The 40986-nt window shown below is 59.2% G+C and carries 36 protein-coding genes, 3 tRNA genes and 1 pseudogene; 17 read left to right on the forward strand and 23 right to left on the reverse strand.

All coding sequences use genetic code 11. The features are described 5' to 3' along the window. Positions 1 to 2: 2 nt before the first annotated feature. From Q0753_RS14870 to pth, 3 genes are all read right to left on the reverse strand, one after another. Positions 3 to 76: transfer RNA gene (locus Q0753_RS14870), tRNA-Met, on the reverse strand. Positions 77 to 334: 258 nt separating this feature from the next. Further along, on the reverse strand, positions 335 to 1426 hold the full coding sequence (ychF, locus tag Q0753_RS14875; protein WP_298722818.1) for a redox-regulated ATPase YchF: 1092 nt from the start codon (positions 1424 to 1426) through the stop codon (positions 335 to 337). 32 nt (positions 1427 to 1458) lie between these two features. After that, positions 1459 to 2055, reverse strand: a complete 597-nt coding sequence (gene pth, locus Q0753_RS14880) for an aminoacyl-tRNA hydrolase (RefSeq protein WP_298722821.1) — start codon at positions 2053 to 2055, stop codon at positions 1459 to 1461. A gap of 194 nt (positions 2056 to 2249) precedes the next feature. On the opposite strand from pth, the gene Q0753_RS14885 reads away from it, so the two are divergent. Beyond that, positions 2250 to 2978: a TSUP family transporter gene (locus Q0753_RS14885; RefSeq protein ID WP_298722824.1), complete on the forward strand. Its 729-nt coding sequence runs from the start codon at positions 2250 to 2252 to the stop codon at positions 2976 to 2978. A 242-nt stretch (positions 2979 to 3220) separates the two neighbouring features. On the opposite strand, the gene Q0753_RS14890 is transcribed toward Q0753_RS14885, so the two are convergent. The 3 genes from Q0753_RS14890 to lolB all read right to left on the reverse strand — a co-directional run bounded on the left by Q0753_RS14890 (position 3221) and on the right by lolB (position 5873). Further along, entirely contained in the window at positions 3221 to 4168 is a 948-nt protein-coding gene (locus tag Q0753_RS14890) for a ribose-phosphate pyrophosphokinase (protein ID WP_298722827.1), read from the reverse strand. Positions 4169 to 4428: 260 nt separating this feature from the next. Then, complete coding sequence (ispE, locus tag Q0753_RS14895; RefSeq protein WP_298722924.1) at positions 4429 to 5298, reverse strand: 4-(cytidine 5'-diphospho)-2-C-methyl-D-erythritol kinase; 870 nt, start codon at positions 5296 to 5298, stop codon at positions 4429 to 4431. Then, positions 5298 to 5873 carry a lipoprotein insertase outer membrane protein LolB gene (gene lolB / locus Q0753_RS14900; RefSeq protein ID WP_298722830.1) on the reverse strand — a complete coding sequence of 192 codons (576 nt, stop codon included), beginning with the start codon at positions 5871 to 5873 and terminating at the stop codon, positions 5298 to 5300. Before lolB ends, ispE begins: the two co-directional genes overlap by 1 nt. A gap of 122 nt (positions 5874 to 5995) precedes the next feature. Between lolB and hemA the strand changes: the two genes are divergently transcribed. Genes hemA through kdsA form a run of 5 tightly spaced genes read left to right on the forward strand, consistent with a single transcriptional unit; the run spans position 5996 to position 10889 of the window. After that, on the forward strand, positions 5996 to 7255 hold the full coding sequence (hemA, locus tag Q0753_RS14905; RefSeq protein ID WP_298722833.1) for a glutamyl-tRNA reductase: 1260 nt from the start codon (positions 5996 to 5998) through the stop codon (positions 7253 to 7255). 23 nt (positions 7256 to 7278) lie between these two features. Beyond that, entirely contained in the window at positions 7279 to 8364 is a 1086-nt protein-coding gene (gene prfA / locus Q0753_RS14910) for a peptide chain release factor 1 (protein WP_298722836.1), read from the forward strand. After that, a complete protein-coding gene (prmC, locus tag Q0753_RS14915; RefSeq protein ID WP_298722839.1) occupies positions 8364 to 9221 on the forward strand; it encodes a peptide chain release factor N(5)-glutamine methyltransferase in 858 nt (285 codons plus the stop codon). Before prfA ends, prmC begins: the two co-directional genes overlap by 1 nt. Next, complete coding sequence (locus Q0753_RS14920) at positions 9199 to 10029, forward strand: tetratricopeptide repeat protein (protein WP_298722842.1); 831 nt, start codon at positions 9199 to 9201, stop codon at positions 10027 to 10029. Before prmC ends, Q0753_RS14920 begins: the two co-directional genes overlap by 23 nt. Positions 10030 to 10040: 11 nt before the next feature. Further along, on the forward strand, positions 10041 to 10889 hold the full coding sequence (kdsA, locus tag Q0753_RS14925) for a 3-deoxy-8-phosphooctulonate synthase (protein WP_104486797.1): 849 nt from the start codon (positions 10041 to 10043) through the stop codon (positions 10887 to 10889). Between the two features lie 660 nt (positions 10890 to 11549). On the opposite strand, the gene Q0753_RS14930 is transcribed toward kdsA, so the two are convergent. After that, positions 11550 to 12353 carry a slipin family protein gene (locus Q0753_RS14930; protein ID WP_298722852.1) on the reverse strand — a complete coding sequence of 268 codons (804 nt, stop codon included), beginning with the start codon at positions 12351 to 12353 and terminating at the stop codon, positions 11550 to 11552. Further along, positions 12350 to 13726, reverse strand: coding sequence for a nodulation protein NfeD (locus tag Q0753_RS14935; protein WP_298722855.1), 1377 nt, complete (start codon positions 13724 to 13726; stop codon positions 12350 to 12352). The genes Q0753_RS14930 and Q0753_RS14935 overlap by 4 nt, the downstream gene beginning before the upstream one ends. 486 nt (positions 13727 to 14212) lie before the next feature. On the opposite strand from Q0753_RS14935, the gene Q0753_RS14940 reads away from it, so the two are divergent. After that, on the forward strand, positions 14213 to 14650 hold the full coding sequence (locus Q0753_RS14940) for an N-acetyltransferase (protein ID WP_298722858.1): 438 nt from the start codon (positions 14213 to 14215) through the stop codon (positions 14648 to 14650). Between the two features lie 7 nt (positions 14651 to 14657). Here the strand turns inward: Q0753_RS14940 and Q0753_RS14945 are convergent, their stop codons facing one another. From Q0753_RS14945 to fadE, 3 genes are all read right to left on the reverse strand, one after another. Then, positions 14658 to 16085 (reverse strand): VWA domain-containing protein, encoded by a 1428-nt coding sequence (locus Q0753_RS14945; RefSeq protein WP_298722861.1) that lies wholly within the window; start codon positions 16083 to 16085, stop codon positions 14658 to 14660. A 3-nt stretch (positions 16086 to 16088) separates the two neighbouring features. Beyond that, positions 16089 to 17543: an AAA family ATPase gene (locus Q0753_RS14950; protein WP_298722864.1), complete on the reverse strand. Its 1455-nt coding sequence runs from the start codon at positions 17541 to 17543 to the stop codon at positions 16089 to 16091. 76 nt (positions 17544 to 17619) lie between these two features. Continuing rightward, on the reverse strand, positions 17620 to 20064 hold the full coding sequence (fadE, locus tag Q0753_RS14955; RefSeq protein ID WP_298722867.1) for an acyl-CoA dehydrogenase FadE: 2445 nt from the start codon (positions 20062 to 20064) through the stop codon (positions 17620 to 17622). A gap of 236 nt (positions 20065 to 20300) precedes the next feature. On the opposite strand from fadE, the gene lpcA reads away from it, so the two are divergent. Beyond that, the gene (gene lpcA, locus Q0753_RS14960) at positions 20301 to 20882 is read left to right on the forward strand and encodes a D-sedoheptulose 7-phosphate isomerase (protein ID WP_298722870.1); all 582 of its coding nucleotides are present in this window, start codon (positions 20301 to 20303) and stop codon (positions 20880 to 20882) included. Positions 20883 to 20887: 5 nt separating this feature from the next. Further along, complete coding sequence (locus Q0753_RS14965) at positions 20888 to 21676, forward strand: class II glutamine amidotransferase (protein ID WP_298722873.1); 789 nt, start codon at positions 20888 to 20890, stop codon at positions 21674 to 21676. Positions 21677 to 22099: 423 nt separating this feature from the next. Here the strand turns inward: Q0753_RS14965 and purN are convergent, their stop codons facing one another. Both purN and purM read right to left on the reverse strand, forming a co-directional pair. After that, on the reverse strand, positions 22100 to 22738 hold the full coding sequence (gene purN, locus Q0753_RS14970) for a phosphoribosylglycinamide formyltransferase (protein ID WP_298722876.1): 639 nt from the start codon (positions 22736 to 22738) through the stop codon (positions 22100 to 22102). Next, positions 22735 to 23772 (reverse strand): phosphoribosylformylglycinamidine cyclo-ligase, encoded by a 1038-nt coding sequence (gene purM, locus Q0753_RS14975; RefSeq protein WP_298722878.1) that lies wholly within the window; start codon positions 23770 to 23772, stop codon positions 22735 to 22737. The genes purN and purM overlap by 4 nt, the downstream gene beginning before the upstream one ends. A 428-nt stretch (positions 23773 to 24200) precedes the next feature. Between purM and upp the strand changes: the two genes are divergently transcribed. From upp to hda, 4 genes are all read left to right on the forward strand, one after another. After that, positions 24201 to 24827 (forward strand): uracil phosphoribosyltransferase, encoded by a 627-nt coding sequence (gene upp, locus Q0753_RS14980; RefSeq protein WP_298722881.1) that lies wholly within the window; start codon positions 24201 to 24203, stop codon positions 24825 to 24827. A gap of 52 nt (positions 24828 to 24879) precedes the next feature. Then, positions 24880 to 26148: a uracil-xanthine permease family protein gene (locus Q0753_RS14985; RefSeq protein ID WP_298722884.1), complete on the forward strand. Its 1269-nt coding sequence runs from the start codon at positions 24880 to 24882 to the stop codon at positions 26146 to 26148. Positions 26149 to 26211: 63 nt separating this feature from the next. Further along, the gene (locus Q0753_RS14990) at positions 26212 to 27198 is read left to right on the forward strand and encodes a DUF2066 domain-containing protein (RefSeq protein ID WP_298722887.1); all 987 of its coding nucleotides are present in this window, start codon (positions 26212 to 26214) and stop codon (positions 27196 to 27198) included. Further along, complete coding sequence (hda, locus tag Q0753_RS14995; RefSeq protein WP_298722929.1) at positions 27194 to 27913, forward strand: DnaA inactivator Hda; 720 nt, start codon at positions 27194 to 27196, stop codon at positions 27911 to 27913. Before Q0753_RS14990 ends, hda begins: the two co-directional genes overlap by 5 nt. Before the next feature lie 291 nt (positions 27914 to 28204). Here hda and xthA read toward each other — a convergent pair whose 3' ends face one another. Then, positions 28205 to 29011: an exodeoxyribonuclease III gene (xthA, locus tag Q0753_RS15000; protein WP_298722891.1), complete on the reverse strand. Its 807-nt coding sequence runs from the start codon at positions 29009 to 29011 to the stop codon at positions 28205 to 28207. Between the two features lie 49 nt (positions 29012 to 29060). Then, entirely contained in the window at positions 29061 to 29822 is a 762-nt protein-coding gene (locus Q0753_RS15005; protein ID WP_298722894.1) for an SDR family oxidoreductase, read from the reverse strand. A gap of 177 nt (positions 29823 to 29999) precedes the next feature. On the opposite strand from Q0753_RS15005, the gene Q0753_RS15010 reads away from it, so the two are divergent. Then, entirely contained in the window at positions 30000 to 31034 is a 1035-nt protein-coding gene (locus Q0753_RS15010) for an efflux RND transporter periplasmic adaptor subunit (protein ID WP_298722896.1), read from the forward strand. Then, complete coding sequence (locus tag Q0753_RS15015; protein ID WP_298722898.1) at positions 31021 to 34116, forward strand: efflux RND transporter permease subunit; 3096 nt, start codon at positions 31021 to 31023, stop codon at positions 34114 to 34116. The genes Q0753_RS15010 and Q0753_RS15015 overlap by 14 nt, the downstream gene beginning before the upstream one ends. Before the next feature lie 621 nt (positions 34117 to 34737). On the opposite strand, the gene Q0753_RS15020 is transcribed toward Q0753_RS15015, so the two are convergent. Next, positions 34738 to 34822, reverse strand: a tRNA-Tyr gene (locus Q0753_RS15020). 92 nt (positions 34823 to 34914) lie between these two features. Continuing rightward, positions 34915 to 34999: transfer RNA gene (locus tag Q0753_RS15025), tRNA-Tyr, on the reverse strand. Positions 35000 to 35122: 123 nt separating this feature from the next. Here Q0753_RS15025 and Q0753_RS15030 point away from each other — a divergent pair. Next, a complete protein-coding gene (locus Q0753_RS15030; RefSeq protein WP_298722902.1) occupies positions 35123 to 35599 on the forward strand; it encodes a VC2046/SO_2500 family protein in 477 nt (158 codons plus the stop codon). 81 nt (positions 35600 to 35680) lie between these two features. On the opposite strand, the gene Q0753_RS15035 is transcribed toward Q0753_RS15030, so the two are convergent. The 5 genes from Q0753_RS15035 to Q0753_RS15055 form a co-directional block, all read right to left on the reverse strand. Next, entirely contained in the window at positions 35681 to 36763 is a 1083-nt protein-coding gene (locus Q0753_RS15035) for a ketoacyl-ACP synthase III (RefSeq protein WP_298722905.1), read from the reverse strand. A 121-nt stretch (positions 36764 to 36884) separates the two neighbouring features. Further along, positions 36885 to 37262, reverse strand: a complete 378-nt coding sequence (locus Q0753_RS15040) for a thiol-disulfide oxidoreductase DCC family protein (RefSeq protein WP_298722908.1) — start codon at positions 37260 to 37262, stop codon at positions 36885 to 36887. A gap of 62 nt (positions 37263 to 37324) precedes the next feature. Further along, entirely contained in the window at positions 37325 to 38800 is a 1476-nt protein-coding gene (locus Q0753_RS15045; RefSeq protein WP_298722911.1) for a carboxypeptidase M32, read from the reverse strand. Between the two features lie 239 nt (positions 38801 to 39039). Further along, positions 39040 to 39180, reverse strand: a complete 141-nt coding sequence (locus Q0753_RS15050) for a DUF3149 domain-containing protein (RefSeq protein ID WP_298722914.1) — start codon at positions 39178 to 39180, stop codon at positions 39040 to 39042. A gap of 121 nt (positions 39181 to 39301) precedes the next feature. Then, complete coding sequence (locus tag Q0753_RS15055) at positions 39302 to 40147, reverse strand: TraB/GumN family protein (protein WP_298722916.1); 846 nt, start codon at positions 40145 to 40147, stop codon at positions 39302 to 39304. Positions 40148 to 40223: 76 nt separating this feature from the next. Here Q0753_RS15055 and Q0753_RS15060 point away from each other — a divergent pair, with 76 nt between their 5' ends. Next, positions 40224 to 40559, forward strand: coding sequence for a DUF1904 family protein (locus Q0753_RS15060; protein WP_298722921.1), 336 nt, complete (start codon positions 40224 to 40226; stop codon positions 40557 to 40559). 4 nt (positions 40560 to 40563) lie between these two features. Here Q0753_RS15060 and Q0753_RS15065 read toward each other — a convergent pair. After that, a pseudogene (locus Q0753_RS15065) lies at positions 40564 to 40911 on the reverse strand (short-chain dehydrogenase); the annotation flags it as partial. Between the last annotated feature and the right edge of the window lie 75 nt (positions 40912 to 40986).

Below are 40986 nucleotides of genomic sequence, written 5' to 3' on the forward strand. Positions count from 1 at the left end.
GGTGGCTATGGCGGGATTCGAACCTGCGACCCCATCATTATGAGTGATGTGCTCTAACCAACTGAGCTACATAGCCATTGCTTTCTCGTTGATGACGTCTCGTCACCGAACGGGGCGCATTATGCGTATCCGGGCCAAAAGCGTCAACCGTTTTTTCCCGAAAAGTTTGACCTTCTCAATTGTTTGGCCAGAAACTGAACGGGTTGCCGAGAGACTATACAAAACCCGGTGAGATTTACAACACGGCGAGAGGATTAGGGATTAGGGAATAGGGAATAGGGAATAGGCGGGGGAGCAGGGACTGGGGATCGGGTCCCCAGTCCCTCAGGTGTATTTAGACGTTGAACAGGAAGTTCATCACATCGCCGTCTTTGACGATGTAGTCTTTGCCTTCGGCGCGCTGCTTGCCGGCTTCCTTGGCACCCTGTTCGCCCTTGTAGGTGATGAAGTCTTCATAGGCGATGGTTTGGGCGCGAATAAAGCCTTTCTCGAAGTCGGTGTGAATTTTACCGGCCGCCTGGGGGGCAGTGGCACCCACGGGGATGGTCCAGGCGCGTACTTCCTTCACCCCGGCGGTGAAGTAGGTCTGCAGGTTGAGCAGCTCGTAACCGGCGCGGATCACCCGGTTCAGGCCCGGCTCTTCCAGACCCAGATCGGCCATGAATTCGGCGGCTTCTTCCGCATCCAGTTCGGCAATTTCCGACTCCATGGCGGCGCACACCGGTACCACGACGGCGTTTTCGGCGGCGGCGATTTCCATTACCTGGGCCAGGTAGGGGTTGTCCTCGAAGCCGTCGTCATTGACGTTGGCAATGTACATGGTGGGCTTGATGGTGAGGAAGTTCAGGTAGTCGATGGCCGCCTTTTCTTCCTTGGTCAGTTCGACGCTGCGCAGTACCCTGGCTTCTTCCAGTGCCGGCAGTAATTTTTCCAGTACCGCCACTTCAAATTTGGCATCCTGGTCGCCGCCCTTGGCCTTCTTGGCGTTACGATGGATGGCACGCTCGCAGGTGTCCAGATCCGCCAGTGCCAGTTCGATATTGATAACGTCGATATCGTCCTTGGGCGACACCTTGCCGGATACGTGCACGATATTGTCATCGTCGAAGCAGCGCACCACGTGGCCGATGGCGTCGGTTTCACGAATGTTGGCCAGGAATTTGTTACCCAGACCTTCCCCCTTGGAGGCACCGGCGACCAGGCCGGCGATGTCCACAAATTCCATCGAGGTGGGCAGTATGCGCTGAGGCTTGACGATTTCGGCCAGGGCATCCAGACGCTTGTCCGGCATCGGCACCACGCCGGTGTTCGGCTCTATGGTGCAGAACGGAAAGTTGGCGGCTTCGATACCGGCCTTGGTCAGCGCGTTGAACAGGGTGGATTTGCCTACATTGGGCAGGCCCACGATACCGCATTTAAAACCCATGATGAGTGTCCTGAAAGTGATGACTAAAAGAGTTACTTGGTGGAGTCGGCGTTAAAAGCATGCAGGCGATTCATTGCCTTGTTCATGCCATCGTTAAATAAAATATCGGTGCAGCGAGCGGCCTCGTCGACGGCGGCTTCCAGCAGGCTGTGCTCGGCGGCCGGTGCCTTGGTCAGTACAAAGCCGGCGACCTGAGACTTGTGGCCCGGGTGACCGATGCCAATGCGCAGACGGTAAAAATCCTTGTTGTTACCCAGGCTGCTGATGGTATCGCGCAGGCCATTATGACCGCCGTGGCCGCCGCCCTGCTTGAAGCGGGCGCTACCCGGAGGAAGATCCAGTTCGTCGTGGGCCACCAGAATCGACTCGGGCGGTATCCGGTAAAAATTGGCCATGGCAGCCACCGCCTTGCCCGAACGGTTCATGAAGGTGGCCGGGATCAGCAGGCGGACATCTTTGCCCTGGATGCGTACCCGGCTGGTCCAGCCGAAGAACTTGCCTTCTTCTTTCAGCTGGCCGCCGTGCATCCGGGCCAGCTCGGCCACATACCAGGCGCCGGCATTATGGCGAGTCTGGGCGTATTCGGGGCCCGGGTTAGCGAGCCCGACAATCAGTTCGATAGAGTGCATATGCTGAGTCGGCCGTTAAAATGACGCCATATTCTAATTAAGAGCGGCAATAATGGCCACCTCGGTCGAACCAATCGACCATAATAGGCGGTTTGAACAGTATTATTTACAATGTTTGTTGTTATTGTTTTTCATAATTTGGGTGTATGATCGTTCATTTTACACCCAGAACTCCTCTGCTACGGAATAACATCATGTTCGAATTATTAGGCTGGTCGCTGCTGGCCGGGGTGGTCAATGCCCTGGCCGGCGGCGGTCTTTTTTTCACCCTGCCGGCCTTGCTGGCGCTGGGGCTGCCCAGTACCGGTGCGGTGGCTACCGCCAGCGTGGCGTCCTGGCCGGGTTATGTCAGCGCCTTCTGGGGCATTCGTCGCCAGTTGAGCCAGGGACCTCTGCTGGCGCTGACCCTGATCGGTCTGCTGGGCGGCGGCCTGGGTGCCCTGACGCTGGTGCAATTTCATGCGGATAACTTCAACTATCTGGTGCCCTGGCTGTTGCTGGGGGTGAGTGTGCTCTACGGACGCCAGCTGTTGAGCCGCTCCGGCTCCGAGGGGCCGCTGCAGTTGCGTCGCCGGGCCTGGCCCATGTTACTGGGCGGCAGTTTTTACGGCGGCTTCTTCGGGGGCGGCCTGGGGGTCTTGCTGATGGCGCTGTGCGGCCAGCTACGTCTGGGGTCAAATCTGCAGCAGCATGCGATCAAGCTGTATCTGTCGATGCTGGCCAGCGGTGCCACCATACTGGTGTATTCGTTGTCGGGGCTGGTGTACTGGCATGAAGCCTTGTTGCTGGCGCTGGGTTATCTGCTGGGGGGCAAGCTGGGGGCCAGGGTGCTGGTGTGGATCAGACCGAAGCTGCTGGCCTGGGGCATAGTGGCCTTTGGTATCGGTCTCAGCGGCTATTACTTTGTGCGGTTTTACGGGTAACTGCGGGGATTGGGGATTGGGGAACAGGACTGGTAAAGAGTCTGAAGGTTCTGGTTCAGTCCGAACCAATCAAGTCGCCTGTAGTCTTGCAGTCCCGCTAAAACGGAGCATGATGCCCAGTCCCCAGTCCCCAGTCCCCAGTCCCCAGTCCCCAGTCCCCAGTCCCATCCACAAAAAAAGCCCGCGAATTCGCGGGCTTTTTGACTTTCGGCTTTCAGCTTAACGCTTCAGGCTCTCAGTGCTTACTGCTCGAACATGGCGGAGATGGATTCTTCGTTGCTGATGCGACGAATGGCTTCGGCCAGCATCGGCGACAGAGACAATTGCTTGACCTTGTCCAGTGCCTTCATCTCTTCGCTCAGCGGAACCGAGTCGGTGATGATGACTTCATCGATCACGGAATCCTTGATGTTCTGAGCGGCGTTGCCGGAGAACACGGCGTGAGTGGCGTAGGCAAATACCCGCTTGGCGCCGCGCTCTTTCAGGGCTTCGGCGGCCTTGCACAGGGTACCACCGGTGTCGATCATGTCGTCGACGATCACGCAGTCACGGCCTTCAACGTCACCGATCAGGTGCATCACCTGAGACACGTTGGCGCGGGGACGACGCTTGTCGATGATGGCGATGTCGGTTTCGTCCAGCAGCTTGGCCACGGCACGAGCGCGAACCACACCACCGATATCGGGTGAAACCACCACGGCATCCTGCAGGTTCTTGGCTTTCATGTCTTCCAGCAGCACCGGGGTACCGAAGACATTGTCTACCGGCACATCGAAGAAACCCTGAATCTGTTCGGCGTGCAGGTCAACGGTCAACACCCGATCAACACCCACGCTGGACAGGAAGTCGGCCACTACCTTGGCGGTAATCGGCACACGAGAAGAGCGTACACGACGATCCTGACGGGCATAACCGAAGTAGGGGATAACCGCGGTGATACGACCGGCGGAGGCACGACGCAACGCATCCACCATCACGATCAGTTCCATCAGGTTGTCGTTGGTCGGAGCACAGGTAGACTGGATGATGAAGACATCGCCGCCCCGTACATTTTCGTTGATTTGAACGCTGATTTCGCCATCACTGAAACGGCCGACATCGGCAGCACTCAGTTTGATGAAAAGACGGTCGGCGATACGTTGGGCGAGTTCCGGCGTAGCATTACCAGCAAACAGCTTCATGTCGGGCACGGTTGAAAACCTCGGGGTTGCTTCATGGGTGGCGAGACTGGACGGGGCCGTGAACCCGTTATCACGGAACAAACATCCGCTATCCAGCCTGTTTTAGAATTCTATTCTAGTCTGTCGTGCGCCTGGCAGGTAGTCGGGTTAAAAACCCGGACGGCAAGTGGGCCTTGTGCTCTGTCGTCCTGCAGGTGTCACTGAACAACCGATTGACTCTTGAAACCAAGAGCGAAACAGGGCCCATCCCCGGTTTCTGCAATCGTTGTCTAGGTTGCCGTGTTTGATGACGGGGTGGCGGCGTCCATTTTCTGTAATGCACTGAAAAGTGGCGATAAATTGCAGCCTTTCGCGACAAATCCGCGTGTGCCTTCCGGTGCCTTTGCCAGGGTTTGTTCTGCCTTTTCCCGGCTGCCAAAACTGGCGAAAATACAGGCTCCGGTGCCCGTCATTCTTGACGGCGCGTATTCTAGCAACCAGCCAAGGAGCTTGGCAACCTCGGGGTGGTGCTTTTTGACCAGGGGTTCACAATCGTTTTGCCAGGGTAACGCCAGCCGTTGTTGCAGGCTTAATACCGGGCTGTTACGGGGGAGTTCCGGGTCGTTGAACACGGCGGCGGTGGCCACTTCAATCTCGGGATGCAGCACCAGATACCAGGGCTCTGGCGGGTGAGCCGGAGTCAGAATGTCGCCCACGCCTTCGGCAAAGGCGGCCTGGCCGCGGATAAATACCGGCACATCGGCACCGAGTGTCAGCCCCAGTTGTGCCAGTTGTTCTGTTGGCAACCCGAGCTGCCATAACCGGTTCAGGGCCACCAGGGTGGTGGCGGCATCGCTGGAGCCACCGCCCAGGCCACCACCCATCGGCAGGCGCTTGGTCAGGTGAATGCGCGCCCCCCGGGTGCAGCCGGTGTGGTGTTGCAGCAGACGGGCGGCCTTGATGATCAGATTTTGTTCCTCGGTCACCCCGGGCAGAGCGGGATGCAGCGACAGCTCGCCGTCGGGGGCGGGCTCGAAGCCCAGGCTGTCACCGTGGTCGACAAACTGAAACAGGGTTTGCAGGTTGTGGTAACCGTCATCCCGGCGGCCGGTAATGTACAGAAACAGATTCAGCTTGGCCGGAGCCGGCAGCACCATCATCATTTCAGCTCCCATTGGTTGATGGCCAGACGCAGGGTGGTGGTGTCGTGGCTCAGATCGAGCCGGCTGGGCAGCCAGAGCCCGTCAATCCGGGTATAGCCCAGATAACGCAGTCGCCAGCCATGGGCCACTATGGTTTCGGGGCGCCCGTCGGCATCATATTCCACCTGATCCGCTTCCCCCGGCAGGCCCTTTATCCAGTACGACAACTGCTCGACCGGCAGATCCCAGCCGGTGAGGCGAAACACCAGCTCGCGGGCATCGGTCGCCTGGTGTTGCCGGCCCTCGCTGTCGGTCAGTACCACCAGCCCCTGACGCCGACTCAAATCGAACACCCGCTTGCCGACCACATTGGTCAGGTTCATGCGGTAGTCATCGCTGTTCTGACGCCAGAACAGGCTGAGGCTGCCACGTTCATCGGGGGTGATAATGCCGAGCCGCGCCGACAGCTGCCATTGCTGCAATTGAGCCAGGGTGGTTTTCTGGGCTTGCCAGGAGCCGACGGGGGCTTGCTGAGCCTGGTAGGCACAGCCCGACAGCCACAGCAAAGCAAAGATGAACAGTAAAATACGCACGGATAACCCCGGAATGAAATTTGTCGTCAGTATAAGGGCAAGGTCAGCGCCTTTTAAAGCCCCGGTCTTTCTCGTACAATAGCCGGCTATTCGAAAGATGCTGTGAGCCGCGCAAAACCCTCATGAACCTGTTGGTACTGGGAATTAATCACAAGACAGCTTCCGTCGCCCTGCGCGAACGGGTGGCATTCGGACCTGAACTTGCCCCCAAGGCACTTCGGGAGCTGATGCATACCCAAGGCGTAAACGAGGTGGTGATACTGTCGACTTGTAACCGCACCGAGCTTTACTGCTGTCTGGAACCCGATGGCGACAGCGATTCGGTGCGGCACTGGCTGCAGCATTTTCATCGGCTGGATGAAGATGAACTGACCGCCTGTCTGTATCAGCACAGCGGCGAAGAGGCCGCACGACACTTGATGCGGGTTTCCTGTGGTCTGGACTCCCTGGTGTTGGGAGAGCCGCAAATACTGGGTCAGATCAAGCAGGCCTATGGCCAGTCGCATCAGGTCGGCTCTCTCAAGGGCGTGCTGGAACGGTTGTTTCAGAAGACGTTTTCCGTGGCCAAGCGGGTGCGCACCGAAACCGAAATTGGTGCCAGTGCGGTGTCGGTGGCCTTTGCCGCCGTCAGTCTGGCCAAGCGTATCTTCTCCGATCTCAGCCGTACCCGGGTGTTGCTGGTGGGGGCGGGTGAAACCGTCGAACTGGTGGCGCGTCATCTCAAGGAACAGTCGGTCACCAAAATGATGGTGGCCAACCGTACCCTGGATCGGGCCCAGAACCTGGCGCAGGAGTTTGGTGCCGAGGTGATGACCCTGGAGCAGATTCCCGACTATCTGCCCAAGGCCGATATCGTGATCAGCTCCACCGCCAGCCCCCTGCCGATCATCGGCAAGGGCATGGTAGAGCGGGCGCTCAAGGCGCGTCGCCAGCAGCCCATTCTGCTGGTCGACATCGCAGTGCCACGGGATATCGAGCCCGAAGTCGATGAGCTTAACGACGCCTATCTGTACACGGTGGATGATTTACAGGGCATCATCGAGCAGAATCTGGAGAGCCGCAAACGGGCCGCCGGTCAGGCCGAACTCATCATTCTGGATGAGCGGGATCAATTCATGGCCTGGTTCCGCTCGCTCGAGTCGGTGAACCTGATCCGCGATTACCGCAGCCAGGCCGAGCAGTTACAACAGCAGGAACTGGACCATGCCCTACGGGCGCTGGCTCACGGCGAAGATGCCGCGCAAACCATGCAGCGGCTGGCACGTCGGCTTACCAACAAACTGATCCACACTCCTACTCAGGCGCTGAACCAGGCGGGCAAAGACGGCGAGCAGGAAATCCTGGCCGTGCTGGCCCAGAGCCTGAAGCTTGGTCAGCGCTGATTGAGCCACAGCGGCGAGACATCATGAACATATCCATACTGAAGAAACTGGAAGGCCTGCAGGAGCGTTACGAAGAGGTGCAGGCGCTGCTGGGCGAAGCCTCTGTTATCAATAATCAGGACCGCTACCGGGCCCTGACTCGTGAATATTCCCAACTGGAAGACGTAGTCGGCTGTTTTCGCCGTTATCGTCAGGCCGAAGCCGACCTGGCTGCCGGCAAAGAGATGCTGGCGGAAGACGACGCCGAGATGAAGCTGATGGCGCAGGAAGAAATCGACGCCGCCAAGGACACCATCGAAGCCCTGAGCGTCGAGCTGCAGATACTGCTGCTGCCAAAGGATCCCAACGACGACAACAACTGCTTTCTGGAAATCCGCGCCGGTGCTGGCGGCGACGAGGCTGCCATCTTCGCCGGCGACCTGTTTCGCATGTACAGCCGTTACGCCGAGCAGCAACGCTGGCGGGTGGAAATCATCAGCGCCAACGAGGGCGAGCATGGCGGTTTCAAGGAGCTGATTGCCCGCATCGAAGGAGTCGGCGTCTACGGTCAACTCAAGTTCGAGTCGGGCGGCCATCGGGTGCAACGGGTGCCCGAGACCGAGTCGCAGGGCCGTATTCATACCTCCGCCTGTACCGTGGCGGTGATGCCCGAGGTGCCGGAAGCCGAAGCCATCGACATCAACCCCGCCGATCTCAAGATCGACACCTTTCGGGCCTCCGGCGCCGGTGGTCAGCACGTCAACAAAACCGACTCGGCCATTCGTATTACCCACCTGCCGTCCGGCATGGTAGTGGAATGCCAGGATGAACGTTCGCAGCATAAAAACCGGGCCAAGGCGATGGCGGTACTGAACTCGCGGCTGGCGCAGATGGAGCAGGACAAGCGCCATGCCGAAGAACAGAACACCCGTCGCAACCTGCTGGGCACCGGCGATCGCTCCGACCGCATTCGAACCTACAACTACCCGCAGGGGCGAGTGTCGGATCATCGTATCAACCTGACCCTGTACCGGCTGAGCGAAGTGCTGGAAGGTCAGCTCGACATGCTGACCCAGCCGATATTGCAGGAACACCAGGCCGATTTGCTGGCCTCGCTGGCGGAGCAGTAATGACCCTGGCGCAATGGCGGCAGTGGCTGCGAGCGCAACTGGCGGGGGGCGAGTCGCCGGCGGTGGATGCGGACGTATTGCTGTGTCATGTGCTGGCCAAACCGCGCAGTTTTCTGCTGACGTGGCCGGAATACGAGCCGACGGCGGCCGAGAGTGAGCAGCTGACGGCCCTGTTGGCCCGCCGGAAGAGCGGTGAGCCGGTGGCCTATCTGACCGGCGAGCGCGAATTCTGGTCGCTGGCGCTGGAAGTGTCACCCGCCACCCTGATCCCTCGACCCGACACCGAAATCATCATCGAGGCGGCCCTGGCCCGTTTGCCTGCGCGGCCGGCCACCCTGGTGGATCTGGGCACCGGTACCGGCGCCATTGCCCTAGCACTGAAAAGCGAACGTCCGGCCGATACGGTGCTGGCGGTGGAATACAACCCCGACGCCGCGGCGCTGGCCCGGCGTAACGCCACTCGGTTGGAGCTGGATGTTGAGGTACGCCAGGGCAGCTGGTTCGCGCCGCTGACCGGCCAGCGTTTTGATATGATACTGTCCAACCCGCCCTATATCGACGCCGCCGATGCTCATTTACAATCAGGAGATGTGCGTTTCGAGCCGGCGTCGGCGCTGGTGGCGGAGCAGCAGGGCATGGCGGATCTGCATTATTTGATTGACCAGTCTCGCGAGCATCTTGAGCCTGGTGGTTGGTTGCTGCTGGAACACGGTTGGCAGCAGGGCGCCCTGGTGCGCAACGACTTGTCGGCGCTGGGCTACCAGCAAGTGGAAACCCTGCGCGATTATGGCGGTCAGGAACGAATAACATTGGCACAGTGGCCCGGGAGGCTGAATGCTGAAAACAAACATCAGTGATGGCTGGTCAAGCGACGAGCCTCGTAGTCTGATGACGCTGGCACTGGACGTGGTGGAAAGCCTCTACGGGCTCAAGGCACGGGATCAGGCGGAGATCAGTCTCTTTGGCCTGGAGCGGGAACTGGCCGAGCAGTTGCCGAATCAGCAGCAAGAGCAGGCGCAAGACACGCCAACGGCGCAGCAGTTGCTGTCGGCACTCTATGGCCCCTTGGGCGTGACGGGTGACTGGGAGCGCTTTTTCTCCAGCGATAACTGCCTGATGAACCGGGTACTGAGCCGTCGTCGCGGCATTCCGGTGACCCTGGGTATTCTGTTGCTGCACCTGTGCGAGCGTTTCGGGATCAAGGCCGAGGGTATCGGCTTTCCGGGGCATTTTCTGGTGCGTGTCTGGTTCAAGAAAGAAGGCGTGGTTATCGACCCCTTCACCGGCCGTCACTTGTCTCGTCATGAAATGGAGCAATTGCTGCGTGGTGCCCGGGGTAACCTGGCCCGCATCAAACCCAATCATCTCAAGGCCGCCGAAAAGCTGGAGATACTGACCCGACTGCTGAACGTGACCAAGGCGTCGTTTATTCATCACAAGCAATTTTCCCAGGCCCTGGCCTGCAGCCAGCTGTTGCTCAAGCTCAAGCCCGACTGTCCGTTTGAACGGCGTGATCGGGGATTTCTGTTCGAGCAACTCGACTGCGATCAGCTTGCCGCCGATGATTTTGAGTTCTTTATCGAGCACTGCCCGGAAGATCCGGTGGCCGATGTGCTCAAAGCCCAGATAGTGGCCCTGGATCTGGGCCCCAAAACCCTCCATTAGGAGCAGTCTTGATGAAAACCGTTCATATCAATCATATTCCCGTTGCCAACGATCAGCCCTTCGTGTTGTTCGGCGGTATCAACGTACTGGAGTCGCGCGATCTGGCCATGCGGGCCTGCGAGCATTACGTCAAGGTGACCGACAAGCTCGGTATTCCCTATGTGTTCAAGGCCAGCTGGGACAAGGCCAACCGTTCCTCCATTCATTCCTTTCGTGGCCCCGGCCTGGAAGAGGGCATGAAACTGCTGCAGGAAGTGAAGGACACCTTCAAGGTACCGGTGATCACCGATTTGCACGAACCCCATCAGGCGGCACCGGTGGCCGAAGTGGCGGACGTGATCCAGTTACCGGCCTTTCTGGCGCGACAGACCGATCTGGTGGAAGCCATGGCCAGAACCGGCCGGGTGATCAACATCAAGAAGCCCCAGTTCCTGAGCCCGGGGCAGATGAAGAATATCGTCGATAAATTTATCGAATGCGGCAACGACCGGCTGATGCTGTGTGAGCGCGGTGCCAACTTCGGTTACGACAATTTAGTGGTCGACATGCTGGGCTTCGGCGTAATGAAACAGGCCACCGGTGGCGCGCCCATTATCTTCGACGTGACTCACGCCCTGCAGTGTCGTGACCCATTGGGTGAAGCCTCGGGCGGCCGTCGCGAGCAAATCGTGGATCTGGCGCGCGCCGGCCTGGCCACCGGCATGGCAGGCCTGTTTCTTGAAGCGCACCCGGATCCGGCCAACGCCAAGTGCGACGGCCCCAGCGCCCTGCCGCTGGCCAAGCTCGAACCCTTCCTGGCCCAGCTGAAGGCGCTGGATGAACTGGTGAAAAACTTCGAGCCGCTGGATACCTCGAACTAAAAAATACTTCTAACTAAAAAGCCCGGCTGAATAGCCGGGCTTTTTAATGGCTCCCTGTCGGCCCGACTTTAGTCGGGAGCTTTTTATACCAAGCTGATTAAATAACTGATCTATTTGGTTGCTCTACAAAGGTCGGACAAAGGGCCAGCTCCGCCGACACGCCGTGAATACCTCCATGTAGGCTCCACCGCGCCATCCTTGGCGCGGAGGGTCGGCGGAGCAGATCCCTTTATCCTCCCTGACGCCAGAGAGTTGCCTGTAGGCGACATCTGCGGACAACTCGGTGTTCCAGAAGAGGCAACAGAGAACGGCTCCCACGACCGTGAAATGCCAAGGCCGGAAAATGCTCCTGCCGTTCCGGCATTCCCGCCCTCCCTGGCGGTCAGACGGCATTTCCGAGCCCCTATGGGGCAGCTTGCTGCCGTATATCTTTGTTGGGTAATGGACCAAATATCCAGTGAATATTCGCAGCCGTTATCCAGCAAAGATGGCTAGCCCAGTGGCGTATCGTGGGAGGCGGCTGTGTTGCCTCTGATCTGAGGCCTTAATATGACCAGATCATTACTGGGGTTGGTATTACATAGCCCCACTGAAGTGGGGCCTACAAGGTGACCCACAGAAAAATCTGGCTGTGGTTTTAACGTTTTACCCCCCTAGGGATCAGGTGATCTCGCTGGGTGACTGGGGATCTTTCGGTGCAGCGGCCGGCTCTATGATGGGCTGCAGCAGCTTGCCCAGATCCATCGGCAGTGGAAACACGATGATCTTGCTGTTGTCGTTGGTAATTTCGGTCAACGTCTGCAGATAACGCAATTGTATCGCTTCCGGCTGCTGGCCCAGCATGCGAGCGGCTTCCAGCAACTGCCTGGAGGCTTCCAGCTCACCGGTGGCGTGAATGACCTTGGCCCGACGCGACCGTTCGGCCTCGGCCTGGCGGGCGATGGCGCGGATCATCGACTCGTCCAGATCGACGTGTTTGATCTCTACCGCCGTGACCTTGATACCCCAGTTGTCGGTGCTCTGATCCAGAATTCGTTGCAAGTCTGCATTGAGGGTGTCCCGGGCCGAGAGGATCTCGTCCAGCTCATGCTGACCCAACACCGATCTCATGGTGGTCTGGGCCAGCTGACTGGTGGCCTCCAGAAAGTTTTCGATATTGATGATGGCCTTCTGCGGATCCAGCACCCGGAAATAGAGCACCGCATTCACCCGTACCGTGACGTTGTCTCTGGAGATCAGATCCTGCGACGGCACGTCCATGGTAATGATACGCAGATCGACCCGCACCATTTGCTGCACGAAGGGGATCAGGATGATGAAACCGGGCCCCTTTATCTTGTAAAAACGCCCCAGCAGGAAGATCACCCCCCGTTCGTATTCCCGCAGTATTCGAAACATGCTGGCAAACAGCATCACCACCAGGATCACTATCAGCAGCTGGAAGTAGAGAAAATCGATGATCATGACGGAGTCTCCTTCGCCGGAGCGACGTTGAGGGTGAGATCTTCTACCGCCAGCACCACTATGGGCTGATGGGCGGCAACGGGTTGCCGGCTGCGGGCCTGCCAGCGTTCGCCCTGCACCATAACGGTGCCGGTGGGGTCAATGATGGTCAGGGCGATGCCCTGTTCCCCGATCATGGCGTTTGCGCCCGACACCGGCGCGGCATGACGTTGTTTAACCAGCATTCGCACCACCACCAGGATCAGGGTCAGTGAAAACAGGGTAAAGGCGGCGATAAAAGGCCAGGCCACCCTGAATGCCTGATCCGGGGTGTCGAACAGAAGCACGGATCCGATGACGAAAGCGACCAGGCCACCACCGCCCAGAATACCGAAACTGGGAGAGAGCCCCTCGGCCACCATCAATGCGAGTCCCAGCCCCAGCAGGGCCAGTCCGGCGGTACTGAACGGCAGCATCTGCAACGCCAGCAAGGCCAGCATCAGGCAGATGGCGCCGGTGACCCCGGCCACGCCGAAGCCGGGGCTGTAAAACTCCAGCAGGAGACCATAGACGCCGACCAGCATCAGCAGATAGGCGATATTGGGGTTGCTGATGGTGATGATAAAGCGCTGGCGCCAGTCGGGCTGGCGCTGCTCGCCCTGCAGTCCGGAGCTGGCAAAGGTATAGCTGCTGCCGTGTAGCTCCAGTGTGCGACCGTCAAGGCCCTGCAGCAGGGCCGGTATATCGTCGGCGATCAGCTCGATGACATTTTTGTCCAGCGCCTCGGTGGCGGTGAGAGTAGCGGCATCGCGTACCGCCAGCTCGGCCCAGTCGGCGTTGCGTCCGCGCAGCTGGGCCAGAGAACGAATATAGGCGATGGCATCGTTCAGGGTCTTGCGTTCCATGGCGGTGCTACCGGGAGACGACGTATCCTGCGGGTCTTCGTCTTCACTCTTGTCTGTGCTCTTGTCTTTTTCGGTCGGTGTACCAGGCAGGGAGGGGCCGCCTATCTGCACCGGCGTGGCCGCGCCCAGATGGGTACCCGGCGCCATGACGGCCACATGGCTGGCATAGAGAATATAGGTGCCGGCCGAGGCGGCACGGGCGCCACCGGGTGACACATAGACCACGACCGGTATGCGTGATTCCAGTATGGCGGTGATGATGTCCCGGGTGGCGCTGTAAAGGCCACCGGGGGTGTCCATGTTCAGCAGTACGAAGGCGGGTTTCTCTGTCTGTGCCTGATTCAGCTCGGTGACGATAAAGTCCGAGGTGCCGGGGCCGATGCCGCCCTTGACGTCAAGCTGCCAGTAACGCTCTTGCGCCAACGCCTGCATTCCCAGCCCCAGCCACAATAACAGCACTAACAATAATAACGGCCCACGCCAGCTCATCTTATTTTCTCCAGTTCCATCCTCATTAGAGCTTAGTGCATGACATCGGTTTGGTTGTTATTTGACCGCCTTTGGGGGCTCAATCCCGGACAAAGAGCCCGCTCCACCGACCCGCCGTGAATCCATCCATGGAGGCTCGACGGCGCCATCCATGGCACCAACGGTCGCTGGAGCAGATCCCTTTGTCCTCCTTGATGTATTGGCGTCTCCTGTTGGCATCGTCAACCGGATACTCAGTTGTCAAGAAGAGACGGCAGGGATTGGCTCAGCCGACCATCACATGCCACGGATGGCATGTGTGAGCGTTACATATATGTACTTGTAGCGTGTCGGAAGAGGTAACCCTGATGTCTCTTTGTACGTACTAGCAAACCAGTAGACTTGTGGCTAGGAGAAAGCCGTCAGCATTATGCCGACGGCGGACTTTGCTTTACCATTTACCGCCATGTAACGAGCATTGGCCGACATGCAGGCCCGGGAGTGAGAATGAAGATAAGAGCGGCGACCAAGGCCGATTTGGGTGAGGTCTTTCGGCTGGAGCTGGGAGGCTTTGGTGAACACGGCTATCCTGATTTTTTTATTCGTCAGGCGCTTGATCTGTGGCCGGGCACCCTGCTGGTGGCGGAAAGCGAAGCGGGGCTTGTGGGATATGCCCTGGGCAGCATGGGCGAGGCGAAAGAGCAGGGCTGGATTCTGTCGCTGGCGGTGGATGAACGGCAGCGGGGCCTGGGGATCGGCAGGGCATTGCTGCAACGATTGCTGGCCGAGCTGGCACAGCGCGGCTGTTGCGAGCAACGCTTGACCGTACACCCGAATAACCCGGCGGCGGGACTCTACCGCTCGCTGGGATTTGAATTTGAGACTGAGGAGCCGGATTATTTCGGACCCGGCGAACCCCGGCAGGTCTTGCTGCGCCGGGGATAAACGGCCATTACTGCAGGCGTGCGGCCTGCTCCAGGCTTTTCCAGTCGCTGAACAGATGCACCGGATCGCATAGCTGGCTCATGGCGTGCAGGGCGGTGGCATAGCCAAGCTGTAACCCGAACAGGCGCACCCCCTGCTTTTCCTTGGCCTGGTCTACCTGCTGGCGCAGGGCGGCGTCGACCTGAAACTCGCCGTCGCTCACCAGCAGAATATCCGCCTGCTGCCAGCCTTGCTGCTGCAGCCGCTGCAAGGCCGCCTGCAGCGGCGTATTGACGTCGGTGCCGCCGCTGAAGGAGCCGCGCAGCATGTCCAGCAGCTCGGGCAGGGTCAGTGTTTGGTTATCCAGGGTCAGCAGTTCATCGGCGCCGCCGAACAGGTAGATAAGACAACCTCGATTCTGTTTTTTGGCCAGGCGCAGGGTTTCAAGCACCAGCGCTTTCGAGACCTGCTCTGCCATGCCGTGCATGGAAGCCGAGGTATCCAGACACAGAATAAGGGGTCCCTGTTGCAGACCCTGACCGGCACCTTCGCCCTTGCCGGAGCGGGGAGACGTCCAGTCGTTGCCGGCGTCGATGGGCATGACCCCGGCCACCGCATAGCTGAGTAATCCCTGCTCGGCCCGGCGGGCATGCCACAGCATGTGCAGTACCTCGTGGCCCATGAAGGCCGCCTCCAGCGGCAGCATACGGGCCAGATTGTCGGAGCGGGTAATGCCCTGGGTTTCCATCGGAACACCGGGTATTTTTCGCTCCTGCGGACCTTGCTCCTTCGGGCTCATCTGCTGCATCAGCCGGCTCAGGCTGGCGCTTTGCTCCGGGTTCGGCCTTTGCTGGCCCAGCAACTGCAGCAGGCGCTGCAATGGCTGAATTTGTGCCACCCACTGACTGAGCCGCAACAGATCAAACCAGGCGCGATCGCGTAGCTGGCCGCTGTTCTGGTCGGTGCCGATGGCCGGGGCTATGCCCAGCTCTTCCGCCACCTGATCCAGTGACTGCCACAGGCTGACCCTGTGCTGCCACTGTTCGGCCAGCTTGTTCAGCTCGCTGCGAGTATGGCGTGCCCGGGCGCGGGCTTGTGCCAGGCTGGCCGGAGTTCCGTGCAGCGTCAGCCCTATGGCGGTGGCCGGCCAGCTCAGCTCTACCTGCTCCAGCGCCAGCAGAATGTCCTGCACCACCGCCTGGGCCACTTCCGGGGTTTGCTTGCAGTAATCCAGCGCGCCGGAGCGCACCAGTAACTGGCGAAGTCGGCGTTCGGTACTGCTGTTGAGCCAGCTACCGGGCCGGGGCAGTTTGCCCTTATCCAGTTGTTCCAGCATGTGTTGCACCTGGGTGGCCCTGGGCAGCAGGCTGCCGATCGGGTGGGTCACCACCAGCGCAAACAGGTGTTCCGGAATCGATGCCAGTGGGCTCAGTCCGGGCGGCAAAGGGGCGCTCACGGGTCAGTCCTCGACCGGCAGGGCGGCAAAGTCACGGTGCAGCTGTTGCAACCGTTCCCGTTGCTGTTGCAATTGCTGTTGCTGCCGCTCCAGCTGGCGCGTCGCCTGAGTGGCCAGATCCTGCTCCAGCCACAGGTGCTGGCGCAGGCGCTCGCTCAGGCCGTTCAGCTGCTGACCCAGCCAGCCGAGATAATGGGTCAGCTCGTCGATACGTTCATCGAGCTGGCGCAGACGCGAGGCGATGTGCGTCGCCGGCCAGGCCTTGGGCTGCAGGGCGGTGGGGCGCTGATAGCTTTCCAGCAGCGGCTGGTATTGGTCCAGACTGCCGCCGAGGTTGCGAATTTCATCGGCGGTAAAGCTGGCGTCCGGCAACCGGGGCTGACGAAAGAGGGGCTCGCCCCTGGCATTGCGGCGCGGGCGCTGGCCCCGGGCTTCGGTGACCGGCTGGCCCTGCTCGTCCAGATAGAGCTGATAGCCCTGTTCGTTCAATGCCGGCAGCACAGGATCCGCATCCTGCTCCAGCCGTTGCTGCCAGCTGTCGACCAGCTCGGTGATCAGTTCGGGGCTGAAGCCCGGATCGGCGGCGATGTGCCGGTGCAGCCAGTCGTTCAGTTGCTCGAACTGCTCCGGTTGCTGCCACAGGCAGTGGGGCAACAACCAGGCATCAAACAGGCCGGCTTCGGTCTCGCCATTGCAGAAGGCGGACACCTTGAGCAGCTTGACCACCTTGCGCCAGCGTCGATCCGACACCGGAATATCCTGCTCGGCCAGAAAGGCACGCAGGCTGTGCAGCAGCCGGATCAGCGCATCGGCCAGCTGCAGTTGCTCGGCGCCGTCGCGAATGGCACTCAGATCGTCCCGGCTCAGGCATTGCTCGGGCGAGGGTGCTTGATAATCGTGATTCAGGGTCAGCAGGGCGGTAAAGCTGTCGTCCTGTATCGGCGCCACCTGAAAACGCAGCAGAAAACGGTCGTATAGCGCGTTCAGCTCGGCTCCGTCGGGCAGCTCGTTGCTGGCGGCGATCACCGAAACCAGCGGCACTCGCACCCGTTCGCTGCCGTTGTCGAACTGGCGTTCGTTGAGCAGGGTCAGCAGGCTGTTGAGGATGGCGCTGTTGGCCTTGAAGATTTCGTCGATAAAGGCGATGGCGGCTTCCGGCAGGTAGCCTTTGGTCTGGCGCAGGTAACGGTCCTGCTCCAGCGCCTTGATGGACAGCGGGCCGAACAGTTCTTCCGGTACCGAAAAGCGGGTCAGCCGCCGCTCGAAGTAACGGCCGTCATCCACCAGGGTGTGCAGGCGGCGGGCCAGTTCACTCTTGGCGGTACCGGGTGGGCCCAGCAGCAGCAGGTGTTCACCGGACAGGGCCGCCAGCAACGCCAGCCTGGCTGGGGTGTCCCGTTCCAGCAGCCCTTGCTGCAAATGGTTGATTAATGCTGCGATACGGGGTTTTACGACCATGTGCCAGACCTGTAAGTTAATTGTATTAAATGTATATCATTATTGTACTCAAAAAGCCTCGAGTGACCAGCATCAATCAAGTGCTCTTGTTCAGCATGGCGTCGTTGAACAGCGCCTTGTTGGCCACCAGCGCCTGTGGCTCGAAGTCGTCGACGTTGATGGTGCGCAAGCGGCTGGCTTCCGCCTGCTGCAGCAGGGCGGCTTCTTGTGAGTCAATGATGTCGGCGCTCAGAGCCTCTTTAGCCAGCTGATCCAGCCGGGTGAAGGACCGGCGGCCGAGGATTTGGGTGATTTTGTCGAATACCGGCTCGGCGGCGAGGACGTCGGTGAAGGCCTGCTCCAGCATGCCCAGCGGGTTACCATCCTCGGCGGCCAAGTAGAGCCCGTCGCCGATGTGCTGGCGTACCGTTCCCGGCGTTTGCAGGGCGCGGGCAACCTGATGATCCAGCCGGTCCGAAGGCCGTTTGAACGGGGCACCATAGGGCATCAGCAGGAACTTGAGGGTTTTGCCCAACAGGGGGGCGGGAAAGTTGTCGAGCAGCTCCACCAGTGCCACCTGTGCACGGTACAGGCCATCCTGACAGGCCCAGTGTACCAGCGGCAACACTTCGGCCGGGCGGCCTTCGTCGTTGAAGCGCTTGAGAGTGGCGGACACCAGATACAGCTGACTCAGCACGTCACCGAGGCGGGCCGACAGTCGTTCCTTGCGCTTGAGCTCGCCGCCGAGGCTGGCCATGGCCACATCCGACAACAGGCTCAGGTTGGCGCTCAGCCGGTTCATCTGGCGGTAATAAGGCGCTGTGTCATCAGCAACCGGCGTCGGGCTGAAGCGGGCCCCGGTAAAGCCGAACCAGAGGCTGCGCACCAGGTTGCCGATGGCGAAGCCGAGATGGCCAAATACCGCCTGGTCGAATTGCGTCAGCGCCTTGCGGGCATCCGGCTCCTGCACCGACAGCATCTCCGCCAGCAGGTAAGGATGGCAACGAATGGCACCCTGGCCGTAGATGATCATGCTGCGGGTCAGGATGTTGGCGCCTTCGACCGTGATGGCGATGGGGGCGCCCTGATAACCGCGGGCCAGGTAGTTGTTGGGCCCCATGCAGATACCCTTGCCGCCGTGAATGTCCATGGCGTCGATGATGCTGCGCTGACTGCGATCGGTGAGATGATATTTGACGATGGCCGACACCACCGAAGGCTTTTCGCCCAGATCGATGCCGGTTACGGTCAGCATGCTGGCCGCATCGGACAGGTAGGCGTTACCGCCGAGGCGAGCCAGCGGCTCTTCGATGCCTTCCATCTTACCGATGGGTAGCCGAAACTGGCGACGAATACGGCTGTAGGCACCGGAGGCCAGTGCCGAGACCCGGGTACCGGCGGTGCCGGTTGAGGGCAGGGTGATGCCGCGACCCACCGACAGGCATTCCATCAGCATGCGCCAGCCCTGACCGGCCATTCGCCGACCACCGATGATGAAGTCGATGGGCACGAACACCTCTTCGCCCTGAGTGGGGCCGTTCTGAAAGGGCACGTTCAGCGGAAAATGACGGCGACCTATTTTTACGCCGGGGGTGGTGGTGGGGATCAGGGCGCAGGTGATGCCGAGATCGGTCTCGCCGCCCAGCAAACCTTCTGGATCCTTAAGCTTGAACGCCAGCCCGAGCACGGTGGCGATGGGCGCCAGGGTAATGTAGCGTTTGTTCCAGGTCAGACGCATGCCCAGTACTCGCTCGCCCTGCCAGTCGCCCATGCACACCAGGCCCACATCGGGAATGGCGCCGGCGTCGGAGCCCGCTTCCGGCCCGGTGAGGGCAAAGCAGGGAACCTCTTCGCCGCGGGCCAGCCGGGGCAGATAGTGATCCTTCTGCTCCCGGGTGCCGTATTCCTGCAGTAACTCGCCCGGGCCAAGGGAGTTGGGCACACCGACGGTTGAAGCCAGCACGGCGCTGGTGCTGCACAGTTTTTGCAGGATGCGGGACTGGGCATAGGCAGAAAACGCCAGGCCGCCATACTGCTTTTCGATGATCATGGCGAAGAAGCCCTGCTTTTTCAGGTAATCCCAGACCTCGGGCGACAGATCGGCGCGCTCGTGAGTCACCTCCCAGTCGTTGGTCATGCGGCACACCTGCTCTACCGGACCGTCCATGAAGGCCTGCTCTTCGGCACTGAGCTTCGGTTGAGGATATTGGTGCAGGGTGTGCCAGTCCGGTTTGCCGCGAAACAGCTCGGCCTCCCACCAGGTGGTACCGGCCTCGATGGCTTCGCGCTCTGTGGAAGACATCTCCGGCATCAGCCCTTTATACAAGCCGAACAGCGGGCGGCTGAGCAGGCCGGATCGCAGCGGCGTCATGTTAAGCAACGCGGCCAGCACGGCAAAAATCAGCCAAAGGCTGGAGTGAACCTCGCCCAACAGGGTGCCCACCGCCAGTACCAATGCGCTGATCAGGGTGGTCGTGGACAGGCGGGAGCGGCGGTACGCCAGAATGCTCCAGGAAATCAGCAGTAGCAGCAGGGTAATCATCAATAACTCCTTTTACCGGCATCAGTGCGGCTGTGAGGTCTGACCTGTTTGGGTGCTCCTAGTTGTAATTCATACAAATGTTTAAAGCAAGCTGCGAAAAAGTTAAAGAAAAGGGCGCCATTCTTCCCGATTCTGCCGCACTCTCACCACAACAGGCGGTGGCCGGGATCGCCCGGCTTCCCGCTGCGGGTGACTTGTGCCAAAATGCCCTTTTATCGTGAGTGAGAGGCAATTTCATGTATCAGGATCTGATCCGTAGCGAACTGACCGACGCCGCCGAAGTGCTGAATCGCTTTCTGGCCGATGATGCCAATATTCAGGCCATCGAGCAGGCGGCCAAGTTGCTGGCCGACAGCTTCAAGGCCGGTGGCAAGGTGTTGTCTTGCGGAAACGGCGGCTCTCATTGCGATGCCATGCACTTTGCCGAAGAGCTGACCGGGCGCTATCGGGAAAACCGCCCGGGTTATCCGGCCATCGCCATCTCCGATCCCAGCCATTTGTCTTGCGTTGCCAACGACTTCGGTTATGAATACGTATTTTCCCGCTATCTGGAAGCGGTAGGGCGGGAAGGGGACGTGCTGTTCGGTCTCTCTACCAGCGGTAACTCCGGCAATATTCTCAAGGCCATCGAAGCGGCCAAGGCCAAAGGCATCCAGGTGATTGCCCTGACCGGCAAGGACGGCGGCAAGATGGCCGGTCTGGCGGATGTGGAAATTCGCGTCCCTCACTTCGGTTATGCGGACCGGATTCAGGAAGTACACATCAAGATCATTCATATTCTGATCCAGTTGGTCGAAAAAGAGATGGAGCAGGGATAAGCGATATGTGTGAATTGCTAGGGATGAGCGCCAACGTACCCACCGATATCTGCTTCAGCTTTACCGGCCTGATGCAGCGGGGCGGCCGCACCGGCCCCCACAAGGATGGCTGGGGTATCGTGTTTTACGAAGGCAAGGGACTGCGTACCTTCAAGGATCCGCAGCCGTCCAGTCAGTCGCGCATCGCCAGGCTGGTACAGGAGTATCCGATCAAGAGCTGCTCTGTGGTCAGTCATATCCGGCAGGCCAACCGGGGCGGCATCGCGCTGGAGAACACTCACCCCTTTACCCGGGAGCTGTGGGGCCGGTACTGGACCTTTGCCCACAACGGCCAGTTGAGCGGTTACGACCATCTTGAAACCGGGCGGCACAAGCCAGTGGGTGAAACCGACAGCGAGCTCGCCTTTTGCTGGATTCTGGATGCCATGGAGCGCCAGTTTCCCACCAAACCCCATGATGCCACGGACATGGCCGCCATGTTCCGTTATGTGGCCGGCCTGTGCGATCAGTTGCGTGTGCTCGGCGTGTTCAACATGCTGCTCACCGACGGCGAATATCTGATGACCTATTGCAGCAACAATCTGCACTGGATTACCCGCCGCGCCCCCTTCGGCCCGGCCCGGCTAATCGATGAAGAAGTCGAAATCGACTTTCAGAAGGAAACCACGCCCAACGATATCGTGACCGTGATCGCCACCCAGCCGCTGACCAACAACGAGCAGTGGCACAAGATGCAACCGGGCGAGTTCAACCTCTTCCTGCTGGGCGAACGAATCGCGGCTACCGATTTGTGAGCTTGTTCCCTGCAGATGGCTCTAATACCAATCTCACTAAACAAATGATCTATTTCATTTTTGTATAAAAGTCGAACAAAGGGCCCGCTCCCCCGACTCGCCGTGAATCCCTCCCTGGAGGCTCAGCCGCGCCATCCGTAGCGCGGATGGTCGGCTGAGCAGATCCCTTTGTCCTCCTTGATGCACCGGCGTTGTCTGTTAGCGCCACCTACAGACAACTCGATGCTTGAGAAGAGGCAACAGAGATCGACTACCACGACCGTGAAATGCCATGGACGGCATTTCCCGAGCCCTCAGGGATGAGTTCATGGCGTGTCGTGGGAGGCTGCTGTGTTGCCTCTGGAACCATGATTTATCTGCATTCACACAACAAAAAGCGCGCTTATGTCACCATAAGCGCGCTTTTTCAGTAGCAGAAGAAAATTACTCTCCGGCGTGACCCTGAGCGGGCAGCAAGGTGCCGTCCAGAAAGGCACTACCTTGCTGCATCATCAGACGACCGTCGCAGAACCAGCGCACCACCAACGGATAAATAGCGTGCTCCTGCACCTGTACCCGCTCGGCCACGGCCGCTTCGTCATCACCGGCAAAGATGGGCACCCTGGCCTGCAATGCCACCGGGCCGCCGTCCAGCTCTTCGGTAACGAAGTGCACGCTGCAGCCGTGCTCGCTGTCACCGGCCTCAATGGCTCTTTTATGCGTATGCAGCCCTTGGTATTTGGGCAGCAGGGAAGGATGAATATTGATCATTCGTCCCTGATAATGGCGCACAAAACCGGGGGTGAGGATGCGCATAAAGCCGGCCAGTACCACCAGATCGGGCGCATAGCTGTCGATTTGCGTCATTAACGCCGCATCAAAGCTGTCCCGATCCGCATAGTCCTTGCTGGGCAATACCGCCGTGGCGGTGCCCGCGATGCGGGCACGTTCCAGACCATAGGCGTCGGCCTTGTTGCTGACGACGGCCACCACGTCGCCGCCCAGCAGGCCGGCGGCGGACTGATCCAGCAACGCCTGCAGATTGCTGCCGTTGCCGGAAATCAGGACGACGATACGCTTCATTTGATCTCGACCTGCTCTTCGCCGTCGGCCGCATTGTCGATCTGACCGATAACCCAGGCTTGCTCGCCCGCGTCCTGCATGAACTTGACGGCGGCGTCGGCCTGGTCGGCCGGCAGGGCAATCACCATGCCCACACCACAGTTGAAGGTGCGATACATTTCATGAGTTTCCACACCACCGGCCTGCTGCAACCAGCCGAACACCTGCGGCCACTGCCAGCTGCTGCCGTCGATAACGGCCTTGGCACCTTTAGGCAGCACGCGGGGAATGTTTTCCCAGAAGCCGCCGCCGGTGATGTGGCTCAGCGCATGGATGTCGAACTGCTTGATCAGCTCCAGTACCGGCTTCACGTAGATGCGGGTCGGGGCCATCAGTGCATCGGCCAGGGTGCCATCACCCAGCGGCTGTTGCAGATCGGCCTCGCTGACTTCCAGCACCTTGCGGATCAGGGAATAACCGTTGGAGTGGGGGCCGCTTGACCCTAAGGCGATCAGCGCATCACCGGCGCCGACTTTGGTGCCGTCGATAATTCCGCTTTTTTCTACTACACCAACACAAAAACCTGCCAGGTCGTAGTCGCCGGCTTCGTACATGCCGGGCATTTCGGCGGTTTCACCACCGATCAGGGCGCAACCACTTAGCTCGCAGCCTTCGCCGATACCGGTCACCACGTCGGCGGCGGTGTCGACGTCCAGCTTGCCGGTGGCGTAGTAGTCGAGGAAGAACAGCGGCTCGGCACCCTGCACAATCAGGTCATTCACGCACATGGCGACCAGATCGATGCCCACGCCCTGATGACGCTTGAGATCGATGGCCAGGCGCAGCTTGGTGCCTACGCCGTCGGTGCCGGCGACCAGCACCGGCTCCTTGTAACCGGTCGGCAGCTGGCACAGGGCACCGAAGCCCCCGAGTCCACCCATGACTTCCGGGCGTTGAGTGCGACGGCTGACGCCTTTGATGCGTTCAACCAGGGCGTTACCGGCATCGATATCTACACCGGCATCTTTATAGCTCAGGGGTTTTTTCTGCGTCACGAGTGGTTACCTTGTCATTTTATTTAGGAGCGGATCTGGTACCGGTTGGCTCTTGTTGGCGGCTGTTGGCACCGTTGCCGGCTGTTAGTCACTGTTTCGGCCGCTATTCTAATTTAATGCGCGAGGCAGTGCCACCGACGTTGGCCTGTCAGACCATGTTCTTGCAGTGAATGTGAGTGGATGATTCGATATTGCCCGGCGGGCGCTTGATAGGGGACCTTAGGTAGATGCCCGTCACCTTTAACGACAGGCTCACAGTTTAAAACTCACAGTTTAAAACAAGGGGCCGAACAAGGCTAAACAGGAAGAAGACGACATCCTTTGCTAAAATTTACCCTGAATGCCTGCCGCAGGGCGCTATTTTATGCTAAAATCCCGCGGTTTTTTTGTGCATGTGCATACAGTCAGGGCGTCGGGAGAATAGGTTGATGAAAGTTGTTGAAGTTAAGCACCCTTTGGTGAAACACAAGCTGGGTCTGATGCGGGAAGCCGATATCAGTACCAAACGCTTTCGTGAACTGGCAAAGGAAGTCGGCAGCCTGCTGACCTATGAAGCCACTGCCGATTTTGAAACCGAGAAAACCACCATCAATGGTTGGCACGGCCCGACCGATGTTGATCAGCTCAAGGGCAAGAAAGTGACCGTAGTACCGATTCTGCGTGCCGGCCTGGGCATGATGGACGGGGTGCTGGAGCATATGCCCGGTGCCCGGGTCAGCGTGGTGGGGGTTTATCGTGACGAAGAAACACTGCAACCGGTACATTACTTCAACAAGCTGGTCAGCCATATCGACGAACGGATGGCGCTGATCGTCGATCCCATGCTGGCTACCGGCGGCTCCATGATCGCCACCATCGATCTGCTGAAGGAAAAAGGCTGTCAGCACTTCAAGGTGATCGTGCTGGTGGCTGCCCCCGAAGGCCTCAAGGCGCTGGAAGCCGCTCACCCGGACGTAGAGCTGTATTGTGCCTCTGTTGACGAGCGGCTCGACAAGAATGGTTATATCATTCCCGGTCTCGGTGATGCCGGCGACAAGATTTTTGGTACCAAGTAAGTCAAAACCGGCGCAGGCCGGTTTTTTTCCGTTTGTTCAAGGTAAATAAAAGATGAGTTCAGTTAATCAACCCGACGTTCTGGCCCACAGCCAGAGTGCGGCCAATACCCCGTTGCGCCAGGCTCTGGCCGGCTCCCAGATGCTGTTTGTGGCCTTTGGCGCCCTGGTGCTGATGCCGCTGATCACCGGCCTGGATCCCAACGTGGCCCTGTTTACCGCCGGTTTCGGCACCCTGATTTTTCAGTTGTGCACCAAGCGTCAGGTACCGATTTTTCTGGCGTCTTCTTTCGCCTTTATCGCCCCGATTCTGTACGGCGTGCAAACCTGGGGCATTCCCGCCACCATGAGCGGATTGATGGCGGCCGGTGTCATGTATGTGCTGCTTAGCCAGCTGGTACGCTGGCGCGGTACCGCTTTACTGACCCGGCTGTTGCCGCCGGTGGTGGTCGGGCCGGTGATCATGGTGATCGGTCTGGGGCTGGCGCCGATGGCGGTGAACATGGCCATCGGCAAGAGCGGTGATGGTGCATCCGAAATGATGGCCAACGATGTGGCGTTGTGGCTGTCGCTGTCGGCGCTGGTGACCACCCTGCTGGTATCCACGGTGGCGAAAGGGGTATTTCGGCTGGTGCCCATTACCGCCGGCATCGCGGTGGGCTACAGCCTGGCACTGTGGTTCGGCGTGGTCGACTTTACGCCGGTACGCGAGGCGGCCTGGTTCTCTCTGCCGCATTTTGTCGCGCCCGAATGGCATTGGCAGGCGGTGTTGTTCATGCTGCCGGTGGCCATCGCGCCCGCCATCGAACATATCGGTGACGTGCTGGCCATCAGCTCGGTTACCGGCAAGGATTATATCAAGAAACCGGGTCTGCACCGCACCCTGCTGGGTGATGGCCTGGCCACGGTTGGTGCCTCTATGTTCGGTGGTCCGCCCAACACCACCTATTCCGAGGTGACCGGCGCCGTGATGCTGACCAAGAATTTCAACCCGGTGATCATGACCTGGGCGGCGGGCTTTGCCATCGTGCTGGCCTTTGTCGGTAAATTCGGCGCCCTGATGCTGAGCATTCCGACCCCGGTGATGGGCGGCATCATGATTCTGCTGTTCGGCTCCATCGCGACCGTGGGCCTGAACAGCCTGATCAAGCATCAGGTGGATTTGTCTCAGGCACGCAACCTGTGCATTGTGGCGGTGATCCTGATCTTCGGCATCGGCGGCATGGCCTTCGGTATCGGCGGTTTCAGCCTGCAGGGCATCAGCCTGTGTGGCATCGTCGGCATACTGTTGAATCTGGTACTACCCAGAGCACAGCCCCATTGAGTCTGGTTTGCATTCATGTCTGTGGTTATCATGCGCCTCATGCTTTTCAAAAGTGGTAACTTGATGTTGAAAAATCTGTTGCTGACGACGCTGCTGCTGTGTTCGGCTGCCGCGTCGGCTCACTCGGTGTTTGAGGTTAAGCTTGATCCGGCCCCCTATAACCGAAGCGAGGCGCGGACCCAGGCGGTGGAGTTGGTGCTGGATCGCCTGACCGGCGGCCGAGCAGAGAACTCCTGGGTGCAGGATGAAGTGGGTCGAGAACTGTCGCGCTACCTGCAGGCGGAGCCGACAGGATCCGGCTATAACGCCGTGTTCAACGAAGCAGAGTTGCTGGCCTTGCTGCAAGGCGCCGAGTTGCCGTTTTCGCTGGCGCCGAGGCCGACCTTGCTGGTGTGGCTGTCGACAGAGGGGCGTGCCCGCAGCGAGGCAAACCGCTCCTGGCGACGAGCCTCTAATGCCTATCAGATACCGCTGCTATGGCCACTGTGGGATCTGGACGAGCACATGACGCTGGACCCCCGCGAGCTGTTTGCTGCCAAGCCTCTGCGTGAGGCCAGCCGGCGCTACGGCGCAGAATACTGGCTGGCAGTGGAGCAGGGCACGGAGGGCGGCCGCTGGCAGCTGTTTGGCTCCGAGCAAGTGACGCCGCTGCTCGAAGGTAAACTGGAGTCGGGTGCCGATGCGGTGACCAAACTGATGGCGCGTCTCAATCGTTACTGGGTTGAAAAGCATGCACAGAGACGGGCGCCCCGGCCTGCCAATCCGGCGCCGGAACAGCCGTTGCTGGCCGAGGTGGATGCCGGCGGCGAACTGACCATAGTGGTTTCCGGTCTGCGCCGGTTTGCAGACACTGTGTTGCTGGAGCGCAAGTTGCGCCAACTCGATGGAGTGGGGTCGGTTTTTGTGGTTGATAGCGCCGGCTCTCAGGGACGTTATCGACTGGACCTATACGGCTCTCGCGCCGCCGTGCTGCAGGCGTTGACCACTATTGGCGGACTGACCGTAACCGGTGAGCGGGAATTCAGCTGGTCGGGAGCCACACGTGATTAACGGCGATGAAGAAGATAACCAGCCAGCCCAGTTGGCGCTGGCGGTACAGCTGCCGGATGATGAAACCTTTGCCAGTTTTTATCCGGGCGATAACGCCCAGCTGATCACCGCCCTTAAAAATGCGGCCATCGGTCAGGGTGACGAGCTGCTGTATTTCTGGGGGCAGCAGGGCAGTGGCCGCTCTCACCTGCTGCATGCCGCCTGTGCCGAGCTGGATGGGGAAGGTGAGACCGCGGCCTATATTTCGCTCGACAGCTATCAGAACATGTCGACGCGCATACTGGACGGCATGGAGCTGCTGGCGCTGGTGTGTCTGGATAATCTGGATGCCATTGCCGGGGTGGCAGAGTGGGAGCGGGCCGTGTTCAACTTCTTCAATCGCCGCCGCGAGCGGGCGCCGGGCTCCCTGGTGATCAGTGCCATCAACGCGCCGCGCAACCTGGGGCTGGCACTGCCGGATCTGGCCTCGCGCCTCGATTGGGGCGTGGCCTATCAGCTGAAACCGCTGGATGATGAAGGCAAGCTCAGTGCCCTGCAGCTGAGAGCCGAATTGCGCGGCTTCAAGCTGCCCACCGATGTGGGCCGCTTTCTGCTCAATCGGTTATCCCGCGACATGAGTACCCTGCTTGCGGCTCTCGATCTGCTCGACAACGCTTCTTTTCAGGCCAAACGCAAACTCAGCATTCCCTTCGCCAAGGAAATACTGGGGCTGTAGCGGGGCTGATAACCTGCATTTATATGTAATACCGAGCCCATTTATGCGGCGCAAACTTGCAGGTAACGGTATGTCTGCAAGAACTGCATATCGCCTGACGGTCTCGCGTGGTCTGATCCGCCAGCTGAAGCGGCGGCTACAAAACCGCAAGCCAGCTCGTCCCGTAGGGTCCATTTCAATGGACCAGCCTGACCTGAGAGCCATACCTCTGGTCGAATAAATTCGACCCTACGAAGAAAGAGATACTCATCAGCAAGTATCTCTTATTCCCATCCCGATCCAATGTATCCCTCAGCCAAAAGTGGCCCAGATGGGGGCGTGATCCGAGGGCTTTTCGATACCGCGCAGCTCGTAGTCGATACCGGTGTCGATCAACTGCTCGACCAGCGGCCGGGTGGCGAGGATCAGGTCGATGCGCAGGCCGCGGTTGTCGTTGAAGCCCTTGCTGCGGTAGTCGAACCAGGAATACCGCGCGCTCTCTTCCGGGTTCTGCAGCCGCCAGGTGTCGATCAGTCCCCAGCCCATCAGCGTGTTCATCCATTCCCGTTCTTCCGGCAGAAAGGAGCACTTACCCTCGCGCAGCCAGCGTTTGCGGTTGGGCTCGCCGATGCCGATATCCAGATCGGTATGGGAAATATTCACGTCTCCCATCACGATAACCGCGTCATCCGGCTGATGGTGCTCGGTCAGATAGCGTTGCAAATCTGCATAAAAGCGGGTCTTGGCCGGAAACTTGGTTTCGTGGCTGCGGTTTTCGCCCTGAGGGAAATAACCGTTGAGCACGGTCAGCACGCTTCCGTCGGGGCGGGCGAAACGGCCCATGATCATGCGTCGCTGGGCATCTTCTTCATCACCGGGAAAGCCCTTCTGGATTGCAAGCGGGGCCTGCTTGCTCAGCATGGCCACGCCGTAATGAGCTTTCTGGCCATGAAAGTGCACGTGATAGCCCATGGCTTCCACGGCGGCCAGCGGAAAGGCGTCGTCGTGAACCTTGATTTCCTGCAGACCTATGATGTCCGGCTGGTGTTTGTCGATAAGCGCCTGCAACTGGTGCAAACGCGCCCTGAGTCCATTGATATTGAAGGAAACAACTTTCATTACGGCGCCCGATACAAAAAAGAGGGCGCCATGCTAGCAGAAACCGGGGTCAGTCGGCAGTCGCCCCGTCCGGATAGATCATCCGTTTGCTCATGCCGCCGTCGATAATATATTCCTGACCGGTAATAAAGCCGGCCTCGTCGGATAACAGAAATCGCGCCAGCGCCGCCACATCGTCGACGTCACCCACCCGGCCGGCCGGGTGCAGGCCGTGATCGTGCCGGCTGGGCGCCGGCTCCATGGGGTTTGGCTGCAGCCGACTCACATCAATCCAGCCCGGGCTGATGACATTGACCCTCACATCCGGCCCCAGGCTGATGGCCATGGCATGCGTCAGGGCGATGAGTCCGCCCTTGGCGGCAGCATAGGCCTCGCTGTCGGGCTCGGACTGATGCGCCCGGGTCGAGGCGATATTGATGATGGACCCGCCCGGCTTGAGCAGGGGGGCCACATGCTTGCTGATCAGCATGGGGCCGGTAAGGTTGACCGCCAGCACCCGCTGCCAGTGCGACAGGGGGAGCTGAGCCAGTGGTTCATGATGGGGCTGGCTGATGGCGGCGTTGTTGATGATGCCATCGATCTGCCCGAACTGACGTTCAATCAGTCGGCTCAGCGCCTGTACCGAGGTTTCTTCGCTGACATCGAGGTGAACCAGTTGCAGGCCGGGCAATCCGGCGTCGTCCAGCCGGGTGAGGGCATCCTTGTCGATATCGACCCCCACTACCTGATAGTTGTGTTGCAGAAAGTAGCGGCTCATGCCCAGTCCCAGCCCCTGGGCTACCCCGGTGATCAGAATTTTTCCCTGCTTCATACTGTCTCCTTGACGAGGCTCCTGCCGGCTTGTGGTGTCTTCGATTAAGCCCTGTTGCATCCTCGACTAAGCGTAGTGGGGTTTTGTCACACTTTGTTACCTCTTTGCCGGTAGCTGACATAGTCTGGCCGCACTAAACGGGTACACTAGGTCCAATATGCACAAAGGAATAAAAACATGTTTCGTCATCACCATCACTCCGGTCTCTGGTTGATCTGCCTGTTGAGCCTGTCGATCATGACGCCGAGCGCGGTACTGGCCCGCAGTGCGCCGCTGGTCTCTACGGTACGGGTCACCGAGCAGCCGGTGACGGCCGGCATTGAACTGATTGGTACCCTCAAGGCCAGTCAGCAGGTGGCCATTTCTCCCCAGGTCAGTGCCCGGGTGACCAGGGTGCACTTCGTGCCCGGCCAGATGATCGCTCGGGATCAGCTGTTGCTCAGCCTGGATGACAGAGCCGCACAGGCGACGGTACGCGAAGCCGAAGCGGTGCTGATGGACGCCCGTCGTGTGCTTAACAACTTTCAGACCCTGTTCCGGCGCAAGGCGGTCACCCAGACCGAGCTGAACGGCCAGCAGGCGGTGGTGGCCATGGCCGAGGCCAAGTTGCAGGCGGCTCGCGTGCAGGCGGACTATCTGACCATCAAGGCCCCTTTTGGTGGTGTGATAGGATTGAGCGATGTGGCGCCCGGCGCCCTGCTCGGGGCCAACGAACCGGTGGCAAACCTGCTTGATGTGAGCAGCCTCAAGCTGGATCTGGCGGTACCGGAAAAATATTTTCGTCTGCTCAAGGTGGGTGAGCAGTTGAGCGCTCACACCCAGGCCTATGGCGAGCAGACCTTTATCGGTGAGCTGGCGGTCATTGCCCCCCGCGTGGATGAAGACACCCTCAACGCCCGGGTTCGCTTGCTGTTTGATAACAGCGAGGGACTGCTGGTGCCGGGCATGCTGATGCGGGTGCAGCTGAGGGTAGATAACAACACCCAGGCGGTGATTCCGGCGCAGAGCCTGCTTTATGCGGGCCAGCAGCGCTATGTGTTTGTGGTGGATGACGAGGGCAAGGTCAGTCGGCGCAACGTGAGCATAGGCCGCAACCTGGGGGAGCGGGTGACCATTACCGACGGACTGACCCTTGGCGAGCGGGTGATCAGCGAAGGCACGGTCAAGGTACGCAGCGGCATGCAGGTGGAGGTACAGAGTGAAGCTCTCTGATCTGTCTATCTCCCGCCCGGTACTGGCTACGGTACTGAGCCTGATGTTGTGCGTATTCGGGCTGATTTCCTTTCTTGAGCTGCCGCTTCGGGAAATGCCCGACACCACCTCGCCGGTGGTGACGGTACGCACCGATTATACCGGTGCCAGCGCCGGCGTGCTGGAGACGCAGGTCACCAAGCGACTGGAAGACGAGTTGTCGGGCATCAGCGGGGTCAAATTTATCAGCTCCAGCACCAGTGACGGCCGCTCCAGCATCACCATCGAGTTCGATCCGGCGCGAAACCTGGACAACGCCGCCAGCGATGTACGCGAAGCGGTGGCCCGGGCGTCCCGCGGCCTGCCCGATGATGCCGACGCTCCCATCGTCACCAAGGACACGGGGCGCAACGATGTCATCTTGTGGGTAACGCTGCGTTCTACCGGTATGTCGCCACTGGCACTGGGGGATTATGCCCAGAACGTGCTGGCCGATCGTTTCAGCCTGCTCGACGGCGTCAGCTCGGTCTGGGTCGGTGGTCGCAAGGAGCGGGTGATGAACGTGCGGCTCGATCCGGTGGCCATGGCCTCGCGCGGGGTCACGGTGGCCGATATTCGCGCCGCCTTGCGTGCCCAGAACGTGGAGTTGCCGGCCGGCACCCTGGAAAACAGCCAGCAGAACTTCGCCGCCCGCATTCAGCGTGGTTACGATCAGGCGGTAAACTTCCAGACCCTGAGCATTCGCCGCATTGACTCGGGGGCTCGGGTCTATCTGGGCGACGTGGCCGAGATCTGGGAAGGAGAAAAGCCGGAAGATACCCTGTTTCGCTCCAACGGCCAGAACGTGGTGGGGCTGGGCATCGTCAAGCAGACTCAGGCCAATACCCTGGATGTGGTGAACGAGGTCAAGCAGGCGATTATTGCCCAGCAGCCCTTTCTGCCGGCAGGGGCCGAACTGACCTGGACCTACGACAGTTCGGTGTTTATCGACAGCGCCATCAGCGAGGTCTATCAGACCCTGATGATCACGGTGGGGCTGGTGATACTGGTGATTTACATCTTTCTGGGGCAGGTGCGCGCCACCCTGATCCCGGCGGTAACGGTGCCGGTGTCGCTGGTCAGTGCCTTTATCCTGGCCTATGCGCTGGGTTACTCGGTCAACCTCATTACCCTGATGGCGCTGATCATGGCCATCGGCCTGGTGGTGGATGATGCCATTGTAGTATTGGAGAACATTCACCATCACCTGGAGCGGGGCCGTTCACCGCTGGCGGCGGCCTATCACGGTGCGCGCGAGGTGGGGTTTGCGGTGATCGCCACCACCCTGACCCTGGTATCGGTATTTCTGCCCATCGTGTTCATGGGCGGCATCATAGGCCGTATTTTTACCGAATTTGCGATATTGCTGGCCGGAGCCGTAGCTTTTTCGTCGCTGGTGGCGCTGACCCTGACCCCGGTAATGGCCAGCAAGATCCTCAAGCCCAAACAACAACCGGGCTGGCTGGCGAGCCGTTTCGATGCAGGCTTTGCCCGACTGGAACAGGGCTATCGGCGCCTGCTCGGCAGCGAGCTGAGTCATCGCTGGTGGGCACCGGTGGCCATGGTGCTGGCGCTGGGGTTCATTACCCTGTTGTTTCGAGAAGTACCGCAGAGTCTGACTCCGAAGGAAGACCGTGGCGTGATCTTCGTGTTGGTGCGTGGGGCCGAAGGGGCCAGCTTCGAGCGCATGAGCCGGGCCATGGGGGAGGTGGAAGCGCGCCTGGCGCCTTTGCAGCAGGATGGCACCGTTACCAGCCTGACGGTCCGCACTCCCGGCTTCGGTGGCGGGGTGAACAGCGGTATCGTCATCGCCAGCCTGGAAGCCTGGGATAAACGCGAGCCCTCGGCCGAAGCCGTTGTCGGGCGTATTCGCGGCCTGACCCGGGACGTGGCCGATGTACTGGTGATTCCGATACTGCCTTCGTCCATTCGGGGCGGCTCCAGCTCACCGGTGGAGTTTGTGCTGGGCGGGGCCGACTACGACGAACTCTATGGCTGGGCCGAACAGTTGCAGCGGCTGGCGCGGGATAACCCGGGTCTGAGTGATCTGGATCTGGATTATGCCCAGACCAAACCCGAGCTGCTGGTGGAAGTGGATCAGCAGCGGGCGGCCAAGCTGGGGATTTCGGTAACCGAGGTGGCCGACAGTCTCAATGTCATGCTCGGCGGCCAGGGCATTACCACCTATGCCCGCCAGGGGGAAGAGTACGATGTCTATCTCAAGGGGCAGCAGGACGCCTTCAGGCAGCTCAGTGATCTGGGCGGCATCTACCTGCGCACCGGCGGCGGCGAGCTGGTGTCGCTGGACAACCTGGTCACCCTGAACGAGCAGGGGGCTTCGCCTTCCCTTAACCATTACAATCGCAAGAAGGCGATTACCCTCAGCGCCAACCTGGTCGGCAACTATAGCCTGGGTGAGGCGCTGGATTATCTGGACGGCCTGGTGCGCGAGCAGCTGCCCGACAATGCCACTGTCGATTACAAGGGCGAGTCGCTGGAGTACAAAAGCAATCAGGGCGATGTGGCCTTCGTGTTCGGGCTGGCGCTGGTGGTGGTGTTTCTGATCCTGGCGGCCCAGTTCGAGAGCTTTGTGCATCCTTTTATCGTGCTGCTGACGGTACCCCTTGGCCTGCTCGGTGGCCTGCTGGGGCTGTATTTTACCGGTATGACCCTTAACGCCTACAGCCAGATAGCCATGGTGATGCTGATAGGATTGGTGACCAAAAACGGCATTCTGATCGTGGAGTTTGCCAACCAGCTGCGTGACCGGGGGCAGCCGTTTGCCGAGGCGTTAATCGAGGCGTCGGTGCGACGTCTGCGGCCCATTCTGATGACCGCCTTTACCACGGTGGCGGGCGCGATTCCACTGATCCTGGCCAGCGGTGCCGGCGCCGAAAGTCGGCAGGCGGTGGGTATAGTGGTGTTTGCCGGCGTGGCACTGGCGACCCTGCTGACGCTGTTTATCGTGCCCGCCATGTACCGGTTGCTGGCGCGGCACACTCAGTCGCCGGAGCATCAGCAACGACGGCTGGAAGCGGCGCTGAAGGAAAAGCCTGAAGGATAGAAAGCTGAAAGCGGTAAGCGCGAAGCTATAAAGCACCGGGCTTGTGAGCTCGGTGCTTTTTTAGGGTCGAATTTATTCGACCAGAAACCGAGGCACTATCCTAAAGCGGTCGAATAATACCAACCTAAGTAAAAATATGATCTATTTTAAAGCTCGGAACGAGAGGCAACAGAGTCACCTCCCACTACACGCAATAAACCCATCCATGGGAGCTCGGAAATACCGTCCCTGGCATTTCACGGTCGTGGGAGCCGATCTCTGCTGCCTCTCCTGAAGCACCGAGTTGTCTGCAGGGCACTCCCACAGGCGACGCCGCAGCACAGGGGCGGATGAAGGGTTCTACTCCAGCGACCATCACATGACAGGTCACCAAAGGCTCCTGCAATGCTGACACTCCCGCCATCCTTGGCGGTCGGACGTCATGTGCTGAGCGTCGCAGGGATGCGGTTTTGTCGGTGGAGTGGACCCTTTGTTCGACCTTTACAGGGCAGCTAAACAGACCAGTTAGTTTTACAGATTGGTATAAATTCGACCCTACCACAGGTTTTTTACAGCGTTTCTTCGCGCTGTGTTTTCAGCAGGCATAAAAAAAGCCGGTGCTGAGCACCGGCTTTTAAAGGATGGTGGAGGGAGCTGGATTCGAACCAGCGAAGGCTGAGCCGTCAGATTTACAGTCTGATCCCTTTGGCCACTCGGGAACCCCTCCACGAGTTAACTTGTTGCTGTTTAATGAAGTGCGTTAAACAGTTTTAATTTTTAAGTCTTACATCAATGCCTAAGGCACTGATTAACAATAGATGGTGGAGGGAGCTGGATTCGAACCAGCGAAGGCTGAGCCGTCAGATTTACAGTCTGATCCCTTTGGCCACTCGGGAACCCCTCCACACTTTGTGGGGCGCATATTACCAAAAAGAGGGAGCTTGTGAACCCCGAAAGGGTAATTTTTTACTAAAAAAACCGGACTTGCTGCCGATAACCATTCAAATGCCTAATATTTGCACTTTTTATGCTGCCAGAACTTAATACCAATCTGCTCGTCAACGACAGCCAACTCGGAGATCGCCTTAACCAGGCGGTCATCGACGGCCGTCGTAGCGATTTTGGTTTGCTGCTGGCGCTGCTTTCCGAAGATGCGCGGGATCTGCCGCGCATCGAAGAGGCAAAAAATGAGCAGGGGCAGCAGGATTGGCGAAAGCATTTCGAACTGCCGGCGCAAAATCCGCTTTATGCGCACCAACAGGACAGCACCAGAGCACCGGAGCTGTCGGCCCTGGCCGGTGGCCTGCAGCAGGACAGCTTGCGTTTATTGCTGGCGATGCGGGCCGAGCCGTTACGGGCGAGCGACGAACTGCTGCCGACCGACGTCAGCAGCAACCTGAACCCGCGCACCCTGGCGCGGCTGTCGAGTGAGCTGAATCCCCGGCTGCCGGTACAGCCGGGACGCATGCTGGAGGTGTTGAACGCCGTCAAGGCGATGGCCTGAGACGATTAGCCTCACCCCTCACCCCTCACCCCTCACCCCTCACCCCTCACCCCTCACATTTCATTTCATTTCACAGACCCATCAACCGCCGTGGGCCTGGCGACAGCCCATGATGGCCGGTGCCAGTAGTTCCAGTGCGCTTTGCTCGCAGGGCGGCAGGGTTGCATCGGAGCGGTTCAGCGGGGTGATGCGATCGCCCCAGCGGATCACGCCGGCGCCCCAGGTCAGGCCGGCACCGAAGGCGGCGGTCAGCAGCAAAGCACCGGGCTTGACTCGTCCCTGCTCCAGCGCCTCGCACAGGGCGATGGGCACGGTAGCGGCAGAGGTATTGCCGTACTGCGCTATGTTCACCATCACCTTTTCCGGCGGCAATGCCATTTTTTTGGCCAGCGTTTCGATAATGCGAATATTGGCCTGGTGGGGCAGCAGCAAGTCGATATCCTGCTCGGTGACCCCCGCCTGATCCAGCACATGAGCGGCCGCATCGCCCATGCCCTTGACCGCACGCTTGAATATTTCCTTGCCCTCGAAATTGACCTCGAACAGGCCATCGATATGCTCGAAACGACGGCGGTCGGTGCCTGAATTGGGTACGGCAAGAATGTCTCTGGCCTCTGCGTCGCAGCCGAGCTTGTCGGCGAGCAGCCCCACCGGTTGTTCGCTGGCTTCCAGCACCACGGCCCCGGCGCCGTCGCCGAACAGTACGGCGGTATCTCTTTTGGTCCAGTCCAGATAGTGAGTCAGTCGTTCGGCGCCGATCACCAGTACGCGCTGCATGCTGCCGGCCTTGATCAGGGCGCTGCCCACGCTCAGGCCATAAATAAAGCCGGTACAGGCGGCATTGATGTCGAATACCGCCGCGCGGCCGGCCCCCAGCGACTGTTGTACCGCCGAAGCGGCGCTGGGCACCAGGCTGTCCGGGCTGGCGGTGGCCATGATAATGCAGTCCAGCCGGCTCGCGTCCATACCGGCGGCGGCCAGAGCATGGCTGGCTGCTACCGTGGCCAGAGCCGAGGTACTTACATGAGCAATGCGACGCGAGCGAATGCCGGTACGGCTATGAATCCACTCATCGGAAGTGTCGAGAAAGGTGCCGAGATCGTCGTTACTCAGGGCGGCGGGGGGCAGACATTTCCCCCAACCGGTAATATTGGCGTAGCGCATGTTAAGCCCTGTTTGCGAGATTAAGGTGAATGCTGCCGATGTTGTCCTGGCGACTTCAAAGCGTCATATACCGGCAATATCGTCAGCTTGGGTATTCGATGTTGTTTACGGGGTGGTGGCGTTAACCTCGGCCTTGCCGTTCCAGTCGTAGCTGAACCCAGGTACGATAAATCCAGGACAGACAGGGCCGAACCAGCGGCAGCCCAATCAACCAGGCCAGTGGCTTGAGCCGGGGCACCCGCTGCATCAACAGAATATAGGCGTCCAGCTCGGATCGCACTTCTCCGTCTGCGGTTTGTACGTGCAGCTCGCGTAATGCCTTGTAAGGACTGATCCCCAGGCTCAGCAATACTTCTTCCCGACCCGTGATATCAAACCAGTAAATATCGTCACCACCGGTGCCTGCCCAACGTTCATAACGCGCCCTGTCCTTGATGCAGCCCTCGCAACTGCCATCGTAAAACACCACCAGCTGATGGCGCGGCTTTTTTCCATCCATCACCACGTCCTCCATGACAAGGAAGTTCCGTCCCTGGAACTCTGAGCTAAGCATAGTCGGCATTAGCCCAGATACCTTTGCTGCAGATGGTGTTTGAAGGCGGTGGCATCCAGTGACTGACCACAAGCCTGTTGAATCAGGGTGTCGGTCTCCAGCAGGCTGGCGTGTTGCCAGATGTGCTGTTGTAGCCATTCGAATACAGAAGACAAGTTATTGCCGATCAGCTGTTCCAGTGATCCCTGCTGTTGCTGCATGGCTGCGGCCTGCTGGGACGCATAGATGGCGCCCAGGGTGTAACTGGGAAAATAGCCGAAGCTGCCGTCGGTCCAGTGAATGTCCTGCAGGCAGCCGTCCTTGTAGTTACCCTTGGTGCTCAGCCCCAGGTAGGCTTGCATCAGCTGATCCCAGCGTTCGGGCAGATCGCTGGCTTCCATTCTGCCTTCTATCAGATCCCGCTCTATTTCGTAGCGCAGCATGATGTGGGCCGGATAGGTTACTTCGTCTGCGTCGACCCTGATCAGACCGGGGCTGACCCGAGTGTAAAGCCTGGCCATGTTGTCCGGGGCAAAAGCCGGTTGGGCACCGAAGTGACGCTCCAGCAAGGGAGTCAGTCGGGCGATAAAGGCGGGATGACGGGCCAGTTGCATCTCGAAGAACAGGCTTTGGGATTCATGCACCCCCATGGATCTGGCCTGGCCCACCGGCAACCGGCGCCATTGGGCAGGTAAACCCTGTTCATAGCGGGCATGGCCGGTTTCATGAATGATGCCCATCAGCGCCTGAGCCACATCCTGCTCGTTATAGCGGGTGGTGAGCCGTACATCTTCGCTGACGCCGCCACAGAAGGGGTGGGCACTGACATCGAGCCGGCCATGATTGAAGTCAAAGCCGAGCAGCGTCATGACCTCCAGCCCCAGTGCCCGTTGTTGTTCTATGGCAAAGGGTCCCTGGGGTTGCAGCATGGGCTCGTTGCGCTGCTTGTTCTGTACCTGAGTGATCAATTCCGGCAACCAGCTTTTCAGGCCGCCAAACAGGGTATCGAGCCGGGCGCTGCGCATGCCGGGCTCATATTGCTCCAGCAGGCTGTCGTAACGGGACAGACCCAGCGCCTCGGCCCGGGCCGAGGCGACCTGGCGAGACAGGTTGAGCACTTCTTCAAACAACGGCAGATAACCGGCCCAGTCGTTGGCAGGACGCAAACTGCGCCAGGCATGCTCGCAGCGCGAACCGGCCAGCGACATGGCGCGCACCAGATCGGCCGGTAACAGGGTGGCATCGCGCCACTGGCGGCGCATCTCGGCCAGACTGACCTTGTGCTCCCGAGCCGACGATTCCTGCTCGGCGTCGGCAAACCAGTCGGCCAGCCGCGGATCCTGCAATTGTTGATGGCACAGCACCGCCAGGGTGCCCAGGGCTTCGGCCCGGGCTTCGTTGCCGCCGGACGGCATCATGGTGGCCTGATCCCAGCCACAGATGGCACCAAGGTGTTGCAGATGATGGAGCTGTTCGAAATGCTGACTCAGAGCATGATAAGACATGGGCGCTTCCTTGAATGAGTTGCGCGATAGAACTGTCGGTATGGGCAAGCCGAAAAACGGAAAAGAGGCAGACAACAGCTCAGACAGCGCAAGATGATAAATAGCTGCAGTATAATCAAGTTAAACAGGAAGCAGAATGACCAAGTTGAATGGACAGAGGAAACGACAGGCCTCGGGGAGGAGGTGAGACCTGCCGTTATTAAAAACGGGGTATTAAATATGGAGCCAAGCTCGTTCAATTACTCGTTTGGACCGGCTTTGCTGACTTTATAAATAAAGTAGCCGGCATAAAAGCAGATCAGTACCGTGGTTGCAATAATCACCAGCATGGACATCAAGCCAACATCGCTCCCAAACATTAAATCAAGCCAGAATGACATGGGTCGTCTCCTTTCGTATGCGTTATGAACTCATCTTAGCGAGATGTTTTCTGGTTGTGCTGATCCTGATCAATAAAGTGAGGGATCATTAATGGGTTAGATCATTTATGAATTTAATTATTCATTCCGTCATTTTATTCAGTGTATAGCCGTCTTGCTCCAATAATCGAAGCAGGCCATGTTCGCCATAAAGATGCAGGGCGCCCACCACCAGTAATGCCTTTTGCGGAGTCTGGCTTTTAAGGTGTTCCAGCCACAGCCGATTGCGGGACAGCAGCAAATCCTGTTCGATAAAACGGTTCAGCGGGGGCGACTGCTCGTTGCGCAGCAGACTGAGCAAGGCCTGTTCGTCTCCGCTTTGCCAGGTGTCCAGCAGTTTCTCAAGGTGCGGTTGCAAATCGTTCAGCTCATTCAGGGTATGGTGCACAAAGTCTGCTTCCAGTTGCCGTTCAGGCAGAGAGGCCAGCATGCTGAACACCAGATCTGGCGCTTCCAGCCCCCGTATAGGAAGTTGCCGTTGTCTGGCCAGACGCATTATCTGCATATCGACGCCCTGCTCACTGGTAAAACCGAGTTTCTGGGCCCGAGCCTGAGTCAGCTGCAGGGCGGCAAACCAGGGCGGCAGTGATGTCAGTGGCGACAATGCCGTGTCGTTGATGGCCTGTTCAAGTTCATCGGCCAGTGGAGTGCCCAGCCGAGCATGCCAGCTGTCACCGGGCGACATGGTGATAAAAGGGGCCAGAGTGGCCGGCGATAGAGCATCCGGGTCGACTTCCAGAAACAGCTGCTCGCTTTGCTGCAGGCTGTGCAGCAGTGGCGCCGGCAGTGAAGTCAGGCGTTTATCGGCAAGATGAATTGAGCCGAATAACCACAGCTGTTGGCCCGCTTTTGTGGCCGACCACAGGGCAGGAGCGGCCAGAGTGATGCTGCTCCAGAACCATAGTAGTAATAAAGATAATATTTTCATCGGCACTCGCTGTTTTGTACTTCGGCTTTGATTATGATGCCGAAGTTGTGATTCACACAAGAATAAGGAATTTATCATGCCTCATTTACGTTTTCGTGGACTGTCCCGTGAAACGGTCAAACAAATCAGCAAACCTTTGGTCGACATCTTATCGCCCATGATTGGCAGTCCGCTGGATCATTTTACGCTGGAATTTATTCCCGCCGAATTTGTGGCCAAGGGTCAGGTAATAAGTGGTTATCCCATAGTGGAAGTACTCTGGTTTGAACGCCCACTGGAGATACAGGACAAGGTCGCGGCCGAAATTACGACAACATTGCGGGCCAGGGTCGGTGCCGAGCAGGATATCTGCGTCATTTTTACCCGGCTTGAAGGCCGCCAGTATTACGAAAACGGCAGCCACTTCGGTTAAATAGTTACCCTCCGGCCTTGAGCAGCAGTTTGTCCAGCGCTCGAGCACTGAGCACACGGCGTAGCCAGCCCATCATCACGGTGGGTCGGGTCACCGGATAGCGAATCCTGGGGCGAGAACTGGTCAGTGCATGCAGCAGCGGCGCCATGCAGGCATCCGGCTCCAGGCTGAAGCGGGAGCTGGGGCCGGGTTGTTGCAGCCTGGCAAGGGTTTGCCGGTAACCTTGCCGGTGACGGCTCTGTTCAACATCTATATGACGTAAAAAAGCGGCCTCGGCGTTGGCGCGAAAACGAGTCTCTATAGGGCCGGGTTCCAGCAGGCTGATATGTATGCCAGTGCCGGTCAGTTCCAGGGGCGTTGTTTCCTAAATCAGGGAACTATCTGCTTCTCCCGTGATCCGATCTCCTGACGAACGGACTCGGGAGCA

Origin of the sequence: uncultured Oceanisphaera sp. (assembly GCF_947495715.1) — a bacterium.
GTDB lineage: Bacteria > Pseudomonadota > Gammaproteobacteria > Enterobacterales > Aeromonadaceae > Oceanimonas > Oceanimonas sediminis.

Coding starts and splice junctions, on each gene's coding strand:
- ychF (WP_298722818.1), bottom strand. CDS start 1,426: ATGGGTTTTAAATGCGGTATCGTGGGCCTGCCCAATGTAGGCAAATCC.
- pth (WP_298722821.1), bottom strand. CDS start 2,055: ATGCACTCTATCGAACTGATTGTCGGGCTCGCTAACCCGGGCCCCGAA.
- Q0753_RS14885 (WP_298722824.1), top strand. CDS start 2,250: ATGTTCGAATTATTAGGCTGGTCGCTGCTGGCCGGGGTGGTCAATGCC.
- ispE (WP_298722924.1), bottom strand. CDS start 5,298: ATGATGGTGCTGCCGGCTCCGGCCAAGCTGAATCTGTTTCTGTACATT.
- hemA (WP_298722833.1), top strand. CDS start 5,996: ATGAACCTGTTGGTACTGGGAATTAATCACAAGACAGCTTCCGTCGCC.
- prfA (WP_298722836.1), top strand. CDS start 7,279: ATGAACATATCCATACTGAAGAAACTGGAAGGCCTGCAGGAGCGTTAC.
- prmC (WP_298722839.1), top strand. CDS start 8,364: ATGACCCTGGCGCAATGGCGGCAGTGGCTGCGAGCGCAACTGGCGGGG.
- Q0753_RS14920 (WP_298722842.1), top strand. CDS start 9,199: ATGCTGAAAACAAACATCAGTGATGGCTGGTCAAGCGACGAGCCTCGT.
- kdsA (WP_104486797.1), top strand. CDS start 10,041: ATGAAAACCGTTCATATCAATCATATTCCCGTTGCCAACGATCAGCCC.
- Q0753_RS14930 (WP_298722852.1), bottom strand. CDS start 12,353: ATGATCATCGATTTTCTCTACTTCCAGCTGCTGATAGTGATCCTGGTG.
- Q0753_RS14935 (WP_298722855.1), bottom strand. CDS start 13,726: ATGAGCTGGCGTGGGCCGTTATTATTGTTAGTGCTGTTATTGTGGCTG.
- Q0753_RS14940 (WP_298722858.1), top strand. CDS start 14,213: ATGAAGATAAGAGCGGCGACCAAGGCCGATTTGGGTGAGGTCTTTCGG.
- Q0753_RS14950 (WP_298722864.1), bottom strand. CDS start 17,543: ATGGTCGTAAAACCCCGTATCGCAGCATTAATCAACCATTTGCAGCAA.
- fadE (WP_298722867.1), bottom strand. CDS start 20,064: ATGATTACCCTGCTGCTACTGCTGATTTCCTGGAGCATTCTGGCGTAC.
- lpcA (WP_298722870.1), top strand. CDS start 20,301: ATGTATCAGGATCTGATCCGTAGCGAACTGACCGACGCCGCCGAAGTG.
- Q0753_RS14965 (WP_298722873.1), top strand. CDS start 20,888: ATGTGTGAATTGCTAGGGATGAGCGCCAACGTACCCACCGATATCTGC.
- purN (WP_298722876.1), bottom strand. CDS start 22,738: ATGAAGCGTATCGTCGTCCTGATTTCCGGCAACGGCAGCAATCTGCAG.
- upp (WP_298722881.1), top strand. CDS start 24,201: ATGAAAGTTGTTGAAGTTAAGCACCCTTTGGTGAAACACAAGCTGGGT.
- Q0753_RS14985 (WP_298722884.1), top strand. CDS start 24,880: ATGAGTTCAGTTAATCAACCCGACGTTCTGGCCCACAGCCAGAGTGCG.
- Q0753_RS14990 (WP_298722887.1), top strand. CDS start 26,212: ATGTTGAAAAATCTGTTGCTGACGACGCTGCTGCTGTGTTCGGCTGCC.
- xthA (WP_298722891.1), bottom strand. CDS start 29,011: ATGAAAGTTGTTTCCTTCAATATCAATGGACTCAGGGCGCGTTTGCAC.
- Q0753_RS15005 (WP_298722894.1), bottom strand. CDS start 29,822: ATGAAGCAGGGAAAAATTCTGATCACCGGGGTAGCCCAGGGGCTGGGA.
- Q0753_RS15010 (WP_298722896.1), top strand. CDS start 30,000: ATGTTTCGTCATCACCATCACTCCGGTCTCTGGTTGATCTGCCTGTTG.
- Q0753_RS15030 (WP_298722902.1), top strand. CDS start 35,123: ATGCTGCCAGAACTTAATACCAATCTGCTCGTCAACGACAGCCAACTC.
- Q0753_RS15035 (WP_298722905.1), bottom strand. CDS start 36,763: ATGCGCTACGCCAATATTACCGGTTGGGGGAAATGTCTGCCCCCCGCC.
- Q0753_RS15040 (WP_298722908.1), bottom strand. CDS start 37,262: ATGGATGGAAAAAAGCCGCGCCATCAGCTGGTGGTGTTTTACGATGGC.
- Q0753_RS15045 (WP_298722911.1), bottom strand. CDS start 38,800: ATGTCTTATCATGCTCTGAGTCAGCATTTCGAACAGCTCCATCATCTG.
- Q0753_RS15050 (WP_298722914.1), bottom strand. CDS start 39,180: ATGTCATTCTGGCTTGATTTAATGTTTGGGAGCGATGTTGGCTTGATG.
- Q0753_RS15055 (WP_298722916.1), bottom strand. CDS start 40,147: ATGAAAATATTATCTTTATTACTACTATGGTTCTGGAGCAGCATCACT.
- Q0753_RS15060 (WP_298722921.1), top strand. CDS start 40,224: ATGCCTCATTTACGTTTTCGTGGACTGTCCCGTGAAACGGTCAAACAA.